Genomic DNA, 57,255 nt, shown 5'->3' on the forward strand with positions numbered 1-57,255 from the left:
TTCGTCCGGATCGGCAGCGAGACCAAGACCTTCACGGCCACGGCGCTGCTCAAGCTCGTCGACGACGGCCGGCTCGGACTCGACGACCCGATCTCCGACTACGTCCGCAACGTGCCCAACGGATCCCACATCACGTTGCGGCATCTCGCCGAAATGCGCAGCGGTCTCTTCCCGTACACCGACGACGCGGACTTCCAGCACGATCTGCTGAGCGATCCGAAGCGGTCGTTCACCCCGCAGCAGGTACTGGCGTACGGCTTCAGGCACAAGAACACCTTCGCGCCGGGGACGCAATTCCAGTACTCCAACACCAACTTCGTTCTGCTCGGCCTCGTGGTCGAGAAGGTCAGCGGGCAACGCCTCGCCGACTTCATCGAGAAGCGGGTGCTGCGCCCGGCCCGCCTCTCCCACACGCTGCTTCCGAACCGCTCCGAGTTCCCCCAGCCGCACCCGCACGGCTACACCGACCAGACGCTGAGTGGTGCGGTCACCGACAGCACCGATTGGAACCCCAGTTGGGCATGGGCGGCCGGCGGGATGATCTCCGACCTGCGCGACCTGCATCGCTGGGCGAGGATCGTCGCCACCGGCACTCTGCTGCGGCCGCAGACCCAGGCGCAGCGGCTCACCATGCTGCCCACCGGCCACCCGGGCACGAGCTACGGCCTCGGCATCTTCGAGAGCGGCGGCTGGATCGGGCACAACGGCTCCATCCCCGGCTACGAGACCGTGACCGTCTACCTGCCCTCGAAGAAGGCCACCCTCGTATTGATGATCAACACTGACATCACGTACCAGGGCCAGGAGCCGTCCTCCCTGCTGGCACGGGCGATCACCGAGATCGTGACGCCGGACAACGTCTACGACCGGGCGGCCGCCACGCAGCAGACGCGAGCACTCCGGTCGTAGACGCCTGCCCCGGCGGGACGTCGGCGGCTTCGACAGCGGTCACAACCGGAGATCTGAGTGGTCCGACTCCGACTGCTCTTCTCCCCTGCCGAGCAGTTATGTAGATTTGTACATAACTGCTGGACGCGGGGCCCGTCGCCTGCCCGCGCCGTTCATCCGAGCCCCGCGGAGCCTCCTCTTGACAGACCCCGCCGCGCGTCGGCGCCGCCAGGCCCTCTACCTCTTCTTCTTCCTGCCGGGTATCGCCATGTCCTCGTGGGTCACGCGCACTCCCGACGTGCGGGACCGACTGGGCGTGTCGACCGCGGAGATGGGGCTGATCCTGTTCGGCCTGTCCGTGGGATCCATGATCGGCATCCTCTGTTCCGGCCGCCTCGTGGAGCGCTTGGGCACACGGACCGTGATCGTGCTCGGCACCACCCTGATCATCTCGGCCACGATCGTCATCGGCGCCGGCAGCGCCGTTGCGTCGCCTCCCCTGGTCACGGCCGGGCTCTTCCTGTTCGGCGCGGGGATGGGCTCGGGCGAGGTGGCGGTCAACGTGGACGGCGCCGACGTCGAGCGCATCACCGGCACACCGGTTCTGCCCACTCTGCATGGATGTTTCAGCCTGGGCACGGTGGTCGGCGGGGTGGCCGGGATGACCGCCACGGCCGCGGGGATCCCCGTCCACTGGCATCTCGCCGTGATCACGCTCGTCTCCACAGGGATGCTGGTCCACGCCTCACGTGCGCTTCCTGCGGGCGTCGGCCTCAGCACGCAACATGACACGTCCGACTCGGCCCCGCCCTCTGGGCCGCCGGTCTGGACGGACCGCAAGCTGCTCCTCATCGGCGCCATCGTGCTGGCCATGGCCCTGGCCGAAGGAGCCGCCAACGACTGGCTGCCGCTGCTCATGGTGGACGGCCACGGCCTGGACGCCACAGCCGGTTCACTCGTCTACGTCGGGTTCGCCGCCGCGATGGCACTGGGGCGCTTCTGCGGCACGTTCTTCCTCGTCCGTTTCGGACGCGCAGCCGTCCTGCGAGCGAGCGCCGTCTCCGGGGCTCTCGGACTCGTCCTCGTGATCTTCTCCGACAACGTGGCCGTCGCGGCCGGCTCCGTCCTCTTCTGGGGACTTGGGGCCTCTCTCGGCTTCCCGGTGGCCCTGTCGGCGGCCGGCGACTCAGGCCCCGACCAGACCGCGCGCGTCTCACTGGTCGCCATCATCGGCTACGTCGCGTTCCTCGTCGGGCCGCCGGCCCTCGGCTTCCTGGGTGACCACTACGGGCTGCGTACGGCGATGGTCGCGGTTCTGGTGTTCGTCGCCTCCGCCATCTTGATCGCCCCCGCCGCCGACACCCGCGACCGGACTGCCACGACACTGGACGCGTGACGTGCGCCCCGGCGTCACGAGACCGGACCGCGCAACACCTCCCCACCGCCATGAACTGCCCAGTCCACAGGACGAGTTACCCGTCTCCCTGACAGCGTGAGCCATAGCCGTCCGACCGTGCGGCGGCTCGGAGCGGGACGGGCCCATACCGGTCGCCCGCCACGGCAAGTAGGGTCCATCATCGTGAAACTCGCGATCTTCGATCTGGACGGCACCTTGGTCGACCGCAGCGGCGCTTTCGCCGACGCCATCACCAGTCTGAGCAGCGACCACGGCTACGGCCCCGAGATCGAACAATGGTTGCTGACCGAGCTCGCCGACCACGCCGAGCGCGGTGATTTCGACCGACTGCGTGCCGCCTTCCCCGTCGCCGAGAGCGCCGACCATCTGTGGCGCGTCTACATCGACCGTATGTCGTCCTCGGTGCACTGCCGCCCGGCCGTCCTCAGCAGCCTGGAGCGTCTCAAGGAGGCAGGCTGGAGCATCGGCGTCGCCACGAACGGCGCCAGCGACATCCAGCGCGCCAAGATCCACGCCACCGGACTGGCGGACCTGATCGACGGGATCGCGGCGTCCGGCGACGTCGGCATCAGCAAACCCGACTCGCGCCTGTTCGAACTCGCCGCCGCACGATGCGGTACGCAGCTCAGCCCCGGCGACTGGATGACCGGCGACAACCCGGAGACCGATATCGTCGGCGGCCACGAGGCGGGGCTGCGCACCATCTGGGTCACCGGCCGCCCCTGGCCCGACCGACTGGTGACTCCACACCACACGGTCGACGACGTCGTGGACGCCATCGGCTACCTGCTCGGCGAGGGACCGGCGTAGTGCCGAAGGACCGGCACGGCCGGGAGACACGAAGCGGGCCTGGTTCCGTACCCTGGCTCACATGCGCACCCGTCCGACACTGCACTGGACCCCTCCCCCGGACCTGCCACCGGCCACCGCCGATCTCCGACCGGTGACCGACGCGCTGAGCGCCGGCGGTGTGCTGGTTCTCAGCGGGGCGGGCATCTCCACGGAGTCGGGCATTCCCGCCTACCGCGGCGAGGGCGGGAGCCTGAGCAGGCACACGCCGATGACGTACCAGGACTTCACCGCATCCCTGGAGGCACGGCGAAGATACTGGGCACGCAGCCATCTCGGGTGGCGTACGTTCGGGCGCGCCCGTCCCAATGCCGGTCACCAGGCCGTCGCCGCGTTCGCCCGGCACGGTCTGCTCTCGGGTGTGATCACCCAGAACGTCGACGGCCTCCACCAGGCCGCCGGCGCCGAGGGAGTCGTGGAACTGCACGGGAGCCTGGCCAGAGTCCGATGCCTGGCCTGCGGCGCCGTCACCTCACGCCGTGACCTCGCCGTACGGCTGGAAGAGGCCAATGCGGCCTTCGCGCCGGTGGCCGCGGGAATCAACCCCGACGGTGACGCCGACCTCTCCGACGAACAGGTCGCCGGCTTCCGCGTCCTGCCGTGCGCCGACTGCGGCGGCATCCTCAAGCCCGATGTGGTGTTCTTCGGCGAAACAGTGCCCGCGCAACGGATCGAGCGCTGCCGTCAGTTGGTCCGGGAGGCGAGATCCGTACTGGTGCTGGGCTCCTCGCTCACGGTGATGTCCGGACTGAGGTTCGTCCGCCAAGCGGTCGAGGCCGACAAGCGGGTCCTCATCATCAACCGGGACCCCACCCGCGGCGACCAGTTCGCGCACACCCGCGTCAGCCTCCCGCTGGGAACCGCCCTGTCGTCCGTCGCGGGCCGGCTGAACCTTCCGGTCGACGCACAGACGACACCCCGGCCGACGCCCTGACAACCGCTGAAGGGAGACCCATGACGGAGCCCGGTCTGTTCGAACTGGAAACCGTCGTGGTGGGACAGCCGAAGCGTTCCCGCTGGCGCAGATACCTGGGTCCTGTCTTGACGGTGGCCACCGTGAAGGGGACTCCGCTGGCTCGGGTCACGTACACCGACGACACGCACTGCGTGCTCACGGATATGTCCGGCGACTTCATCATCCGTATCGAGCAGTCGGGGCCCGCGGAATTCCGCTTCACCGACGCCGCGGACCGGGAGGTCGGCGCCGCCGGTGCCCGTGGACTGGTCAAGTCGCGGCAGTTGGAGCTCCGGACGGAAAAGGGACGCCGGCTCCTCCTCACACGGCCCGGGCTCCCGTACATCCAATGGCATCTCACCGATCCCGCTGCGGAAGGGGGACCGATGCCGGAGGTTCTCGGCCGGGTCACGGTGAGCACCATCGACTCGTGGATCGGGTTGCAGCAGTACGTCGTCGAAATGGACTCTCGCCTGGACGCCCACGAACGGCGGACCGTCATCGCGGCGACAGTCTGTCTGCACCTGATCCGACGGCCACCGGGTGACAGCGCAGCGCCGGTATGAGCAGCGCGCTGGTGACGTGGCGACGTGATGAGCTGTCAGATGCCGGCCACGCTCCACGTGTTGCCGGCCGACGGACGGAGGCAACACGTGGAGCCACGAGCCGGTGGTGTGAGCTGGGGCGCTACTTGACGTCGACGTAGTCGCCGGCCGCCGAGGAAGCGCCGGTGGTGGTGTTGGTCGCGAACGAGTATCGGTAGTAGCCGTCGGCCGTGGCCTTGGTGGTGGTCTTGAGGGCACCACCGGTGCCGCTGGTGACGGACTTGAGGGTGGTGTAGGTCTGGCTGCCCTTCTTGCGGTACTGCAGCGACACCTTCTGCCCCGCGTAGCCGCCGTACTTGCCGTTGCTCCAGTCGGCCCGCTTCAGGGTGCCGACGACGGTGATGGTTCTGCCCTTCTTCACCGGCTCCGGGGTGGCGTTGACGGTCAGCTGGGAGGCCCTCTTGATTTTGGTGGTCGCGACGTTGTCGTCGTAACTGGCGTTCGCGTAGAGGTCGTAACCGCCGAGGAACAGCTTCCAGGTTCCGGCGACACCGTTGTTCTTGAAGTCGGTGGCGGCGTTGATGTGGAAGACGGCCGTGCAGGCATAGACACCGGTCTGGGCCGTGGACTCGACGCAGTTGGGGTCGTCGTCGGTGCCCAGGGAACCGGTGATGGTGTCCGTGCTGGAGCTGTCCGTCCCCTGCCAGAGGAAGGCTTCCGTCAGTGCGACCCCGCTCGAACTGGTGGCGACGTACGTGACGGTGACGGTCTTCTTGGTCGTGACGCCCAAAACGATGTCCTTGCCGCCGTTGATGACAGCCTTCGAGAACTTCATGCTGCCCAGCGAGTCGTTCGGATGGACGGTCTTCGCGGCGAAGCCGCCGAGGCCTGCCGACCCACCCGGACGCTCCACCGCCTGAGCGGTTGCCGGAAGAACGAACGTGGACACGATGACGGCAGAGAACACGACGGCTTTGACACGTATACGCATGTGACTACCCCTGGTGTTGAGAGAGGGCTGCAGAACTGCCTGCTGGGCCGGGCCTGTCGATGTGGTCGGTGCACGAATCCGACGGAGAGTCGCAGACGTTCACTCTTCAACGCCGGACATGGAAGTCCGGCAAGGCGTCCCTGCGGCCGACGCTGCCCGCAAAGGCAGGGCAGACAGGGCAGGCGCGCGGGAACGTCGACAAACCCCCGGGCCGAGCAGCGCGTTGAAGATCATGGACCACACCAGGCACAGTACGCGTCACGGGGCATGGTTCCGCATCCGTGAAATTACGTAATCCCTCACGCAGGACAGCCATATGGGCGGCACAGAGAGTGGAGTCCGGGGCGTGCGGGGAGTCACGCCCCGGGGATCAGGGAGACTGGGTCACTTGACGGCCCCGCTGGTGATGCCGGCGACGACCCTGCGCTGGGCGACGACGAACACCGCCACCATCGGCAGGCTCATCATCACGACGTAGGCGAAGATCAGGTGCCAGTTGTTGAGGTACAGCTGGGCGTTGGCGACCTGGTAGAGGTTGAGCGGCAGGGTGGCCTTCGCGCCGCCGCCGAGCACGAAGAAGGCGTAGAAGATGTCGCTCCAGGCGAACAGCATCACCATGATCGTCGCGGTGGCGATGACCGGCTGCAGCAGCGGCAGGATGATCCGGAAGAAGACCCGTGCCGGCCCTGCCCCGTCCATGCGCGCGGCCTCCTCCAGTTCCTCGGGGAGGTTCCGGATGAAGCCGGTCATGAAGAAGATCGACGTGGACAGATACATGCCGGTGTAGACGGCGATCATGCCGAGCTGGGTGCCGGCCAGGCCCAGCTGGCGCAGTTCCATGACGATGGTGATCACCGCCGGGGGCAGCAGCAGTCCGCTGATGCTCAGCGCGTACAGGGTGCCCACCAGACGCCCGGTGCGGCGGGCGAAGACCCAGGCGGCGCCCGCGCCCAGCAACAGGACCAGGACGACCGAAGGGACCACGACCAAGAGGCTGTTGACGAAGCCCTGGACGATCTTGCCCTGGTCGAAGGTCTGTTGGTAGTTGTCCGCGACCTGGACGTGGTGCGGCAGGGAGAGGTTGGGCTTGATGGCCTCGGCCTGCGGCTTCATCGAGGTGACCACGACGAGCCACAGCGGGATGCCGATGGTGACGGCGGCGACGAGCACGACGGCCACCGGCTGTACCCAGCGCGGCAGATGCCGGCGCGCGGGGGTGAACACGGGCACGGTGGTCACTGGTTGTTCTCCCTTCGGCGCAGACCGACGATGACGGGGACGGCGAGGACGACGACGATGAGGAAGAGGACCAGGCTCATGGCGGACGCCTGGGCGTACAGCCCCTGGCCGAAGACGCGGAACATGTAGATGTTGAAGACCTCCGTCTCGCTGCCCGGCCCGCCGGCGGTGGTGGCCTGCACGATGTCGAAGGTGTTCATGGAGCCGATCAGTGCGGTGGTGACGTTGAAGGTCACCGCAGGGGCCAGCAGCGGGAACCGGATCGACCAGAAGGTGCGCCAGGGTCCGGCGCCGTCGATACGGGCGGCCTCCAGGACGTCTCCCGGCATGCTCTTGAGTCCTGCCAGGTAGATCAGCATGGCCAGGCCCATCCACTTCCAGCCGTGGATGAGGGTCACCACGACCAGCGTCCAGGTCGTGGAACCCAGCCAGGGGGTGTCGACGTGATGGCCGACGAGTGAGGACAGGACGCTGTTGAGGGCGCCGTCCTGGGCGAGCAGGGCGCGGAAGATGTAACCGACCGCGAGGGCCGAGATGAGCACCGGCAGGAAGAACACCGCACGGAAGAAGCGGTTGAACCGGCTGTCGCGCTCCAGCAGGAGGGCCAGGGCGAGCCCGAAGCCGTTCTGGAAGAGGGCGACCAGCACCGCGTACTCCACGGTGATGCGGATGTCCCGGAACATCGAGCCGTCCTGCAGGATGCTCCGGATGTTGGACAGTCCGGCGAACCGGATGTCCGAGTGGAACGCCGACCAGTTCGTGAACGGGTAGACGAAGTTGAGCAGGTTCGGCAGCAGGAAGAAGGCGCCGAACACGGCGAGCGCGGGCAGGGCGAACCACCACGGCTGGTTGGGTTTGCTGCGCGGCCGACGGCGCGGAGCGCGCCCGGCCGGGCCGTCCGCTGTGCTGGGACTGACGTCGGTGACGCCGATGGTGGCTGTGTCCGCCACTTCTCACCTCCGGTGGGTGGCCCCGGGCAACCCTGCTGGCGGGCGCCCGGGGCGGGTCGTGCGAAGGGACGTGCCGGTCAGAAGCCGGGGACGGCGCGCGCCTTGAGGACCTGGGCGAACTGGTCCTGGGCCGCCTGGGCGACCTGCTCCGGCGTCTTCTTGCCGTAGATCATGTCGGCCAGGGCGAGGTGTATGTCGGGCGCGGTGAGAGCCTTGACCTGGAACACACCGGTGGCGGTGGCGAGCGAGTCGGCCTGAGCGGTCGCGGTCTGGGGCAGGCCGTCGGGGTTGGGCACGGACGGTTCCACCGAGACGATGCGGTTCGCCTTGATGTAGGCCGGGTAGTCCTTGCCGAGCCAGAAGGACAGGAACTGGCGGGCGGCGTTCTGCCGTTGGGTGTCGCCGGTGTTGAAGGCGACGACGCCGTTGGTCTGGTCGGGCGAGTAGAGAGCCTTGCCGGAGCTGTTGGAGACGGGGAACCACCCCAGCTTCTGGTCCATCTCGGCGGTGTTGGAGGTGGCCTGGATCTCGCTCTGCAGCGAGGTGACGTTCACGGCCATCGCGGCGCTGCCGTCCAGGATCGCCTTGCCCTGGTCGACGAAGGTGGCCGTCTTGTAGTTCTTCTGCGCCAGCCCGCCGTCCAGGACCTTCGTCTTGTACTTCTTGATCGCGTTCACGATCACCGGGTCGGTCCACTTGGCCTGGTTCTTGTTGAGCTTGTCCCAGAAGCTCTGCGGCAGGTCGGTCATCTGCAGCTGGACCTGCCACTGCAGGGGCCACTTGTCGCCCCCCACCTCGAAGAACGGCGCGACACCCGTCTTGGACTTGATCGTCGCGGCGGTGGCGAGGAGGTCGTCGTAGCTGGTGGGCATCTTGGTGATGCCGGCCTTGGCGAAGACGGCCTTGTTGTAGTAGACGCCGAGGGAGGCGGGGCTGGTGACGATCGCGGCGTAGCGGTGGCCGTCGACCTGGCCGAGGCTCTGCTCGGTCTTGCCGAGCTTGGAGACCCAGTCCTCGTTGTCCAGCTGGAGCAGGTTCTTCTGCGGCTGGATGAACGGCAGCGTGGAGCCCGTGGGCTGCCAGAACATCAGGTCGGGCTTGTCGCCGGAGGCCAGCTTGGTGGGCACGTTCGACTCGTAGGGGTCCGGTATCACCTGGGTGGTGACGGTGGCCCCGGTCGCCTTCTCGAACGCGCTGATGGCCTGCTTGGGCTCACCGACGCTGTTCTGCGCCACCCACATCGTCAGGTGGACGCCCTTCAGGCTCGCGGTCGCGTTCACTGACCCGGTCGGGGCGGCACCGGAGCTGGTGCCGCCGGAGGCGTCGCTGCAGGCGGTGGCAGCCAGTCCGAGGGCACACACGGCGGCGAGGGAGGAAACGGCTCTTTTCATGGGTCTTTCCTTAAGCGCGCGAGGGTTGGCGGAGCGGGGCTGTGAAGAGGGGTGACGGCTGAGGCGACGCAGGGGCGCGAAGGTGCCCGGGTCATACGTCCCGGCTCCCGGTGCTTTCGCGCCGGATCAGATCGGGGCCGGCGAGCGTCGGCTCGGGCGGCTGGAAATCGGGCTCCAGCTGGGCTCGCAGGAGTCCGAAGGCGGAGCGGCCCAGCCCCTGGAAGTCCAGGCGGACCGTGGTGAGGGCGGGTGTCACGAAGCCGGAGTGCGGGGCGTCGTCGAAACCGATGACGCTGACGTCCCCCGGGACGGAGCGGTTGGCGTGGTGCAGGGCGCGCAGCACGCCCAGTGCCAGGTCGTCGTTGCCGCACAGGATCGCGGTGACGCCCGGATCGCGGGCGAGTTTGCGGCCCGCGTCGTAGCCGGCCTGCGCGTCCCAGCCCTTGCCGGTGGGCGGCGGCGGGGTGACACCGGCGGTCACCAGGGCCTGACGCCAGCCCTCGGCGCGTGGTGCCGCCGAGCGCTTGGAGCCGGTGGAGGCCGGGATCGCCACGTAGTGGACGGTGGGGTGGCCGAGTTCGAGCAGGTACTCGGTGGCGGCGCGGGCTGCCTCCCGGTCGTCGACCCACACGGCCGGTCGGGCAGGGGTCCGGCCCGGTGGCGGCGCTTCGACGGCCGCGGCGCACGGCACGTTGGACGGAATACGGTCCAGGGCCGCTGCTCCGAGCCGGTCGAAGCCGATGACCATGATCCCGCCGCCGGCCGAGGTAGCCGTGGCGATGGTCCGGTCCAGGTCGTCCTCGGGGGTCAGGACCCGCACGCCGACCGAGTATCCCGAGGCGCGGGCGGCCTCCTCCAGGCCCTGCAGGGTGGCTGCGTAGCCGTAGAGGACGGTGTTGGACGTCAGTACGGTGACCGACCTGGTGACGCCGCTGGCCAGGGCGAACGCGGTGGCGTTGCGCTGGAAGCCGAGTTCGCCGATGGCGGCCTCGACCCGGCGTCGCGTCTCGTCCTTCACGTTCGGGTGGTCGTTGATGACCCTCGAAACGGTCTGGTAGGAGACGCCGGCCGCCTGGGCGACGTCGCGGATACTCGCGGGCTTCCGCTGCTTCCCCTGAGGGCCGGCATGGGCTCCGGAGCTTGTGTGACCGGTCACAGACATGCGAGGATTGTGAGCGGTCACAGCACGGCCGTCAAGAGGTCGCAACAGCGGTGTTACCTCACGGGCAAAAAAGCGAACCATCGCTTCGCGGGCCTGGAGAACCGCGGAAACGCGACGCCACCTGCGCGTACCGCATCGAGACGCCCGCCTGGGACCACCGAACCGTTCGATCTGTCCCAGAAGGGGAATCGCGTTGACAGCTTCTGCTGAAATCGCCCAGGAGTCTCTGCTGTGGACCAGTGAAGCCCTCGGCCTGCGCGCCGTCGCGGACTCCGCCGGGTCGGTGAGGCTGACCGACGCCGATCACCACCAGGACTCCCCCGTCGCCGATCATCACTGGGACTCCCTCGTCCCCGTCGTCGAGGTCGTCCTCACCGGACACGGACGCACCTGGTCCGGAGAGCGCTTCATCGACACGACCGTCGGCAACCGCCTGGTGCTGCGCGACCACGACACCACCGAAGACGGACAGTGGCGGCACACCACGATCCGGCTGACCGACCCCCAGACCCGTCTCGCCGCCGACCTCACCCTCAGCACCGTCCCCGGCTCTGGGTTCCTGCGTTCGCAGGTACGTCTGGTCAACGAGGGCGACTCCCCCCTGCATCTGGAGAGCGTGTCCACCCTCACCCTCGGCGGCATCGTCGACCGGGCGGCCGGTCTCGACGGCCTGACCCTGCACTGGGCGGACAACGACTGGCTCGCCGAGTGCCGCTGGAGCCAGGCCGCCTTCCGGGACCAGGTCGTCCCGTTGAACCGGGCCGCCCACGGTCACGAGGGACGCGGCTGCTTCGAGCGGTACTCGCAGGGCTCCTGGTCGACCGGCCGGCACCTGCCCCTGGCCGCGCTCACCGACGGCGGTGAGGGTGCCTGGCTGTGGCAGATCGAGTCGAGCGCAGGCTGGCGCTACGAGACCGGTGAGCGCGAGGGCGCCGCCTACGTCGCCCTGTTCGGTCCCGACGACGCCCATCACCAGTGGCGGCAGACCCTGGCGCCGGGCCAGGAGTTCACCACCGTGCCCGCCGTCCTCGTCCGCGCCAGGACCGGTGGACTCGACGGCGCGTTCGGCGAGCTCACCGCCTACCGCCGCCGCATCCGCCGCGACCACCCCGACCTCCGCGCCCTGCCGGTGATCTACAACGACTACATGAACACCCTGATGGGCGACCCCACCACCGCGAAGCTCCTGCCGCTCATCGAGGCGGCCGGTGCCGCCGGGGCGGAGGTCTTCGTCATCGACGCCGGCTGGTACGACGATGACGCCCAGGGCTGGTGGGACGCCGTGGGCGCCTGGGAACCCGCCGGGCGCCGCTTTCCAGGCGGCATCCAGGAAGTGCTGGACGCCATCAGACAGCACGGCATGACACCCGGACTGTGGCTGGAACCCGAGGTCGTCGGCGTACGCAGCCCGCTGGCCGACACCCTGCCGCCCGAGGCGTTCTTCCGCCGGCGCGGGGTCCGGATCACCGAGCACGGCCGCCACCACCTGGACCTGCGCCACCCCGCCGCCCGCGCCCATCTCGACCAGGTCGTCGACCGTATCGTGGGCGAGTGGGGCGTGGGTTATCTGAAGCTCGACTACAACATCAACATCGGCCCCGGGACCGAGAACGGCACCGAAAGCCCGGGGGCGGGCCTGCTCGGGCACCACCGCGCCCACCTGGACTGGCTCGCGTCGCTCCTGGACCGCCATCCCGACCTGGTACTCGAGAACTGCGGATCAGGTGGGCTGCGCATGGACTACGCCCAACTCGCGGTCACCCAACTGCAGTCCACGAGCGACCAGCAGGACCCGCTGCGCTACCCGCCCATCGCAGCCTCGGCGGCAACCGCGGTCACGCCCGAACAGGCGGCCGTCTGGGCCTACCCGCAACCCCACTTCGATCTCGACCAGATCGCGTTCACGATGACCACCGCCCTGCTGGGCCGTGTGCATCTCTCCGGCTTCCTGGACCGCATGGACGCCGCGCAGTCGGCCCTCGTCCGCTCGGGCGTCGACGTCTACAAGAGCATCCGGTCCGAGATCAGCGGCGCGCTCCCCCTCTGGCCCCTGGGCCTGCCGTCATGGGACGACGACTGGCTGGCCCACGGACTGCGCACGGACTCCGCGACCTACCTCGCACTGTGGCGGCGGAAACCCACCTCCTCGGGTATCGAAGCCCTGGAGAGCGCCGACAGCCGGGCCTTCCGAATCCCCCACCTCATGGGCACTCCCCCGCGCGTCGAGCTGCTGTACCCGACCGACGCGGGTGCCACGGCGACCTGGGACGCGGCCACGGGGCACCTCACCGTTTCCTTGCCACGCACCGACACGGCCGTACTGGTCCGACTCGGCACACCCGGTGGAGAACGCGGCTGACACCAGAACCGCCAGAGGGCGCGACGCGCCGAGCGACGTAGTCCCACCAGCACCGGGTCGAGCCGTCCACTGTCAACTGGACAGTGGCCAGTGGCCAGGCTCAAAGGTATGCCAGTTCCGTCCAGGGCGGATTCGTCCTGGACGAGAGCGTCGGCACACAGCGCCACGGCCGCGCCCCCGTCGTGGATCGTCGGCACACAGCGCCACGGCCGCGCCCCGTCGTGCTCTTTCCACGCGTCCCCCCGGCGGCGCGGAAAGTTTCGTTGGCTTCACCTGTCGCCGTCGCCTTCACCTGCCGCCGTCGCCGACATGCTCCGTCGGCCGCCGACAGCGGTTGACCGTGAATTGAAGCCCCAGGTGGCCGAGTTGTCGACCATGACCAAGCCGCTCGGCCAGAGCCTCGAGTGTGTCCGTCCCCTCATCGGAACCGGCTCTCCCCAAGCCCGATGCGCGAAGGACAGCGCAGCCCCGACGTCCACGGGGCGGCATCGACATCGGGCTCCATGAAGGTGCGCTCCCCGGTCCGAGTCCGAGACCCGTATGCAATTCCCGCCGCACCCCGACTGACGTGGTCAACATTTTCCCTCCCTCCGTAGGGGCCGCACCAAGGCGGTCCTCACGGGTCTGAGCTGGGCACTCCGCTCGGCGGGCAGGGTGAGCCGTGGCCAACTGCGGTACGCGGAACATGAATTCCATGCGTCCGCCTCTTGACGCTCACGTTGTGACCGCTCACAATCCTCGCATGCATGTGACCGGTCACAAAGGTGCGACAGGCCTCTCCCACCCGCCTGCGTCGCGGGTCGTCCACGAACACTCGGACGTGCACGAGGGGACGACCCGGGAGCGGACTCAGGTGGCCACCGAGGCGCCGGGCTCAAGCTGCGACGCGCTCGCGCCGGCACTGGTCGGCGGCGTGATCCGGTCCGTCCCCATCCGTACGCCCGACATCGCCCTCCACGGAAGCGCAACCACCCTGCACGGCTCCGTGGTGACACCCCGCGACAGGGGGCGACGGCAGTCTCCGCGAGCGCCCGGCGCGTCGTCTCCTTCGCCGCCCGGCAGGAGCTGGGACACGCGGACCGGCACGAAGCCCGACACGAAGCCGTACGCCAGCGTGTTCCTGACCGGCAGCACCGCTTCCCGCGATGCCCTCGCAGCCGTCACCATCGGCATCCCGCCGCCTGCTTCGCCCCCGACGGAGGGGACGAAAACACCCTGCCGCCCGACCTCACTCGGGTCACCGGCGCCCAGCCGTACCTCGACAACCGGCACCTGACCCTCGCCCTTGTCGTGATGACGAGCCCTCCCCGGGTGCTCGCCCTCGTCACCGCCCAGGGCCGCGTCATCCCCGGCATCACCAGCGGCACCGTCAAGTACCCCCGGCTCACGCCGGATCCACCCAGCCCCGCACGCCTCCCGCAACGCCGCGGGAGGAGGAGGACCGACATGCCTCGAACAGCCAGCAGATCCACACGCTTCCGCAGCCTCATGGGCGCGGGCGTCGTCGCCGCAGCCCTCGTCGGCACGGCCCTGACCATCCCCACCGCGCAGGCGGCGACACCTCAGCTGACAGTCGACCTCGGCCGGACCACCGGCGCCGTCGTGCACGGCGCCAACGGCACGCTCTACGGTCTCAGCGACGACGGCGTTCCCGGCGACAATCTGCTCGACCCCCTGCACATGACCTCGATCGTGCAGAAGGCGCCCGACGGCCTGCAGCACCCCAACGGCGACGCGTTGACGGTCAAGCCCGCCTACGACCGCGCCGGCGGCGGCGACGTCCAGATCTACATGCAGGACTACTACTCCCAGTGGCCCTACGAGAACCTCGGCCTGGACGACTACCTGGCCAAGGTCGACACCATGGTCCGCAAGGTCGCCGCCCGCCCCGACGCGGACGATTTCATATGGGTGCCGTTCAACGAGCCCGACGGCATCTGGTACCAGGGCCTGGGCAGCTCCGACACCGCTACCTACACCAGCACGCGTGACCGGTTCGAGAAGGACTGGGCCACCGTGTACAAGAAGATCCGCTCGATCATCCCGGACGCCCGGATCGCCGGCCCCAACGAAACCCACTACGACGCCCGGCTCATGGCCGACTTCTACCCCTGGGCGAAGGCCCACAACGTCCTGCCGGACGTCACCACCTGGCACGAACTCGACCCGGGCTCACTCGCGAACTTCGAGTCCAACCTGGCCGCCTACCGGACCATCGAGAAGAACGCCGGCATCCCCCACCGCCCGGTCAGCATCAACGAGTACGCCAACCGGCGCGACCAGTCGGTGCCCGGCCAGATGGTCCAGTGGCTGTCGATGTTCGAACGCAACAAGGTCTACGCCGACCAGGCGTACTGGAACATCGCGGGCAACCTCAACGACAACGCCGTCCAGACCAACATCCCCAACGGCAGCTGGTGGCTGCTGCGTTGGTATGCGGGTCTGACCGGCAAGACCGTCGCGACGACCCCGCCGCAGGCCAACACCATCGACACCCTGCAGGGCATCGGGTCGCTGGACACGCGCCGCAAGCAGGCCCAGGTCCTCCTCGGCGGCGGAACCTCCGGCTCGGTCGACACCGTGCTCCAGCACATACCCACCTCCTTCGGCCACGACGTCAACGTGACGGTGGAGCGCGTTGGTTGGAGCGGCTACGAGGGCGGCGCCGCACCGGGCGTGGTCTCCCGCACCACCCGTACCGTCGGCAAGGACCGCGCTGTCACCGTGCCGCTGACCGGCCTGGACCCCATGGCCGCCTACCGCGTCACCGTCAACCCGGCCGGCGGCGGCACGCCCACCGCGGCGAGCCTGCCCTGGTCGGCGTCGTATGAGGCCGAGAACGCCGCGATCACCGCGGGCACGGTCTACTCCCAGGGCTCGCGCTCCAACCCCTACGGCTTCGCCACCTCGGGCACCAAGGACGTAGGCAGTCTCAACCAGCCGAGCAGCAAGGTCGCCTTCACCGTCACCGTCCCGAAGACGGGCACGTACGACCTGGACGTCTTCTACGGCAACCAGTCCGGCACCCCCTCCACCCAGATCCTCACGGTGGACGGCGGCTCCCCGGTGACCCTCACCTACGGGTCCACGCTGAACTGGACCTATCGCTCCGTCGTGCGCACCCCGGTCACCCTGTCGGCCGGCACCCATACCCTGGCCCTGGCCAAGGGCACCAGCGAGGTCACCCTCGACAAGATCGACCTCACCGCGTCGGAGACACCGCAGGCCGTCTACCCGGCGACGTACGCCGACATCACCGGTTCACCGTCGTACGACTACTCCGCCTCGGGCGTCAGCGGCGCCGGTGCCCTGGTGCTGCGGAAGAGCGACAAGGCCGTCTTCGACGTCAGCGCACCGGCCGACGGGTACTACACGGTGCGGGCCGACTACACCGGCAACGGCACCCTGAGCCTGGACGGCGCCACAGCGGCCACGCTGACACCGGCCAAGGGGAAGGAGACCGGAAAGACCCTGCGGTTGTACCTGTCCGCGGGCAACAACCGCATCACCGCGGCCGCACAGGGCTCCACCCAGCTCTCCCTGCGCGACCTGCGTGTCACCGGTGCGCCGAGCACGGAGGGCGTGACCGCCTACGAGGCCGAGGACGGCACCCTCGCCGGCAGCGCGGCCGTCGCGAGCAACTCCTGGACCTCGGGCGGAAAGTACGTCGGCGACATCGGCAACGGCTCGGGCAACACCCTCACGCTGTCCGTGAAGGCGGCCAAGGCCGGGCGGTACGTGATGAGCGTCCGTTACGCCAACAACCAGGTCTCGGGCTCCGGGAACTACAACACCAACGTCGTGTCCCGGGCAGGCGACATCACCGTCAACGGCACCACGCAGACGGTCATGTTCCGCAACAGCTACAGCTGGTCCAACTTCTGGTACCTGCCGGTCCCGATCACCCTCAAGGCGGGCACCAACACCATCACCTTCGGCAACGCCGCCGCGTACGCGCCGGACATCGACCGCGTCACGGTCGCACCCCTGAACGGCTGACGCCGTCTCCGGCCGGGGCCTCCGCAGGGCCCTGGCCGGGGCCAAGGACCTGCCCTTCCTCTCCCTCAACGTCAAGATCCGCAAAGTCATCTGCAGCACCAACGCGGTCGAAAGCGTCCACACCCGCATCCGCAGGGCTGTCACGCCCGCGGACGCTTCCCAGATCGCCGTCGAAGGCCGACTCACCCGGCCAACAACCTTCCCCAGGCGGATCAGCGTGCCCTCGACGATGGGGATTCACCGGCGTGGTCGATCCAGGCAGAGCGAGTGGTCAGGCGGGCGTGGATGCGGTCCCAGGCCATCGCGCGGGCAGTGCCGTACGGGTCGGTGACCTGCGTCGTTGCCGTGTCCGGCTCGCCCCAGGTGTCCGGCTTGGCGAAGCGGACTTCCTTGCCGTGCTTCGGCCGTCGCCCGCCCTGGGGATAGGCCGGGGCGTACTCCTTGAGCGAGGGCGTCGGCCGTCGCACGACACGGTCGGAGCGCATCCGTCCCAGCACTTCGGCCGGAAGGCCGTCGAGGAGGTGGGCCACGCGCGGGGCGTCGTAGCCGACGTCGAAGACGATGAGGATGTCGCGGTCGCCGTCGTGCCAGCGGCCCATCTCGATCAGGTCCTCGACCATACGGCGGAGCTGGGCGGCGGTGACCTCGGCGACGTCGCCCTCGGGCCCGAGCCGGCCGGCGTCCAGGAGCTGGCACCAGGACGCCCGGCCCGATTCCAGGGCGGCGACGAAGGAGTACGGCCAGCCGGGGATGAACTGGTCCGAGGACCGTCCGCTGCGACCGCAGACGTGGCAGAACAGCAGGTCCGCGCTGGTCGGCGCGTCCGGGCGGAGCCAGTGGCTGACGTCGACCGCCAGGACCAGGCGGCCGTCGGCAGCCTGTGGCATCGGCAGCCCGGCCAGCACCTGACGCAGCCGGGGCACGTCCACGTTCCCGCAGTTCAATGCCTCATACATTGCGCCGTGCCCACGCCGGTGCTCGGCCACCAGCGTCAGATCCACCGGCGAGGTCACCGGACCGTCCGCGCACAACAACGCATCGACGAGCTCGAACAGTTCGTCCCCGCGCGCGGTCAGGCAGTCGAATAGGCCGTCCCGGAAGCGTGACGCCTGCGCGAACGCTTCCCCGGGACCGGCGTCAGGCAGCAGACTCACTTCACGGCCCTCGTCTTGATCGGTGCACATTGGTCGGAGCACATGATCAGACGAAGGCTGCCCCAGCGTCCGGCGAATACCCGTGCAGGCGACCGTGTTCGGGACACCGTTCGGAGCACCAGACTTGGAAGATCAGGTCTGTGCGGTGTCCGTAGGTGATTTCCTCCTCAACGCGGCAGGTCAGTGCCGTCGTGGGGCTTCTCGGGCAGGAGTGGCCGTTCCGCGAGAGCGTCTCGGTAACGGCGACAACGTACGGCGTTACATCCGTGTATGTGCGGTCGGTTATGTGGGAAGAGCTGCTGACAGACGGGCGCCCCACGTCATGCTCCCTGGCTGTCTGTATCGTGCCGGGGCGACAATCGCCTGCATGATCGAGTCCTCAGGTGGCCCGTCCGCCTTCCGTGACCTGTCCGCCTTCGTCGCCTGCCCCCGTGTCAACTCCCTTGCCCTGTCCGTCGATGGCACTCGTCTCGTAGCCGTCGTGCAGTCGCTGTCCGGGGACGGGACGCGGTTCGTGTCCGGTCTGTGGGAGATAGATCCGGCCGGGGAGCGCGGCGCGCTGCGGCTGACTCGGTCCGACAAGGGTGAGTCGGGGCCGGTGTTCGGTCCGGACGGGACGCTGTACTTCTTGTCCGAACGCCGCGCTGCGGACGGCGACGAGGACGAGGGTGCCGCTCTGTGGGCGCTGCCGCCGCGCGGAGAGGCCGTCGTCGTGGCCCGGCACCCAGGTGGGATCGCTGCGGTCACCGTCGCCCGTGACTCCGGCGCGCTGTGCCACACCGCGGGGTTGCTGCCGGGTGCCGCCGACGCCGAGGCGCACGGCATGCTGCGCGCGGCGCGGAAGGACGCGAAGGTCACCGCGATTCTGTATGAGGCGGGGCCGACCCGTGCATGGGACCACGATCTTGGCCCGGCGGAGCCGCACACCTTCGTCCGCGCCGGTGCCGACGCGGAGCCAGTCCATGCCGGCGGGCAGGGGATCGGTCTGGAGGATCCGGGGGACGCGGCGTTGTCGCCGGACGGCACACGGGTGGCGTACCGCCGGTTCGTGCCCGGGCGGGTCCCGGACGAGCATCGCACCGCCGTGGTGGTGGCCGACGCGGCGAGCGGTGAGGAGATCCACGTCGTCGGCGATCTGGAGCACCTCTACGAGGGGCCGCGGTTCACACACGACGGCTCGGCCATCGTGTGCCGCCGGATGCGCTACCCGACGTACGACGAACCCTGGGAAGCGACTCTCGTCCGGGTCGACCTGGCCGACGGCGCGGTGCGGGACTTGCTGCCCAGGTTCGACAACTGGCCCGGTGGCGTGGCCTGTTCACCGTTGGACGACACGCTGTTCTTCACGTCCGATGAACAGGGGCACGCGCCCGTCTTCCGGCGCGATCCGGACGGAGTTGTCACACGCCTGACGGCTTCGGGTGCGTACGGCTCGCTGACCGTGGCCCCCGACGGGCGGACGCTCTACGCCCTGCACCACGCGGTCGATGCGCCGCCGACGCCCGTCCGGATCGACGCCGGCATCGCCGACCAGCCTCCGGCCGGGCTGCCCGCCCCGGGTGGCTTCGGCCAGCTGCCCGGCACACTCACCGAGGTTCACACGGAGGCGGACGACGGGTTCCTGCTGCGCGGCTGGCTCGTGATGCCCGAGGGCGCGTCCACCGAGCAGCCCGCTCCGCTGCTTGTCGCCGTCCACGGCGGACCGCAGTTCAGCTGGAACGGCTGGACCTGGCGGTGGAACCCGTGGCCCTTCGCAGCACGCGGCTATGCGGTGCTGCTGCCGGATCCAGCCCTGTCGACCGGCTACGGACAGATCAACCACCGGCGCGGCTGGGGGCAGTGGGGCGGGCGCCCGTACACGGATGTGATCGCGCTGACCGACGCGACCGAGGCCCGAAACGACATCGATGCCTCACGCACGGCGCTCGCCGGCGGCTCGTACGGCGGATACATGGCGAACCGGGTCGCCACCAGCACGGACCGGTTCAAGGCGATCATCAGCCATGCAGGTCTGTGGGACCTGCGGATGTTTCAGGGTGACACCGATGTGCCCTGGTACTTCCAGCGGATCTTCGGCGACCCGCTGACCCGCCCCGAGCGGTACGAGGCCGACTCCCCGCACCTGGACGTCGCCAAAATCCGCACCCCGATGCTGGTCATCCACGGGGCCAAGGACTATCGCGTGCCCGTCGGGCAGGGCGCCACCCTCTTCCAGGAACTGCAGCGGCACGAAGTCCCCGCGAAGTACCTCTACTTCCCGGACGAGAACCACTGGATCCTGAAGCCGAACCACACACACCTGTGGTACGAGACATGCCTCAACTTCCTCGACCACCACGTCCTCGACACCGAATGGCAGCAACCCGACCTGCTGTGACCGGGCAGACCCGGAAGCCATCGCTCTACCGACTTGCGCCACGATGAGTGACCGGCATGTCGGACTTGCGGCGGCCCGGACTCGACTGAAGCCAGCCAGTCCAACGCCTGCTGGTACGAGTAGACGCGCCCGCCGGCATCCTGAGTTCCTGCAACGGTCCGCACTCGCCAGCTCGAAGAAGAAAAACATCTACTCACGCCTTCAGAGCGATGAGGCGATACAACGGGTCCGGGCGCGGTGCTTCCTGGTCCGGCAGCTCGGAGAGCCGCCGACTAACCTCCGCCACCTGATCCGGGGCGGCATGCGTGCACCACGGGATGTGGTCTGCGTCGATCGCCTTGCGCCACCTGCGCGGGCTGCGGCCCTGACCGGTGCCTGGGAACACAGTCTCGCCGACGAGCCCCAGCCTGTACGCGGCCGCCAAGTCGAGTACCCGGGCGACGTGATCAGGCACACGAGGCGCGTACTGGCGTCGCAGCTCCGCTGTGATCTGGGCTATGTCGCTGTCCTCGACGAAGTACGCATCGTCCTTGCCGACGGTAGTGATCAGCACACCGCCAGGCCGCAGCACCCTGGCTGCCTCGGCCAGCACCGCAGCAGGGTCGGGCAGCAGATGCAGCAACCAGACCATCACCACGGCATCCACACTGTCCGACGCGACAGGAAGCTGTGTGGCATCGGCGCATGCCGTGCCTCCAGGCACTCGCTGGGCGGCCAGGCCAAGCATCCTGGGCGAGCGGTCGACTCCCAGCGCCGTGCGTTCCGGCCGCAGCAGTCTCCTGGTGACGATGCCCGTGCCGCACGCGATGTCCAGGAGCGTGCAGGTGCCTTGGGGCAGCAACTGTTCCAAGGCGTCCGCCGCCGCCTGCGCCCGCGGTTCGCCGCCTCGGGAAGCGTCATAGGTCCGGGCCTCGCCGTCGTAGTCGATCACCTGTCATCCCGTCCGTGCGCCACACGGCGCACCCTTTGTGTTGGCACAGGTCATGACCGACGCCCCGAGTAGACCGCGCACATCAACGCCGCAGCGTTCAAAAGGCCCAGAGACGTTCAGCGTCCTGGCCCCGGCCCTGGTACAGCGGTGGCATTCCCGCCTGACGCTGTCGATGGGACGGACGCGCCGATCTGGGCGCTGTGGCGAAGGAAGGACACCAACTTGGTGACGGCCTGGAGCAGGTTCGTACATGCCAGGGCGGTCCAGAGGCCGGGCAACCCGGTTGTGTCGGCGACCGGGACGGACAGCGCGGCCAGGATCCCGAACCACACCGCAGTGGACACCAGACTCGGCCCGGTGCGTTTGAGTCCGACGAGGCCGAAGCCCGTCACTGCTTGCAGGGCGTCGGAGACCACCACTGCCAGGATCAGCGGCAACAGTCCGATCACCTGGTTCTCCAGTGCCGGGGTCTTGGTGAACAGACCCACCATCGGGCCTTGCAGCACGAGCAGGACAGTCCCCAGTACGGTGACTGCGCACAGAGCTACCCGGATCCCGGCCGACACGCTGCGCCGGATGCGCACGGGATCCCGTGCCTCGGCGTATTCGGCGATCAGCGGGACCGTGGCCTGACCGACCGCGACCGCCGCGGTGAAGATGACGTTCACCAGCGATTCGGACACGCTGTGCACGGCGGCGCTGTCGGTACTGATCCGGGCGGCCGCGAAGGTCAGTACGCCGAGCACCGAGAACTTGACGAGTACGGTTCCGCCGAGTGGGAGTCCTACACGGGCTAGACGTAGTATCTGGCGCGGATCCGGCCGGCCTGGTCGTATCCGCCGACCGGCCAGCACCGTGCGGCGGCGCAGCGCGTACTGGTTGAGACTGGTGCTGACCAGGCTGGAGGCGAGCATGGCCAGGCCCGCACCGGTCAGCCCGTAGCTCGGCAGCGGTCCCGGGCCTCCGACGAGCAGCCCCGACAATGTCACCGACGCCGCGGTGCCCGTCAGACCGGACCGCATCACCTCAGCGGAGTGGCCCAGTGCGACCAGCACGGAGGTTGCCGACTGGCCGACCGCGATCAGCAGTACGCTGCCCGCCAGCATCCATGGGAATGTGCCCAGCTGGGCGAGGACGCCGGGCCGAACTCCGAACATGTCGCCGAGCAGCGGCACCGCCGCCACCGCCACCGCGCACACTCCGCCCACAGCGAACGCCAGCCACATACCGCTGCGCACCAGCGGCAACAGGTTCCCGGGGGCGCTACGGTGCGGCGCGATGAACGGCATCACCCCGCGGAGCGCACCTGCCACGGTGGCAGTTGCCGGGCTGAAGACGGCCACCGTCACGGCGAACGCGGCCAGTGAGAGGGTGGAGTGGCGGCCCAGGAGGGCAGTGTCGACGAGAGAGCCTGCCGAAGCCGCGAGGGTGGTCACGTAAAGCGGCGCGGCCGCCTTCGCAATGGTCATGAATGCGCTGCGGTCGCTCACACGCGCACATCCTGCCACTCAACTTCACCTCGCCGCACACCAGTTGCCCAGACAACCTCGAACCCGTTGCGGCGGCAGAAAGGCCACACGTCAGCGCGCAGCAACCCCTGAACTACGGACGGTGTGGATGGGCAGGGACGTAGTGCCTCGGCCGTTCCACCGCCTCGGTAGCTGCTGTCGCACACAAGAGTGTCAACACACGCTGCGAGACCACGCCGTTGGCAAGCACCCTCCGCAGCCCACGGGAAGACCTGCGCACCCAGCACCGCAACCCGCCGACCGATCACCTCACGCGGTTCCCCGACTGCCCTGCCCCAGTTCGGAGCGGAACTGCCGCACGAGCGATTTCGGGTCCCGTACGACCTGCCACAAGCCGATCGACAGCAGTGCCAGGCTGATGGCGAAGCAGACCCAGAACACGAACTGGGTGCCGGTCGCGAGGTCGTGGGTGCTCCCGTCCTCGTAGCGGCAGTACGCCTGTGGAGGAAACCCCTTCGAGCCGCCGACGCCTCCGTAGTACATGGAGCACGGGTCTTCGCCGGGGTCTTTGATCGTGTCGTCCGCCGTGACGATCAGCAGCCAGGCCAGCGCCGCCGCCGGCACCGTGCCGAACACGATCATTTTCGTCCAGGTCGGCAGGCGGGGGTGGCCGAGCAGCCCTAGCAGCGCGAGCAGTATGACCGCGAACACCGACGCGACGGCTCCGGCGGTGAACGGCTTCTCGAACACCTCGTCCAGGAGCCAGACGACCCCGGCCACCGGTGGGGCCGTGAGGAGGACGACCTTGATCCCGGATGCGACACGCGGCTGCACGAGGAGGTACACGGCGAACGCGCACGTGATCAGAGCGAGGAGGGCGATCACGGGCGCGCGGGGGTGGTGGCGGCGGGGTTGCTGCGTGTCTCGTCCTTCCGCCACGGACCGACGCCGAGTTTTCCGGTCGTCCCGAGGTCGAGTTCCGGCACGACCATCACCGGATCAGCTGTGGGCTCGGCCCAGACGCGGACGTACGGCGCGTTCACCGGTTCGCCGGCCTGGGTGGTGTTGCGCCAGGCCAGTCCGGTCACCGCAGCCTCACCCGGCCGCAGGACGACCGGTCGCGGGCTGCTGTCCCCATCGATGCCGGTACCGATCTGATCGGTCCCCTGGAGGATCCGTACGCCGTCCACGGTGTGGTGGTCCTCATCCTGGACCGTGAGTCTCGGGTAGCCGTTGAGCCTGATGGGCCGGGTACCGCAGTTGACCAGGTGCAGGCCCACGACGCGCAGCCCCATGGCCGCGTCCCCCTCGTCGGCGTAAAGGTGCATACCCGACTCCGGGCACGTTCCCGAGGCGGACGACGCCTCGGCTTCGGGAACGTTCCGCACCTTGGTCACCTCCGCTCCCGTCACCTCGGATGCGTTGCCGACCGTCTCCCCCATGACGACGGTGCCCTTGACGGTCCGCCCCGGCCCGACCGCCTCGACGGTCTGCTGCGCGTTGTAGACCGCACCTCCGGAGGCCGAGAGGAACCCGATGGTCAGCATGTAAGTGGCGGTCTCCGTCTGCTGGTTGGTGATCTCGAAGTCCGCGCTGTAGTCGACTGCCGCGCAGCCGCTCCGCGCGCCCCAGGCGTACAGCGCGGTGATCTTGACTCCGTCCTCGTCCGCGGTGTCGCCGCCCACGGAGGGCAGAGGCAGCACGGTCGGCGTGCCGGAGGACCGAACGGACGCCTCTGAGGACAGCGGGCTGCCGTACCGGGCGACGTCCGTCGGGCACAGCGCCTCGGCCCGGACCGGGCCACCCTCGTCATCCCCGCCGGGCGAGGCGCTCTGGGAACCGCAGGCGGCGAGCAGCAGGGCAGCGGAGAGGACGGCGGGGGCGGTGCGGGAGGCGGTCGGCATCCGCCCACCCCACCAGGGAGACGCGTCCCGGGCTGTGGCGGAACCCACAGCTCCGGTCACAGCGGTGTCACAGATCACTCCGTCCGAGGTCTTGAAAAGCCGCGCCCATGCCTCGCCGAAGGCCACCGCCACTGCATACGCAGACACCCGCGCCATGTCCCGCCGCGCCGCGCCACGCGGGGGTCGTGCTGGTGCAGGGCGAACCGCTCCGCCGGAGAACGCCACCACCTTCCAGAAGTACTTCGAGCCCATGTACGACTACGACACGGACTCCTGCTACCCGGCCGCCGGTGCGGGATCATCCACGCCAGCTACTTCGAGAAGGACGAGGCATCTCCGGGCATCGGCCACCGCCACGACTGGGAGTACATGGTGAGTCAAGCAGGGCGCGGACTCGCCGTCGTACCCGTCCGCCTCCCGGCACGGCGGCTTCAGCGCCCACCCGATTGCCGACGTTCCGATGAGCGGCCAGCCCCTTCGACCCGTACGCATGACCCGCAAGCCGCCGCAGTGCGCGACGGTGTCCTGGCGTCGATGACGGTAAGGGCCGAGTCGCCGGAGTGCGGACGGTGATGCCCGCCCCCTCCTGCCATGACACGAATCTTGGGACACGTTTTACGCGACGCGCGCAACTGCACCCTGCGCCGTCTCTGTCTGACAGGGAGACGGGGCCGTCAGGGCCGAAGAGCGAGAAGACCGGGGCAGTTCGTGGGACGGCGCAAGGGCAGCATATGGGTCGCATTCGTCACGGGTGTGATGCTGGTGGGCGCGAGCGCCTGCGGTGGGGGCGGCAGTGACAAGGCGAGCGGGGACGACGCAAAGGCGTCGGGGAAGCCGAGTGCGAGCGCCTCTGCGTCACCGACGAAGCCCGCGGGCCCGCCGATGCTGCTGGACACGATCACCCCGCAGACGGGAACCACGGTCGGCGTGGCCATGCCGATCTCGGTGATCTTCACGAACCCTGTGGCGGCGAAGGCGCGAGCCACCGTGGAGAAGCACATGAAGGTGAGCGCCTCACAGCCGGTGACCGGCGCCTGGCACTGGATGGGCGACAGGCGCGCCGACTGGCGCCCGAAGACGTACTGGCCCTCCGGTACGACGGTGAAGATCGACGCCGACATGACGGGCGTCAGCAACGGCAACGGACGCTACGGCGTACACGGCTACACGCACACCTTCAAGATCGGTGACGACGTGCGCGCGGACGTCTCGGTGACCGGCCACACGATGAAGGTGACCCGGAACGGCGCGCCGGTGCGGACCCTGTCGATCAACGCGGGCAGCGCCGAGTATCCGACGTGGGACGGCACAATGGCCGTCATCGACAAGCAGGAGAAGGTCCACATGACCTCCTGCAGCGTCGGTATCAGCTGCGACAAGGGCAGTCCCAACTACTACGACCTCACACTGCCCTGGGACATCCACCTCACCCAGTCCGGCACCTACGTCCACTACTCGACCGGCGACCCGAACCCGGGCAGCGGCAGCGCACGCGGCTCGCACGGCTGCGTCCACCTGTCCCTGTCGGACGCCAAGTGGTTCTACGGTCAGGTCAAGCAGGGCGACCCCATCACCATCACCGGCTCACCCCGCGGCAAGGCCCCGGCCGACAACGGCTATGCCGACTTCAACCTGGAATGGGACCAGTGGCTCACGGGCAGTGCCTCCGGAGAGGCGACGACCGCCACCCTGTGACGCACGTCAGCACCTGCTGCGCGAGCGGGTCCCGGCCCTGAACACGGCCCGGACCCGCTCGCGATCGCCGACCCTGGCGTTCAGACCCGCCCACAACCTGCTCTTCGCCGCGCAGCACCCGGAGCGTTGCCGCACGGACCGGCTGCTCCAACTTCCGCGATCTCGACTCGTCGCCTAATCTAGGTAGACCTACCTACCTAGTTTGGAATGTGATGGGCGACACCGACGTGAGCACGGCGGGGAGTGGGCGGCGGCGGCCGGCCCGGGAGCGGCTCCTTGAGGCGGCGGCCCGGCGCTTCTACGCCGACGGCGTGGCGGCGACCGGTATCGACACGATCACGGCCGAGGCCGGCGTGGCGAAGATGAGCCTGTACAACAACTTCTCCTCCAAGGCCGACCTGGTCCGGTCCTACCTGGATGCCCGGCACGAGGAGTGGCTGGGTCTGTACCGGACACGCCTGGAGCGCGCCGCCGGTCCGCGGGAGGGCGTGCTGGCGGTCTTCGACGCGTACGCCGATCACGCGTCGTTCGCGTACGAGCGCGGCTTCCGCGGCTGCGGGCTGCTCAACGCCGCCGCCGAGCTCCCGGCCGGGGACGAAGGCCGGGCCGTGGTCCGCGCGCACAAGGAGCAGGTCGAGCGCCTGATCGAGGGCCACCTGGAGCAGCTGCTGCCTGACCGGCCCGACGAGGCCCGCGCGACGGCCGAGCACCTCTCCTTCCTGTTGGAGGGCGCGATGGCCCGGGCGGGGCTGGAAGGCAACGGAGAGCGTGTCCAGCACGCCCGCTCGATGGCCCTGGCTCTGCTGGACCGCCTGTGACGGGCATCGACCGCAGCCGGTCCACGACAACGGGAGCCCTGTGCGTGCTGGCTGCCTCCATGCTCTGGGGGACGACCGGTACAGCAGCCACCTTCGCCCCGGACGTGGGCCCGCTCGCGATCGGGGCCGTCGCCATGGGCCTCGGTGGACTGCTCCAGGCCCTGATCGCCGCCCCGCAGATCCGCCGTCACGCATCTCCGCTGCGCAATCAGCGCGGCACGGTCCTGCTGGGCGCTGTCTCCGTGGCGGTCTACCCGCCGGCGTTCTACAGCTCCATGCACCTGGCTGGAGTCGCCGTAGGCACCGTCGTGTCGATCGGCACCGCCCCACTCGCCTCGGCCCTGATCGAGCGCGTCACGGAGGGGCGCCGGCTCACACGTCGCTGGATGCTCGCGGCCGCCCTCGGCCTGCTCGGAACCGCCCTGCTGTGCGTCGCCGAAGCCGCCCACTCCACCGATGGCAGGGGCCACAGCTCCATGGACGGCACGCTGCTCGGCATCGGTCTCGGACTGGTCGCCGCCGCAACGTACGCCCTCTACTCCTGGGCCGCGCACCGCATCATCACGCGCGAGATCCCCTCCCGGGCGGCGATGGGCGCCGTCTTCGGACTCGGCGGGTTGTTCCTCTCACCCGTCCTCCTCGTCACAGGTGCACCACTCCTCACCTCCTGGACCAACACCTCCGTCGGCATCTACATGGCGCTGGTCCCCATGTTCGTCGGCTACGTCCTCTTCGGTTGGGGCCTCGCCCACGTACCCGCCAGCACCGCCACCACCCTGTCCCTCCTGGAACCCGCCGTCGCGGCCGTCCTCGCCGTCCTGGTCGTCGGCGAACGCCTCCCCGCCCTGGGCTGGATCGGCATCGCACTCGTCATCGCCTGCCTCGCCGTCCTCACCACCCCCACCCCCACCCGCCGCTCACGCGGAGAGCCGCGGAACTCCGCGGACCACGACGACGTACCTCCCTCGAAGGCGGTAGGTGCCGACCAACAGCGGTGAACGTCGAACACGACACAGCGGACGCGCTCGCCGATCTCACGAATGGGCGCTGCCCGATCCCGCCCTCCCGACCGCGTGCTGATCAGCGAAACACTCCTCCGATAGCGGCCCGGCGGCAGGTGGGTTCAGCGGGGTACGGCTCCGGCCTGCCAGCGGTAGAGGTCGCGCAGCAGGGAAATCTCGGCGCCGTGATGGATCAGCTCCCTGTTGACGTGCAGGACCCTGTTCTCCATGGGAAAACGCTCGGGACCCACCGGGGGCGGATTCTCCAGGTCAGCGTCCGAGAGCTCGCGAACCCCCGCGTTCCATCTCCCCTGCATCTCATCGAGCTGTCTCAGCGCCTCGTCAGCGGTCCCCGCGTAGGCGAACGTCCGGGAGTCGACGTCCTGACCGCCGAAATACCATCCGACCCGATAGCCCAGGCACGAGACGATGATGTGCGCCAGCCGCCAGGCGATCGTGGTCACCGGCGCCGGCTCCGGCACCGTGTCAGGGGACGCGGAGTCCATCGTCCATTCCCCCGAACCTTCCGACATCGGTGCGGCCGACGTGCCGCGCGGCCGGATACTCCAGCAGCCGCGCACCGGCTCCCAGAAGTACTCCTCATCGGAAAGCCCGTCCAGCCGCGGCCGCAGATTCTTGCACCAATACCAGTCCAACTGCTCCGCGAGCCGCTCACTCCTGTCATTTCCGCACAGCACATAGATGGGAGACCTGGCTACGACCTCATCGTCGCCGTCCCCGGTCATGGCCCACAAGAGCAAACCGGGAGCCTGGGTGCGATGACAGGTGACTGCGACATCTGACAACTCGTGCACGCATACCTCCCCGTCGCGCATCTCGACCATCACGCGGGAAGTTGCTGGTCCGCCACCGGCCCCGAGATCGGCCGATCCGAGCGGGCGGCGCAGGCCGGCTTCGACGTCGTCAAGACCCCGCCGACCGACGTGGCCCGCAGCGCCCTGGACGCGCTGGAGGCAGGTCGGTCCGAGGCCGTCGTCGATGAGATCAGTCGCAAACGTGAAGTCCACGCTGCACGACGACCTGGCCCTGCTGTACCCGGCCCTCGAGACGCAGTTCGCCGCGCAACTGGCGAGCTGACAGTCGGCGGCATGGGGAGCTTCTGGCTCTTCCACAACCGACGAACAGGGCGAGCCTCGCCGGGTTGGCCACCGCGCCCCCGCAGAGACGTGCCGATCAGCCGTCCGGCGTCAGCGTGCGAACTTTTCGATCGCCGCTGGAGTGACAGGGGTGAAGAAGTTGACGAGGTTGCCGTCGGGGTCGCGGAACAGCAGCGACCGGTTGCCCCAGGGCATGGTGGTGGGCTTGGTGACGAAGTCGGTGACGAAGCCGGTCAGCCTCTCGTGAACGCGGTCCACGTCGTCGACAAGGAACTCGGTGATCACGCTGTGGTTGTCCGCCGGGCGAGCAGAGCCCGGGGCGAACAGCGGGACGGTGCGGGTGCCGGCGATCGCGAGGGTGGCGCCGACGGTCCTGAGTTCGGCGAAGTCCTCGGTGGCCCACGTCGCCCGCGCCCCCGTGGCTCGCTCATAGAACTCGACGAGGCGCGCCACGTCGCCGGTGATGATGCGGATCGAGACGAAGTCCATCGGAATCTCCTTGGCTGTGCTGAATGCGTGCACCTCGCAGGTTAGGAGAAATAGTGGACAGAATCGGTCCTGTATTCGCGTAGGCTGCGAACGTGCCCCGACCAACCGCCCGCGTGCTGACCCTTCTGGAGTTGCTGCAGTCGGGAGGCACCCGGACCGTGGCCGAACTCGCCGACCGGCTCGGCGTCGAAGGGCGCACTGTGCGGCGGTACGTGAACCAGCTGATCGACCTGGACGTGCCTGTGGAATCGGTGCGCGGCCGATACGGCGGGTACCGGCTCGGCCCCGGGTACCGCCTGCCTCCTCTCATGCTCAGCGACGACGAGGCGCTGGCCGTGCTGCTCGGCCTGGAGGCGGGCCGCCGAGCAGGTCTGACGACGACGGAGCAGACAGCGCGCGAGACGGCGTCCGCCAAGATCCGACGCGTGCTGCCCAAGCACATCGCCCGTCGGCTCGACACACTCCTGGACGCTCTCGCATTCACGGATCAGCCCGGCCAGTCGGACACCCCGGATCCCCCGGACACCGGGGTCCTGCTCACCATCGCCGATGCGGTGCGACACCATCGACCGGTATCGATCCGCTACACCGACCGCGGCGGACGTCGCAGCGAACGCACCCTGCACGCGTACGGGATCGTCGCCCATGCGGGCCGGTGGTACGTCACGGGCAAAGACGCCCAGATCAGCGAGGACCGTACCTTCCGGCTCGAGCGCATCACGGACGCGCGGACGCTGCCCGGATCATTCGAACCGCCCGTGGGCCCCGGTCCGGCAGAGCGCGTGTTGTCGGCGTTCGCCACGGCGGAGTACCGGCATGAAATCACCTTGCGGATCCATGGCACGGTCGGGCAGATCCGCGCCCACCTGCCCGCGACTGTCGCGAGCCTGGAGGAGCACGAGCCCGTGGCAGGCCCGGATCCGTCGACCGAACGCTGGTTGCGTGTCGAGCTGCGTGCGGAGCGGCTCGACTGGTTGCCTCCGGTACTCGCCGCACTCGACCGGCCATTCGTCATCGAGCGCCCCGACGAGCTGCGCGACCTCGTCAGCGCGCTCGCCGATCGCCTCACGTCCTACGCCCGTGGGCCTGACAGCAATGACCAAGGTCCTGAGATCGCACCGCCGGTGCCTCGACCCGTCGCTTGAGCGATCTACGGTGCGGAGTTCTCAAGGAGTTGAGGGCCGTTGTTGCGGACGTTGTTGACCGCTGTGGAGACAGGCCGGGCATCCAGGTGGCCGTCGGCGGGCTGGGTCAGCAGCGCGCGCAGCTCGTCGGGGTGCTGGTGGTGGGGGTCGAGCCACGCGTCATAGTGATCCGGGGTGAGCGCCAGCGGCATGCGTGGGTGTACGTGGCCGGCAGCGTCGGTGGCCTCCGTGGTGATGATCGTGCAGGTCATCAGCCAGGCAGCGGGGTCGTCGTCCTGCCTGACCGCTGGATCGCGCCAGTACTCGTACAGCCCGGCGAGCGCCATCACCTGCTCGTTCTCGGGGTGGATGAAGTACGGCTGCTTGCGGGCCTTACCCGTGTCCTGATCCTTGATCTGCTGCCACTCGTAGAAGCCGTCGGCCGGCAACAGGCAGCGGCGCTTGGCGAACGCGCGGCGGTAGGCGGGCTTCTCGTGCACCGTCTCCACCCGCGCGTTGATCATCCGGGCTCCGACCTTCACGTCCTTCGCCCATGACGGAACCAAACCCCAGCGCAGCGGCCGCAGTTGCCTACCCGTCGACGCGGCGGCGTCGTCATCTCCGCGCGCGGGACGCTCAAGGACGGCCCACACCTCGTCGGTCGGCGCGACGTTCCAGTTCGGCGCGAGCGTCTCCTCGGGACGCCAGTCGGTGACCTGGAAGAGCTGGACGAGATCCTCGGGACTGCGGGTGGAGACGTATCGGCCGCACATACAGCCACTGTGCCACCGGACCGCATGATCCAAGGACCCAACGGAGCCGAATGCCGGGCCGTGTCCCGCAGGACCGCAGGGCCTCCGTAGTTCAGACGCGAGACCTGCCCCTCAGGAAAGTCGCGTGCTCCAATCGCCTCGTCGCTGCCAATCACGCGCAGCGGTGGCGCGCCGCTCTTTCGCCTGCCTGGTGCGTTACTCCCCGTCACCGCAGTTGCTCGGCCAGTCCGACGATGATGCCCTCCGGGCCGCGGACGTAGCAGAGCAGATAGCTGTCCTCGAACCGGGCGATCTCCCCTACGAGTTCGGCGCCGTGGGGGCGCAGGCGGGCAACGGTGTCCTCGATGTCGTCGACGGCGAACATGACGCGGTGCGTGCCGAGAATGTTGTGCGGCCGGTTGCGCGGCCCGGCGCTCATCGCCGCGGGGCTGCGGTACTTCGCCAGCTCGAGCCTGCCGTGACCGTCCGGCGTCCGGACCATCGCGATGTCACAGCGGACGCCGTCGAGTCCGGTGCACTGGTCGGCGACGAGTCCCTCGACCTGCGCCCTGCCCTCCAGCTCCATACCGAGCTCCACGAAGAACGCGATGGCGGCATCCATGTCGTCGACGACGATGCCCACGTTGTCCATCCGCTGAATCGCCATGCCGGTTCTCCTTCTTCCTCGTGCGGCCGGTGATGGCCGCTGATGCCCCTGGGACGGAGCCGAGGGAACGTTCTCGACATGCGCAGGCCACCAAGCTGCGAGCACAGGCTCGGCAGACGTCCCAGCAACCGCCCGGCCCCCGCCGACCAGCACGGCGACAATGGCTGCGAGGAAGACACACTGCATGGCAGCCCGGGGGCCGAGCCGGTCCCACCAGGGCACTTCGCCGCCCCGGCGTACACGTTTGCAGGGAACATCAGGACCAGCGGCGCGCTGATCACAGCCACCGAGCTTCGGGCGGTCCGCGGAACGCGGAAGCGAGGGTCGGTCCCCGGTCGATGCGCTGGATCTACACGACGCCCCCCTCCCGGGCCGGCGACCCGGATGCTGCGGCCGGAGTTCCCCCTCGACGAGTGCGTACGGGTAGCCGTTGCGCACGAGCCGTTGCGCGCCCCCTCCAGCGTCCCGTCCGACGCGAGCTTGGCCACGCGCGTTCGGCTGTGAGATGCCTCGGCCCAGCCGAGGGCGCCCTGCTGTTACAAGTTCCGGCAGGCCTTGTCCTTGAACTCCGGCATGGAGACGGTGATGGCGGATTCGTCGCCGTCGTCCGAGAAGCTGTCGTAGCGGACCTTCCCGGGGGTCAGCCGGTCCCGGTCGGCCAGGGTGAAGGAGACGCTGCTCGACGACCACGAGTCGTCCTTGGTCCAGCCGTAGAGCGTGTAGGTGGTCTTGGCGGTGAGCGGAGCGAGAGACCTGGTCGTCTTCCAGCCGACCGCAGGGCCATCGAAGTTCCAGGTGGCCGGACCCGACGTGAGAGAACGGTCAGCAGTCCATGAACCGACCGTCACCTCCTTGTCGACGTCGGCACCGTCCACGTAGAGGGTGGCGCCATCGATCTTGTGTCCGCAGACCATCATGACGCCGACCAGACGGCCGTCGCGGGTCACGGAGATACCGGCGACGGCATCCACGGGAACCGTGCATCCTGAGGTCGCGGCCAGAGCAAGGCTGACCCCGACGGCACCGACGAAACGCCGCAGCACCGGTCGTGGAGTGGTCGACCACATGATTTGCCCCCCTGCCCGTCCCCAGCGAAGCGGCCACCGTTGGTCATCGTGTGTGCAGATGGACGAACAAGCGGGGACCGCAGGCCGACAGCATAGATCCCGCCCGCCGGCAGGACAGGTGCGAGGCCCTGAAAGGCAGCACCACGGGACGGTACACCCGAGCTCGAACTCCGATGAAAGGCACGGAAGTTCAAGCTCGGGCTCTCGCTCGGAAGGCCCACGCCCGGGAGACGCTATCCCCGGTCGAGGTGGGCCAGCAGCAGATTCGGGTCCGGCTCGGTGGCGAAGTACGAGGCGCTGGGGACGTACACCGTCCGGTCCCGTACGGCCACGGAGGTCGGGTTCGAGAGCCCGTCCTGCTCGGTGAGGACGACGGAGTGGGAGCCGTCCGGACCCACCATCACGACCTGGTTGGCGCTGTTCACTGCGGCGAGAACGGTGTCCGCGTGACGTGAGGTGAACGCGAAGTCGTCGATACCGCCGAGCCCTGTCGCCCGGATCTCGACCGTGCCTGCGGAGCCGTTTCGGCGTAGAGGGATGCGCAGCAGCGTCCCGCGGTCGGTGTTGGACACCCAGACGGCGCCGTCGTGGACCTTGATGCCGTTGACGCCGAAGCCTGTTCCGGACGGGACCGGTGCGAGAGCGGCTGCCGTGGCCCACGCGGTGCGCTCCCCTCCTGCCATCGGCACGCGCCAGACGACTCCCCGTACGGAGTCGGCCGCGTAGAGCAGGCCCCGGTGCTCGTCCAGGGCGAGGCCGTTGGGCAGCCCGTTCGCCGGGAGCTTCGCGATCTGCCGGGGCTTGCTGCCGTCGGGTGCGATGCGCCAGATGCCGGTCTTGCTGGTGCCGCTGGCGTAGTTGACGTAGAGGGTGCCGTCGTGGGCGCGGGCGATGCCGAGAACGAGGGCGTCGTGGACGATGGGGGTGTTCGGGTTCGCCACGGCGGGCAGGGTGACGCGTCTGCGGATGTCTCCGTGCCGGGTGACGTTGGCGACCTGACGGGCGAAAGCGAAGGTCAGGTCGGCGGAGCCGTCGGGTTCGACCGCGATGTTCTCGGGTGTCTCCCCTGCGGCGAAGTCGAAGTGGGCGACCACACGCGGGTGCGACACGATCGGCTCGTCACCGGATGCCGGAGCCGATACGAGCACGCCGAGGGCGACGGCGGTCGCGGCGATACCGGCCAGGTACGGGAGTCGGGGCATGAACCTCTCCTTGGGCTGCGGCACGGGCCACCACTGTGGCGCCAGGGGCAGACTGCGGTACCCCGATCGGTGACCGCCTGAGTCGCGGCCGGGAGATACCCCTCGTGGGCTAACGGGTCATGTCATGTGGGGTGGTCTATGACTTGGCGTGGTGGGGGTCGTGGAGTGGCTTGCGCGGGATGAGCTGTGGGCGTCCTGGCACCCGGGGTCTCCTGGCCCCTGATGTCGACCGCGTCCGCAAGGAAAGGTGTCCTCATGCCTGTTGAGCCGGGGGCCGGGTACCCGGTGCGTGCACGCGACGGTTGGTGGGCGAAGGAGAGGAAGTCGGACAGTGGCGGTGAAGGCGATGGGGTGGGCACACTCGTTCCCCATGTCCGAAGGAGTGCGCGTCGGCCGGGAGTGGACACGCAGGCGACTTGAGTCCCTGCCTTGGACCGCTGCCGAACCGGACACGGTGGACGCCATCGTGCTGGCGGTGTCCGAGCTGATCACCAATGCGCACGTCCACGCCCACAGTGACGCCCACCTCGTCCTCACCTGGGACGGCGACTGCCTTCAGGTGAGCGTCCACGACGAGGATCCGTCGCTGCCGCGGCAGCGCGAACCGGAGCAGGGCGCGGTCTCCGGCCGCGGGGTGTCCATCGTGCGCAAGCTCGCCGACGAGTGGGGCACGAGGTGCCAACGGCACGGCAAGACGGTGACGGCGTGCTTCCGCCCCGTCGGCCGCGACGCCGCCACCGGCCCTGGTGACAGCCGCAGTTGAGTTCCGTTCACCGGTGAAGCCCACTGTGGAGGACAGGCGTCATGCATCTGGCACGAGGATCGAGTGACGACCCGTACGCCTGGCTCTGGACCGTTGGCGCCCTCGCGCTGTACGCGCTGATCAGCTATGGGCTGACCTACCGGGCCCGGGTCCGGCGCGGTTCCGCGCATCCGGCTCGGGACGCCGTGCACGATCTCAAGGACCGGGAGGAACCCCAACCACCCCGGCAGCGCTTCGTCAGCCGCGTGCTCATGCTGTGCGGGGCGGGACTCACCGGTCTGGCGGCTGTCCTGACCAGCGGGGCCGTACGGATCGTGGCGGTCGGACTCACGGCCGGCGTGGCGGTGGTGGCGTGGGCGTACTACGACTACCGCACGGAAAGGCGCGCTCCGCAGTGATGAGGCGGCGCCAGGGCGTACTCGGACGGAGGGGCCCTGACTCGTGAGGGGTGGGCAGACGTAGGGTGCCAGCAGTCGGCGGCCGCTCCGGGCAGTCCCTACCTTCCGATCTTGTCCAACTCGGTCAGCACCTCAGCGGAGAGCGTCAGTCCCGCCCCAGCTACGTTGTCGCGCAGGTGTGCCACGGACGAGGTGCCGGGGATGAGCAGGATGTTCGGCGACCGGCGCAGCAACCAGGCCAGGGCGACGGACATAGGCGTCGCGTTCAGCCGCGCCGCCACTTCGGAGAGCGCCGTCGACTGGAGCGGGGTGAAGCCGCCCAGCGGGAAGAACGGCACGTAGGCGATGTTCTTGGTTGCGAGGTCGTCGATCAGTTCGTCGTCCTGGCGGTAGGCCAGGTTGTACATGTTCTGCACGCAGACGATCGGTGCGATCTGGTGCGCCTCGTCGACCTGTTCCGCGGTCGCGTTGCTCACTCCGAGGTGCCGGATCAGGCCCTGCCGCTGGAGTTCGGCGAGGGTATCGAAGGGCTCGGCGAGTGAACCGGGCCGGGGGCCCTGGGCGTCGCCCAGCCGGAGGTTGACCACGTCGAGTGTGTCGAGACCTAGGTCCTCCAGGTTTTCGTGGACGGCGCGGCGCAGGTCTGCGGGCTGCCGGGCAGGGGGCCAGCCGCCCTGCTGATCGCGAACGGCGCCGACCTTGGTCACCACGTACAGCGATGCGGGATAGGGGTGCAGCGCTTCACGGATCAGCTGGTTCGTGAAGCGTGGTCCGTAGGCGCCGGCCGTGTCGATGTGGGTGATCCCGAGATCGGCGGCCTCGCGCAGGACGGCGAGCGCACCGTCGTGATCGGCGGGCGGGCCCATGACCCCGGGGCCGGCAAGCTGCATGGCGCCATAGCCGAAACGGGAGACGGTCAGGTCACCCAGAGTCCAGGTGCCGCCGGGCAATGACGTGGAGGGCGTCGTCTTCATGGCTGTGTCTTCAGTCTTTCGCTGGGCGAGATCGCGGAGGGCTGCGTGTCACGTGATGCGGCGCTTTCGTAGGCGGCTGCCTGCGTCGGCGACCGGCGTGGACTTCGCCTTGCCCGTGCCGTCGATGTTCGCCCGCGGGCAAGCGGCGCATCCAATACCGGCCCGGTGCCCTGTGATACCCGGGAGGTATTACAGACGTACGCTGTGGCTGTGGACGCTCTGGAGACCCGCGAGTTGAGGTACTTCGTCGCCGTGGCCGAGGAGCTGCACTTCGGCCGTGCCGCCGAGCGCCTCGGCATGGCACAGCCACCGCTGTCCCGGGCGATCCAGCAGCTCGAACGGCGTCTTGGCGTGCGTCTGCTGGAGCGGGACCGTCGCGGCGTCGCCCTCACCGACGCCGGGGAGATGCTGCTGCACGAGGGCCGCGCGGCTCTCGACGCGGCCACCGCCGCCGTCCGCCGCACCCGTCGTGCCGGCGGCGCGGACAGCCCCGACGGTCCCCGCAACCGCCTGGTGCTGGCGGTCAAAGCCGGCGCATCGCACGAGCTGCTGCACAAGCTCCTCGACGCCTACGCCGCCGAACCCGACGCCGCCGAGATCGAGGTGATGCCGAGCGGCACGTGCGAGCAGGGGGAGATGCTGCGCGACGGCCGCGCCGATGTGGCGCTCATGCACGCGCCGTTCAACTCCCTCGCCGGGTTCGACAGCGAGGAACTGATGACCGAGGGGCAGATCGCGATCCTGCCGGCCGGGCATCCACTCGCCGCACACAGGAGTCTGACGCTGGCCGACGTCACCGGCATCCCCGGTCTTCCGCTGGCCCGCTGGTCCCGGAACGGCACGTTCCCACCCGGCCCGGGCCCCGAGATCCACGACCAGACGCAACTGGCCCAACTCGTCGCCCTCGGACGCACCGTGGCCGTCTTCCCCGACTCCGCCCGCGCCTGGCTCTGGGCCGAGCACACCGCCGTTCCCCTGACAGACGCGCCTCCCGTCGTCACCCACATCGCCTGGCCGGCCCACAGCCGCTCGCTCGCCCTCGCGAGCCTGATCCGGACGGCCACGCGGCTCTGAGCTGCGCCCGGCGCCCACGAGTACCTGGCCGGTTACGGCGGAGAGCCGCGTCGGAGACCGGCATGCTTGCACCCCGAGCGCGCGCCGTGGTGACGCCGAAGTACGAAGGACCGGGAAAGGCCGGCGACCCTCGGTCACCCGAAGGCAACCGCCACTCGACGCGCTTTCCCGGCCGGTCGGTCGGAACCGTCAGCGCAGTCCGGAGAAGAGATCGTTCTCAGGTACGGCCGCGCCGGTGGCGTCCTGGACACGCAGGAAGGTTTCCAGGCCCATCAACTCACCGAACCTCTCCTTGCCCATCTTGAGGAAGAAGATGTTCTCGCCCTGGCTGGCGTGCGCGGCCAACGCGTCGAACTTCTGGCCGCTGAACGCGGTGGTGTCCACCCACGTGGTGATCTCATCGTCGGGGAGGCCGATCTCGGCCAGCGCGGCGGCCTCGGCAGGGTCCTGCTCCGGCATGTCCTCATGAAACTCACTCATGATCTCGCCGAACCGCTGCATCATCGAGCGGGGCATCGTGGTCCAGTACACCTTCGGCGTCAGCCCGGTCATCTCCAGCGCCGCCATCGTGATGCGGTGGGCCTGAATGTGGTCGGGGTGGCCGTAGAAGCCGTTCTCGTCGTAGGTGACGACCACATCGGGTCGGTAGTGCCGCATGAGTTCCGCGAGTCGGGCCGCGCCTTCCTCCACGGGGGTCTGCGAGAAGGATCCGGGGGCGTCGTTGCTCGGCCAGCCCATCATCCCGGAATCGGCATAGTCCAGCATCTCCAGATCGCTGATCTTCAGCACCTCACAGCTCGCCTCGAGCTCTTGCCGACGCATCAGCGCGACCGCCGCCGGATCGTGGCCGGGATCGCCCGGCTTGACACCCCCCGGTCCGTCACCGCAGCCGCCGTCGGTACACGTCACGAGCACCGTGCGGATCCCCTCCGCCGCATACCGCGCCAGGACCCCTCCGGTTCCCGTGGCCTCGTCGTCGGGGTGGGCGTGTACTGCCATGAGCGTCAAGGGCCGGTCAGTCATGAAAACAGTCCTCCTGCGGACATACGTCTTGATCCAGGTGCGCGGCAGGCTGTACCGCGATCCCGAGGCCGGATCCTGGTGGGGCGGACGGCCTCGTGCTCTCCGTGTTCCCCACCCGTACGGTTCCGGTCCCTCGGTCGGTGCAACCTCGCCGACGGGACCGACTGTTCCCGGCACTGCCGCTTGGTTTTCCGCGCATTGGCGTTTCGACGCGAACGAGGTACTGGTCCGACCTGCGGATCTCAGCACCGGCCGCGCACTGATCGCGGTCTCCGCGGTCTCAGATCTCGGGGTCTCGGCGTCTCGGGGTCTCGGCGTCTCGGGGTCTCGGGGTCTGGGGGTCTCGGGGTCTGGGGGTCTGGGGGTCTCGGGGTCTGGGGTCTGGGGGTCTCCAACAGATCCAAGAGTGTCCATGACCCGCCCGTCCGGTACCCGCCCGCGGCCGGCTACCGCTCCACCGATGCCACCGACCGGGCGGCCGTGAAAACTTGGCGGCACCCCGGCAACCCTCTGACCTTGAACCGCGCGCGTACCCGACCGGTCACCCCCGCTCTGCGGACGATGAGGGACCCGAACGCCTGCCGTCTGCTCAGCGCGCCGGGCCTGTCGGCGGTTCACACCACGCGGTGCCTCGCCGCCGCCCGAAGAGGAGCTCGAATCATGCAGGAGATGATCACGTCCAGGGCACCACCGCCAACCTTCGCCAGGCCGGCGGCAAGCGGCTGACGGCCTACCTGACCTACCGGACGGTCCGACCGCCGCACGCCGCTTCAGAGGACCGTCCGAGATCACTCACCCGCATGGGGGTGTGTAGTCGGGTGCTCGGGGGGACCATGGAAGTCGCAGCGCCTGCAGACGCTGGCAGGCGCTCTCCGAGGCCGACGGACTCCATGTACGTCGGCCGGCGGAAGGAGTGCCGGCGATGGACGAAGCCGATCGGTCTGCCCTGGACCGCGGCCGGGCAGCCGCCCGCCGTCCCGAGGACGAGCCACCGCAGCCCAGCGGGTTGATGGACCTCCTCAGCGTGGCCGCGGTGCTGCTGGATGCCGAGGGGCGGGTCGTTCTGTGGAGTCCGCAGGCCGAGGAGCTGTACGGCTACACAGCCCAGGAGGCGCTCGGACAGTACGCCGCACAGCTGCTGGTCAACGCGGAGCAGTGGGAGTGGGTGATCAAGAAGTTCGCCGAGGTCATGGAGAGCGGACAGAGCTGGGGCGGCACGTTCCCCATCCGCTGCAAGGACGGCGGCACGCGACTGGTGGAACTGCGCAACATGCGGCTCCTGGACGACCGCGGCGACTTCTACGCCCTGGGGCTCGGCACCGACTCACCCAGGCTGCGCCAGATGGAGCGGGAGCTCGCGCTGTCCACCCGCCTGGTGTCCCAGTCCCCCATCGGCATCGCGATCTTCGACACCGATCTCACGTACGTGGCCGTCAACCCCGCTCTCGAGCGCATCCATGGCATTCCCCAGGAAGAACACCTCGGCCGCCCCTACCGCACGGTCATGAGCGGCGCGGAGTTCGAGGAGGCCGAGGTCGCGATGCGGCAGGTCCTGCGCACCGGGGTGCCGCTGCTCGACCGGTCTCCCATCGTGGGCCGCACCCGCGCCGGCCCGGAGCAGCACGCGTGGGCGATCTCGGTGTACCGGCTGGAGGACACCAGGGGCCGTGTTCTCGGGGTGGCCGAGCTGGTCGTGGACATCACCGACCGCTACCGCTCGGCCCGGGAGGCCACGGAGACGCGGCGTCGCCTGGCGCTGATCGCGGACGGGGCCGCCCGGATCGGCACCACCCTGGATGCCGACCAGACGGCCCGGGAACTGGCGGACGTCATCGTCCCCGAGTTCGCCGACGTGGCCGCCGTCGACGTGCTCGACTCCGTCCTCGACGAGCACCGCCCCGCCACCCACGACGGCCCCGCGCTCTTTCGCGCCCTCGCCGTCAAGGCCGCCTACCCCACCGACGCCGCGAGGGCCGCCGACCCGCCCGGCCGCATCACCACGTACGAACCCGACCGCCTGGCCACCCGATGCGTGCGCACCGGCCGGCCCATCCTGGTCCCCCACACCGACGGACATGACCTGTCGCACATCGCCCGCGACGAGCACGCGGCCGTGCTGCTGGCCCGCGCCGGCGTGCACTCCTACCTGGCTGTGCCCCTCACCGCCCGCGGCACCACCCTCGGCTTCCTGGGGCTGACCCGCGCCCGGGACCCGCGCCCCTTCGACGAGGACGACCTCGCCATCGCCGCCGAACTGGCCTCCCGCGCCGCGGTGTGCATCGACAACGCCCGCGCACACCAGCACATGCGCAACGCGGCGGAGACCCTCCAGCGCAGCCTGCTCCCCACCACCCCGCCCGACCTGCCCGGTCTGCAGATCGCATCCCGCTACCTGCCCGCGCAGGCCGCCTACGAGATCGGCGGCGACTGGTACGACGTCCTCCCGCTCAGCGGCGACAGAACGGCGCTGGCCGTGGGCGACGTGATGGGCAGCGGCATCGAGGCCGCCGCCGCCATGGGACGCCTGCGCACCGCCACCACCGCCTTCGCCGGGCTCAACCTCGGCCCCGCCCAGGTTCTCGAGCAACTCGACTCGATCACCGCCGGGCTGGAGCAGTACATCGCCACCTGCGTCTACGCCGTCTTCGATCCCCACCGCCAGGAGTGCAGCATCGCCAACGCAGGCCACCTGCCCCCGGCTCTCGTGCCCAGGGGCGGGCACCCGCAACTCCTCGACCTGCCCACCGGCGCCCCGCTCGGTGTCGGCGGCGTCCCGTTCGAAACGACCACCCTCGCCTTCGGCCCCGGTGACCGGCTTGTTCTCTACACCGACGGGCTGGTCGAAACGCGGCACCACTCGATCGACGAACGCCTGGACAGCCTCCTCCATCTCCTCGACACCCCCGCATCCCCGCTGGAGGAAACCTGTGACCGGCTGCTCGCCGATCTCAGACACCCCGACGACCACGACGACGTCGCCCTGCTCATCGCCTGCGCCGGACCTTTCGCTTCTCACCGCGCGGACGTGCACAGCCGGCCTCCGGGTGGAGCACATCCGAACACCGGCCGCCGGTGATGCGGCCGCGGAACACGGACGGCCGTGCGGCCCGGGCTCGGCCGAGCTGTCCGAGGCCGGCCTGGCTCACGCTCGGTGTATAGCCCTGCCCAGCCCGATTTCCGCCTCGTCGTCCTCGCCGGCGGCCATCCGGCGCGCGTCGCGGACCTGGTCGGCGCCTCGGGACGGCGTACACCGCCCACACCGCATGACCACCGCGGCGCGATGGGGGCAGGCGGACCGCCTTCGCACTCTCGCGGCCGGCGACGGCGTCAGCGAAGCCCGCAGCCAGGTCGCCCGTGATCTCGTGATCTATAGGGTGCGGAAATGACAAGAAGCGAGCGGCTCGCGGAGCAGTTGGACTGGTATTGGTGCAAGAATCTGCGGCCGCGGCTGGACGGTCTGACCGATGAGGAGTACTTCTGGGAGCCGGTGCGCGACTGCTGGAGCATCCGCCCCCGCGGCACCTCGGCCGCACCGATGTCGGAAGGTTCGGGGGGATGGAGGATGGACTCCGCGTCCCCTGACACGGCGCCCACACCGGCGCCGGTGACCACGATTGCCTGGCGGCTGGCGCACATCATCGTCTCGTGCCTGGGCTATCGGGTCGGATGGTACTTCGGCGGCCAGGACGTCGACTCCGAGACATTCCCCTACGCCGGGACCGCTGACGAAGCGCTGAGACAGCTCGATGAGATGTACGGGAGATGGAACGCGGGGGTTCGCGAGCTCTCGGACGCTGACCTGGAGAATCCGCCCCCGGTGGGTCCCGAGCGTTTTCCCATGGAGAACAGGGTCCTGCACGTCAACAGGGAGCTGATCCATCACGGCGCCGAGATTTCCCTGCTGCGCGACCTCTACCGCCGGCAGGACGGAGCCGTACCGCGCCGCATTTGACGTTTCGGTCTTCGCCGACCGAGCTTCCCTGCGCCGGTGGTGCCTCACGCTCTCCTGGGCTTGCGGGGCTTGGTCCAGCCGCCGTGTGGCCGGTTTCGTTCCTGGGCCGGCATCGCCGCGTCGAACTGGGCCTTGCTTGTCACTGCTCGCGGTGCGGGTTCGAGCGCCGCCGCAGTCGACCGCCACGGGACGGCCGCGGCCCAGCCGACGAGGGGCATGGTCTCGTTGTAGTGGGGCGCGAACTGCGCGGTGATGAGGGTCGGCATCTGATAGTTCAGGCCACGTACGTGCTCGATGAACGCCTCGGGCAACACGACGTGGTGCGTTTCGACGTAGTGCGGGAAGTCCTGGCGCCAGAGCCAGGTACCGTCGGTGACCAGCGACGAACAGCCCAAGGAATGTCGGTGCGCGCTCCCGGTGATGACATCGTGTCCCCCTTCCATGACGTCGAGGAGGACGTGGCCGGTATCCAGGTACGCCACCAGATCCGCCTCGTCCGGCTCGCCGATGCGCTGGACGGCATCGCGTACGGACCCGTTGGGCCGGCCGGGGCGATCGTCGAGTTCGTCGTAGAAGCCCAGCAACCCCAGCACCGCATCTCCTTCGACGATGGGCCTGCCCACCCTGGTGGCCGCAGGTCACAGCGTAGATCCGATCAGCTCACGCCGACGGCGATGAGTTTCGCTGCGGATCGCAGTCTCAGCACGGTAACCAACTGTTGGGAGTAGAGATGGGCGAGCTGAATCAGGTGGCCGACGGAGTCTGGGTCCGGCAGAGCGAGTGGGTCTGGAGCAATTCCGTCGTGGTGCGGGGGGACGAGGGGTTGATCGTGATCGATCCCGGTATCAATGGCTCCGAGTTGGACCAACTCGCCGATGCGGTGGACCAACTGGGTATCCCGGTGGTCGCCGGGTTCTGTACGCATCCCCACTGGGACCACCTGCTCTGGCATCCCCGCCTCGGCGACGTGCCGCGCTACGCCACCCCCGCCGCGGCCCGTGTCGCCGGTGAGGCCAGAGAGCGGGCGCAGGCGATGGCCGCGGAGAGCGCGTCCGGCATCCCGCTCGAGCTCATCGCGCTCCTCACCCCGCTGCCCACCACCGGCGCACCCGTGCCAGGTGAGATCATCGAGCATCAGGCGCACGCCGTCGGCCATGCCGCGATCCTCCTCGCGGACCGTGGCGTCCTGATCGTCGGCGACATGCTCTCCGACGTACTGATCCCGCTCTTCGACGTTCGCCAAGACGATCAGGTGGGCGCCTACGAGAGGGCACTCGACCGGCTGGATGAGGCCGCCAGGCACGTCGATGTCGTGGTCCCCGGCCATGGCGCCGTTGCCGAGGGTCCCCAGGTGGCGGCTCGACTCGCCGCCGATCGTGCCTACATCGACGCGCTCCGGCGAGGAGAGGAACCGGTCGACGCGCGTCTGGGGCCGCATGCGGACTGGCTCAACCGCCCCCATCGGTCGAACCTGGAGCAGGCACGAGGACGGTAGGGCCTGGCCTTTGGAGGCTCGGAGGCCTCGGGATTCCGCATGGCGCCGGGGTCAGGGCGGCGGCGGTGAGGGGCGTCGGCATCGCGCCCGGGCACCCGGGAGGCTGTGAGCGACCGCAGGCCGAGTCGAAATTCGTTTGACCGGGCCGCAGGTCAACGCTGCACTGAGGCCAGGCGCCACCAGCCGTGGTGCCGGTATTCCGAGGAGGCAGCGGCAGCGATGGAGATACGTCCCACGACCGACGAGGATCTCGACGTCTTCGTCGACACCGTCCATGCCGCGTTCGGGCGCTTCCCGGAGACCCCGGTCGAGGGCGGCGGGCTGTGGTGGTCGGCGCTCGAAACGGACCGCTGCCTGCTCGCCCTGACAGCGGAAGGGCGCCCCGTCGGCACCGCCGCCACGCACTCCTTCGAGCTCACTCTGCCCGGTGAAACCCTCGTCCCGGCCCCCGGGGTGACCGCCGTGGGCGTCCTGCCCTCACACCGACGCCGAGGCGTGCTCAGAGCGATGATGCGGCATCAACTCACCGACCTGCGCGGTCGCGGGGAGTTCCTCTCCGTGCTGCTGGCCTCCCAAGCCACGATCTACGGCAGGTTCGGCTATGGCCCGGCCACCTACACGGCCCAGCTGACGGTGCCCCGCCACCGAGCCGACCTCGCGCTCCCCCGGTCACGCGGAGCAGCCGACACACCGGTGGCCCGCCCGGACCAGGGCTCGGTCGAGGTGCTGCGTCGTGCCGAGTGCGACACGATCCTGGAGGACGTCTACGACCGGTATCGCCGCGCGCAGCCCGGCGCGTTGTCCCGGCCGCACCGCTGGTGGGCCCTGCGCGCGGGCCGGCCCCCGATCTCTCCGGCGCCGCGCTACGTCGCCGTCCACCGCGGCACCGACGGCGTCCCGGACGGGTACGCCAGCTATTCGATCGACGACTCCGGAACCTTGACCGTCGACGAGACCATTACCGGCGACGACGCCGTCTTCACGGCCCTGGCCCGGTTCGTGCTGGGCCACGACCTGGTCTCCCAGGTGGTGTTCAAGCACGTCCCGCCTCAGCACCCGCTGCGCTGGCAGCTCGCGGACTACCGCGCCGGCGAGGTGAGCGGCGACATGGACTGGCTCTGGGTGCGGCTGCTGGACGTCCCGCGTGCGCTGACCGCGCGCGGCTGGTTCACGGACGGCGAGCTCGTCCTCGACGTCGAGGACCCGTTCCTCGGCGAGCAAGCCCGCTACCTGCTGACCGTCCAGGACGGCAAGGCCGACTGCGTCCCGACAGACCGGGAGCCCGACCTGTCCCTGGACGTGAGCGACCTGGGTTCGGTCTACCTCGGCGGCACCGCCCCGAGCACGCTCGTGCGTGCCGGACACATCCGGGCCCACCACCCGGACGCGGCCGCCCTGGCCGACGCCCTCTTCCGCGCCGACCGCCCCCCGCACTGCCTGCACTGGTTCTGACCGCGCCGTAGAAGTCGGGAAGTCGGGGGTCTGTCGGTTCTTGAGGTCGACGGCAGCTATGCGCTGTCGTCGCCTTCGCGCAGGGAACGGATCATGCTCTGCAGGATCCGGAACGCGGCTGACCGCTCGGTCTCCGTCATGCCGGCCAGCATTCTGACCTCGACGGATCGAACCGCCACGGTCGCCTTCTCAAGGCTCCGTCGGCCGCGAGGCGTGAGCCGCGTGGGAAGAGCCTTCCCGACGGGCGCCTCCGCCGGCCTGGTCACGTAGCCGTCTCGTTCCAGGGCCTGGAGCAGCACGTTCATCGACTGCCGTGTCACGAACGCACCCCGCGCGAGCTCGGAGTTCGACAAGCCCGGTCGTTGCGCCAGCAGTTCGAGGCAGGAGTAGTGCGTCACGCTCATCCCGAGCGGCCGCAGCACCTCCTCCATGGCCGCTCGGAGGACACTCGACGCCTCTTTGAGCAGGTAGCCCAGTGACGTCTCCAGGTCGACACCGTCTTGATTCATGTCAGGATTCTGACATAGGTTGACCCGTGTCAGAAAACTGACACGCAAAGAAGGAGCATCGCCATGCCCGTCACCGGCCCCGACTTCATCTCGCTCCAGGCGCGCGACCTCGACGCGTCACAGGCGTTCTACGAGCAGTACCTCGGCCTGGTCCGCTCGCAGGCCGGACCCCCGCACGCCGTCGTCTTCGAGACGAAGCCGATCGCGTTCGCACTCCGCGACGTCGTACCCGGCACCGATCTCGCATCCGTTGCCCAGCCCGGCATCGGTGCCGCGATCTGGCTCCACGCCACAGACGTCCAGGCCATTCACGACGCTCTCGTCGCCGACGCTCACACCATCGTGTCCGCACCGATCGACGGCCCTTTCGGTCGGACGTTCACCTTCGCCGACCCCGACGGCTACCAGGTCACTCTCCACGACCGCACCTGATCGGCCGAACACCACCGGCCGATCAACGATCCCGAAGACCACGCTCACGCCCCGAGCAACGATCCTCTCCGGTCATTGATCCAGCCGTTGGCGCCGAGCCGGGACCGAAGCAGACCGAGTCACGGCTGTCGGGGCCGGAACAGACCGTGTGCGGGAGCCGCTCGTTCGCCGACGGCGTGGCCCTCCCACTCGCGGTGTCGCTGACCGGCGACTACCGCAAACGGCGCCACTCAACTCCTGCCCCTGTACGACGAGATGCCGCAGGTTGCGGGCGCCCGCGGCCGGCCGCGACGCCGCCCCTGGCATCGTGTTCGCCGACCGCGCGATCGCCGAACGAGGAAAGTCAGGTCACGGACCGGTACCTCGCCCTGAGGTGACATGCCGACACCGCACGCCGCGGGAACGCGGGCTAGCGTCTACCGACGGTGTAGGTCAGGTGGGTCACCCGGGCCGAGGCGTCCGCGCGGGTCTGGGCGAGGGCGAGACGGTCGGGGTCCACGCGGTCGAACAGGCGGATGCCGGTGCCGAACAGCACCGGCGCGAGCGTGATCGAGAACTCGTCGATCAGGCCGGCATCCAGGTACTCCTGGATCGTCTCGGCGCCGCCGGCGATGCGCACGTCGCGGTCGCCCGCGGCCTCGCGGGACTGGGCGAGGGCGCTGTGGATGCCGTCGTTGACGAAGTGGAAGGTGGTGCCTCCCGGCCGCTCCCACGGGTCACGCTCGGAATGGGTGACGACGAACACCGGGGTGTGGAACGGCGCCGTCTCCGGCCAAGCCGGTTCGCCGAGGTCGAACATCCGCTTGCCCATGACGCTCGCGCCGGTGCGCTCGTACGTCGCCCGTGCGATGTCGTTGTCGAGCCCTTCCTCACCACCCTCGCCGAGCTTGAGGTTCTCCCGGAACCACCGCTGCGGGAACGCCCACGCCTGCAACTCCGACCACTTCGTCACCCAGCGTCTGACGCGCGGGTCGTCCTGCGTCCCGGGCGAGAAGGCGTCCTCTGCCGGCACGGCCTCGGGCGCCATGAACCCGTCGAGCGACATCGTCACACTGAAGAACACCTTGCCGGCCATCAGATCTCCTCCCCTTACGGGGTGGTCCCGTTCCGGCCCGTGTCGTTCCGGAGGACTTCGGCGACGTAGGCCGCCAGGTTGCGCAGCGTCTGCTCGCCGCCCTCGATCGCGTGGTACTTCTCCACCGCCTCGTCGCGGAGTTCCTTCGTGGGGAACACCGTGCGCATCACGATCCGGGTCTCGTCGCCGGCCGGTTCGAAGGCCAGGTACGACTCGAACGCGTTGGGGTCGTCGCGGGACTCGCCGTGCAGCAGAGCGATCCGCTCCGACGGGACGATCTCCCGCCAGGTGATCCACTCCTGGTAGTCGGTCCCGTCCGGGCCGTGCATCACGAAGTCCCAGGCCCCGCCGACGCGGAACTCGAAAGACCGCGTGGTGGTGGAGAACCCTTCCGGTCCCCACCACCGCGACAGGTGCCGGACCTGCGTGAACGCTTCGAACACCAGCTCCTGCGGGGCGCTGATGACCCGGGACATCACGATCTCTCGCTCCGGGGACGCCTCTTCGGGCGCGCCGCCGCTACTGGTCGTCGCCATCGGGTGACTCCTCTCGCCTTGCCTGTTTCAGGTCCTGCACGTACTCGTCCAGCCGGTCGAAGCTGCCGCTCCAGAACCGCTCGAAGCCGCCCAGCCACTCGTGCACCGGCCGCAGCCCGTGGGCGTCCAGCCCGTACAGACGCTGTTTTCCCGCGCCGCGGACCCGCACGAGCCCGACTTCGCGGAGGACCCGCAGGTGCTTGGACGCCTGCGGCTGGGTCATCCCCAGGCTCCGCGCCAGGTCGTTCACCGGCCGCTCACCGCCCCGCAGCAGTACCAGGATCTCCCGCCGCTGCGGTTCGGCTATCGCGTTGAACGCGTCCGAGGTCGTCGCCGCTCGTGCCATGTCGCCATCGTATGCCCATATCGGCATGCGTCAACCCACCGCCTTCCGCCGCAGCTCAGGCAGGACCGCGAGCCCAAGACGCCGAACATCCGGACGCCGGCTACGCGGCGTTCCACCGACCCATAGCGGACTGCACCGGCAAGGTTCTTGATCACGCCCCCAGGGCCGCCCTTTACGGTGGCACCGTGGAACTCCTGCATCTGCGTTACTTCGTCGCTGTCGCCCAGGAACTGAACTTCTCCACCGCGGCCCGCAAGCTGCACATGGCGGCCTCCCCCCTGAGCAGACGGATCAAGGATCTTGAAAGCGAACTCGGACACCGGCTGTTCGACCGCGACACCCACCACGTGACACTCACTCAGGCCGGCACCGCCCTGCTGCCGATCGCGCGCGGAGTCCTCGCGCAGGTCGACTCCATCCAGTGGCGGCTGGACGAGACGGCCCGGCCGCGGCGCGCCACCCTGCTGCTGGGAGTGCCCAGCGGCGTCCATCCGGATCTGCGGGAGCGGATGGACGCCCTGGCCGAACGGGTCCGCGACCGGTTCGAGATCAAGCGCTGGCCGGGCGGCACCGACCGCCTCGTCGACGCCGTCTGCGACGGCAGACTCGCACTGACACTGGCCCGCCTCCCGGCAGGCGGCGACCCCGCGCTGGAGCTGCTGCCGGTGATGTCGGAACGGCTCGGCGCGGTCGTCCCCAAGGACCGGTTCGACGGGCGCGAGTCCGTCGCCCTGACGGAACTGGCCGAACTCGCCTACGTCGTCTCCCCGGCGGCCGTGACCAACGCGTATTTCCGCGGACTCGACCAGCAACTGTCCGAACTCGGCATCAAGAAGCGCATCGAGATAAACAGCGCCGCTTTCGAGGGAATTTCCGAGATCGTGTCCAGCGGACTGGCCTTCTCCATTTCCATGCTGGATCCCAGAAGCCCCGTTCAGAATTACCATCTGGACAATGTCACCGTTCTTCCGTTCTCCGATCTCCAGCCCCGTCTGGAGACGGGTCTGATCTGGCGCAAGGACCGGGGCCAGGGCGGCGACCTGGAGGAAGTCGTGGCGGCGGCTCGCGAGGTGTTCGCCGAGCCGCTCCGCTTCTAGGCAAACGAAAATCCTTCACAGATTGCGGTATGACCACTGCGGTCATACCGCCTTTCGTCATTCGGTCATTCCCTCGGCTTTCTTTTCCGGCGACGCTCGCTGTAACTTAGTTTCCAGATACACGTAAAGCGCGAAGCAAGGAGTGAAGGAAAGTCATGACGGACCTCGCGAACACCGTCACCGGCCCCCTGGAGGGCACCCGCGTGATCGACCTGTCGACCGTGGTGATGGGCCCCTACGCCGCTCAGATCCTCGGGGACCTCGGCGCCGACGTGATCAAGATCGAGTCGCCCGCCGACACCGTCCGCGTCGGCCACTACCGCACCACGCCGGGCATGACCCCGCTGAACCTCAACGTCAACCGCAACAAGCGCAGCGTGTCCCTCAACCTCAAGGACGACACCGACCGCGAGCGGGCCCTCGAGCTGATCGACACCGCGGACGTGCTGATCACCAACATGCGGCCCGGCGCCCTGCACCGCCTGGGCCTGTCCTACGACGACATCGCCGCCCGCAACCCCGGACTCGTCTACGCGCACGCCCAGGGCTTCCGCAGCGACTCCGACCGCGCCGGCAACGCCGCGTACGACGAGACCGTACAGGCCGCCTCCGGCCTGGTGGACATCGCCGACCGGGCGCTCGGCGAGCCCGTCTACCTTCCGACCATCATCGGCGACAAGGTCTCCTCGCTGACCATCGCGTACAGCGTGCTCGCCGCCCTGCTGCACCGGGGCCGGACCGGCCGGGGCCAGCTCGTCGAGATCCCCATGACGGACACCCTGATCGCGTTCAACCTGGTCGAGCACCTCGCGGGCCACACCCACGTGCCCGAGACGGGCCCCACCGGGTTCGCGCTGTCGATGCTCAAGGGGCACAAGGCGGTGCGCACCAAGGACGGCCTGGCCTGCGTCATGCCGTACAACCCGCAGAACTACCGGGACTTCCTCACCGCCGCCGGACGCCCCGACCTCGCCGAGGACCCGCGCGTCAACGGGGACGCCATCGACAGCGCCGACCACGAGGACCTGGCCGCACTCCTGGAGACCTGCGCCCCGGCGCTGACCACCGAGGAGTGGGCGGAGGTGTGCGCCAAGCACAGCATCCCGATGGCCCCGGTGCTGGAACTGGACCGCGCCCACGAGGACCCGTACGTCCGCGACGGCCATCTGCTGGACAGCGTCGAGCATCCGACCGAGGGCACCGTCCGCACCATCGGCATTCCGGTGCGGTTCTCCGCCACCCCCGGCTCGATCCGCCGCCTGGCGCCGGTCGCGGGCCAGGACACCGCGGACGTCCTCGCCGAACTCGACGCCGCCCGCTGACCGGACAGGAGAACACCCCCATGAACAACCCCGTCACTCCGGTCGTTCGCACCGAACGCATCGGCTCCGCTCTCCTCATCACCCTCGACCGCCCCGAGGCCCGCAACGCGGTCAACGCGGCCCTCGCCACCGAACTCGCCGCTGCTCTCGACGAGTTGGAGGCCGACCCGACCCTGCGGGCCGGCGTCCTGACCGGCGAGGGCGGCACGTTCAGCGCAGGCATGGACCTGAAGGCCGCACTGCGCGGCGAGTCCCCCGAGATCGAGGGGCGCGGATTCGGCGGCCTGACCGAGGCCGAGCCGAGCAAGCCCCTGATCGCCGCCGTGGAGGGCTTCGCCATGGGCGGCGGCTTCGAACTGGCCCTGGCCTGCGACCTGATCGTCGCGGCCGAGGACGCCCGGTTCGGCCTGCCCGAGGTCAAGCGCGGCCTGATCGCCGCGGGCGGCGGCGTGATCCGGCTGCCCAAGCGCGTCCCGCACCACCTGGCCATGGAGCTGCTGCTGACCGGCGAGCCCGTCGACGGCCGCCGGGCCGGCGACCTGGGACTGGCCAACCGGGTCACTGCCAAGGGCCAGGCCGTCGCCGAGGCCCTCCGGCTGGCCGAACGGCTCGCGGACAACGCCCCGCTCGCGCTGGCAGCGGTCAAGCGCGTCGTCCGCGCCGCCGACAGTGCCCCCGACGCCGAGGCCTTCGCCTTCCAGCGCGGGGAGATGAAGACCCTGATGGCCTCGGACGACGTACGCGAGGGCATGACCGCCTTCGCCGAGCGCCGTTCGCCGCGCTGGACGGGGCGGTGAGGGACATGAAGGCCGAAGACGTACGACAGCACCTGACCACCCCGCTCACCAGCCCGGCGTTCGCGCCGATGGTCCCGCGGTTCACCGACCGCGAGTACCTCAACATCGTCTACCGCACCGACCCCGGCACCCTGCGGGCCGTCGTCCCCGAACCGCTGCGCGTCGACGAGCCCTTGGTCCGGTTCGAGGTCATGAAGATGGGCGACGTCAGCGGCTACGGCCCCTACACGGAGGCCGGCCAGGCGATCCCCGTCAGCTTCGACGGCGAGCAGGGCGAGTACCTGCACGCGATGTACCTCGACAACTTCCCTGCGACCGCCTCCGGCCGCGAGGTCGCCGCCTACCCGAAGGTCATGGGCTCCCCCTCGCTGTACGTCGACTCCGGCGCGGTCGTCGGCACCCTGGACCACGGCTCGCTGCGGGTCGCCACCGCGACCATGGGCTACAAGCACCACGAGCTCGACCGGCGCGAGGCCGAGGCGCAGATCTCCGTGCCGACGTTCATGCTCAAGACCGTGCCCGGCTACGACGGCATGCCACGTGTGCAGGAACTGGTCCGCACCCGTATCACCGACCTCACCGTCAAGGGGGCCTGGACCGGCCCGGCCCGGCTCCAGCTCTTCGCGCACGTGCTCGCCCCGCTGGCCGACCTGCCGGTGCTGGAGGTCGTGTCCGCCAGCCACATCCTCACCGACCTGACGCTGTCCGGCGTCGAGCCGGTCCACGACTACCTGAAGGGAGGCGCCTCCTCATGACCCGCCCCTTCCGTACGGCCGCCGTCATCGGCGCCGGAACCATCGGCCTGTCCTGGACGGCGCTGTTCGCCGCCTACGGCCTGACCGTCCGGGTGAGCGACCCGCGCGGGGACCTCGCCGAGGCCGTCAGCGAGGCCCTGGAGCAGTACGCCCCGCACCTGGCCGCCCGGGGCCTGGACGTGACCGGCCTCGCCCATCGGGTACACATCGCGGCCGACGTCACCGACGCGGTCCGGGACGCGGACGTCGTACAGGAGAACGGCCCGGAGCGCGTCGAGTTCAAGCAGGGCCTGTTCGCCACCCTGGCCCGTGAGGCACCCGCCCACGCGCTGCTGCTCAGCTCCTCGTCGGCGATCCCGTCGACCGCGTTCACGGGTGAGCTGGCGGACGCGGACGCCGCCCGCGTGCTGATCGGTCACCCTTTCAACCCGCCGCACCTGGTCCCGCTGGTCGAGGTCGTGCCGGGCGAACGCACCGGCGAGGACGCCGTGCAGGCCGCGCTGGACTTCTACACCTCGGTCGGCCGCACCCCGGTCGTCGAGCGCGAGGAGATCCCCGGCTTCGTCGGCAACCGCCTGCAGAACGCGCTCGGCCGCGAGGCGGTGTACCTCGTCGAGCAGGGCGTGGTGACCCCCGAGGACCTCGACAAGGTGGTGACCAACTCCCTTGGCCTGCGCTGGGCCACGGTCGGGCCGTTCCTCGGCTCGCACCTGGGGGGCGGGCCCGGTGGTTACCGGCACCTGGTCGAGCACATCGGCAAGTCGATGCAGCAGACGGGGGCGGGAGCCGGTACCCCGTCGCCGGACGAAGACCAGCAGGAACGGCTCGTCGAAGCCGTGGAAAAGGCCTACGGCTCCTTCACGTACTCGGAACTCACCGAGACGCGCGACCGCAGGCAACTCGCTGTCCTGGCAGCCCTGGACAGCGCGGACAAGGAGGAGAACTGAGATGACCACCACCATGGAACCGCTCGAGGGCAGGCTGACCGCCGACTTCTACCACTACGAGTCGCTGCTGCCGGACGACGAGCACAAGCTCCTGCTGAAGGCCCGCGACCTCATGCGTGACCAGGTCAAGCCGCTGGTCAACGAGTACTGGGCCAAGGGCGAGTTCCCGACGGAGCTCATCGGCCTGTTCCGCGAGAGCGGCCTCGCCGGACTGCCCTACGAGGGCTACGGCGAGCACCGTCCGGCCGTGAGCAACCTGCTCAGCGGCATGATGGCCATGGAGATGGCCCGCACCGACGCCTCGGTGTCCACGTTCTTCGGCGTCCACAACGGCCTGGCCATGTACTCGGTCCACTCCGGCGGCAACCAGGAGCAGCGCGACCGCTGGCTGCCGGCCATGGCGGCGATGGACAGGATCGGCGCGTTCGCGATGACCGAGCCGCTGGGTGGCTCCGACGTCGCGGGCGGCATGCGCACCACTGCCCGGCGGGAGGGCGACACCTGGGTCCTCAACGGCGCCAAGAAGTGGATCGGCAACGCCACCTTCGCCGACCACGTCGTGGTCTGGGCGCGGGACGAGGCCGACCACCACGTCAAGGGCTTCGTCGTCGAGAAGGGCATGCCCGGCTTCGACCCGGTGAAGATCGAGAACAAGCTCGCCTTCCGCATCGTCGAGAACGCCGAGATCGCACTGACCGACGTGCGGGTGCCGGAGGCGAACCGCCTGCAGAACATCAACTCGTTCCGCGACGTCGCCGAGATCCTGCGCGCGACCCGCGCCGGGGTGGCCTGGCAGGCGCTCGGTGTCATGACGGGCGCCTACGAACTGGCCCTGGACTACGCCCGGGAGCGGCAGCAGTTCGGCCGCCCCATCGGCGGCTTCCAGCTCGTGCAGGACCTCCTGGTCAAGAGCCTCGGCAACATCACCGCCTCCTGGGGGATGCTGGTCCAGCTCGCCCGCCTCCAGGACGCTGGCATCTTCCGCGACGAACACTCGTCCCTGGCCAAGGCGTTCGTCACCTCGCGGATGCGGGAGGTCGTGGCCTGGGGCCGGGAGATCTTCGGCGGCAACGGCATCCTCCTGGACCACGACATCGCCCGCTTCTTCGCCGACGCGGAGGCGATCTACTCCTTCGAGGGCACCCGCGAGATGAACACCCTGATCGTCGGCAAGTCGATCACGGGCCAGAGCGCCTTCGTGTGACGAGTAGCGGCGTTCAGTGCCCCGGGACCTCCGGTCCCGGGGCCGACCGCGCTCTACGTGATGGGAAAGTCGAAGTAGGTGTCTGGATATGGTTCTTCTTTCAGTGTGTAATGCCACCATTCGTAGGCGTACGACGTGAAGCCGCAGTCCTCCATGAGGAAGCGCAGCTGTTCGCGGTTTCGTGCTTCGGCTTGCTCGATCACCGTCGCGCCGTGGTGGGAGCGGGCATCCATCAGGTCGTGACCACCGCCCATGGAGGCGAGTTCTCCGGTGTCCAGGTGATACAACGTCACATCGACGGTGCTGCCGCGGCTGTGGCCCGACATGGTGGCCACGTACCCCAACTCGAACATGTCGGAGCGGTCGATATGCGGATAATGCCGCGGCTTCGTCCGGCCGTCCTCCGCCTGTCGCGACCAGCGTACGAAGCAGTCCACGGCGCGTTGTGGACGGTAGCCGTCCCAGAGCAGCAGGCCGAAGCCGAGGGATCCGGCCTTGTCCCGTGCCTTTTCCAGAGCGGCGCACAGGACCTTCGTGCCGACGATGCGATTCGCCAGGTAACCGTCCACCGGTTTGCCGGTGAAATTGTCCCAGGTGGCGTACTTGGCGTCCCAGCGTATCCCGGGGACGAGCTCGTCCACGAAGGCGAAGTTCTCGTTCATCGGGGCTTCCCCGGCAGTGCCAGTGACACCAGACGGTGGATCACCTCGGTGAGGGGGAGATCCGCGGCCGCCATCATCCTCGGATAACGGCTGTACGAGGTCATACCGGGGAACGTATTGACCTCGTTGAGGACCACTTCGCCGTCCTCCTTGAGGAACATGTCCACCCGCGAGAGTCCCCTGCACCCCAGGGCGCGGTAGACGGCCTTCGCCTTCTCGGCGACGAGCGAGCGCGACTCCTCCGGAATGTCGGCGGGGACGATCGCCACGGAGTTGTCGGATCCGGTCTCGGGCTGGACCTCCTGATGGATCCTGAAGAAGCCGTGGGAGAGCGCGATGTGGTCCACCTGCCCGGCGATCAGGTCCTTCTCGTTCCCGAGGATGGCACACCCGATCTCGCTGCCGGCGACGGCCTCTTCGATCAGCACCTTCGCGTCGTACCGTCGGGCGGTTTCCACCGCACCCATGAGCTCCTCTTTCCGCGACACCTTGGTGACGCCGAAGGACGATCCCGAACGGGCCGGCTTCACGAAGGCCGGACAGGTGATCCGGTCGGGGTCGATGGTTTCGCCCGTTGTGAGGGTCCAGTGATTCGGCGTGCGGATTCCCACGTTCTCGGCGACGAGGTAGGTGAGGGACTTGTCCATGCACAGCGCGGAACTCTGGATGTCGCAGCCGACGTAGGGGATTCCGGAGAGTTCGAGGAGACCCTGTATGGCGCCGTCCTCTCCGAGTCTGCCGTGCAGCACCGGCAGCACGACGTCCAGGGGGACCGTCTCGTACCGCCCCTGGTCCAGGACGAGCAGTCCGCGCACGCTTCGGTCCGGCGACAGCACGGCCGCGCGGTGGTCGCCCTTCTCCCAGTCCGCGTCAGGCCCGTCGCACAACCTCCAGTCACCGCTCTGCGTGATCCCGATGTAGAACGGCTCATACGTCTCGATGTCGAGATGCCGCGCGACCTCTCGCGCGGACTTGACGGAGACAGAGTGCTCCTCGGAGCAGCCACCGAAGATGATGCCGACCTTCAACCTAGCCACGCTGATTCCTTCTTTCGAATGTCAGGCAGTTGGTGATCGAGTTCTGGACCATGTCGATCAGGGCGTGCTCCGTGTAGTACGCGGTGTGCGGAGTGATGAGCACGTTCGGCATCTCCTGCAGCCGTAGCAGTGCTTTGCCTTTGATGTGGTTGTTACGGCAGTCGGTGTAGAAGATTCCTTCTTCTCCTTCGATGACATCCAGCGCCGCCCCGCCCAGCCGGCCGCCTTCCAGTGCCGAGGTGAGGGCTTCGGTGTCGATCAGGGGACCGCGGCCGGTATTGACGAGGAAGGCGCCGCGTTTCATCTGCTCGATCCGCCGGCGGTCGAGGAGATGATGCGTATCCGGGGTGAGCGGTGCGTGGAGTGACACGATGTCGCTCAGCCGTAGCAAGTCATCGAGGGAGACGTAGTCGCCAGACGTCCCTGGGCGAGGGTCATAGGAGAGTATTCGACCGCCGAAACCCCGCAGCCTTTCCCTGACCGCCGTGCCGATGCGTCCCGTTCCGACGACCCCGACGGTCAGGTCGCGCAGTTCTTTCCCGCGCACCTCGTTCAGCCGGTAATCGTGACGGTCGGAGCGGCGCACCGTAAATTTCGCGTTCCGTACCGCCATCAACATGAGCATCAGCGTGTAGTCGGCCACGCTGTCGGGCGAGTAGGTGACATTTTCGACGGAGATGCCGACGCTTGCCGCGTATTCCACGTCGATGTGGTTGCAGCCGATGCTGCGCGTGGAGATGTACATCACTCCGACTCGGCTGAGGGCGAGGAGTACGGAAGGGGGGATCCGAGCCTTGTGGCCTACGCTGATGCACCGATTCCCTGCGGAAAGGTCGGTGTTGGCTTCGGATACCGCCGCCTCCGTGAGTGTGGTCGTGACACCGAAGCGGAG

General features: G+C 69.0%; 51 protein-coding genes and 4 pseudogenes (2 of these 55 running past the window's edge). 29 read left to right on the plus strand and 26 right to left on the minus strand.

Translation table 11 applies throughout. The features are described 5' to 3' along the window. The 5 genes from ABZT06_RS13860 to ABZT06_RS13880 form a co-directional block, all read left to right on the plus strand. On the plus strand, positions 1 to 909 hold the 3' portion of the coding sequence (locus tag ABZT06_RS13860) for a serine hydrolase domain-containing protein (protein ID WP_355739639.1). The gene continues 318 nt to the left of window position 1, outside the view; 909 of the gene's 1,227 nt are visible here — the last part of the coding sequence; the start codon falls outside the window, past its left edge; the stop codon is at positions 907 to 909. 178 nt (positions 910 to 1,087) lie between these two features. Then, positions 1,088 to 2,284, plus strand: coding sequence for an MFS transporter (locus tag ABZT06_RS13865; protein WP_355739642.1), 1,197 nt, complete (start codon positions 1,088 to 1,090; stop codon positions 2,282 to 2,284). 183 nt (positions 2,285 to 2,467) lie between these two features. Further along, on the plus strand, positions 2,468 to 3,115 hold the full coding sequence (locus ABZT06_RS13870) for an HAD family hydrolase (RefSeq protein WP_355739645.1): 648 nt from the start codon (positions 2,468 to 2,470) through the stop codon (positions 3,113 to 3,115). Positions 3,116 to 3,176: 61 nt separating this feature from the next. Continuing rightward, positions 3,177 to 4,088 (plus strand): NAD-dependent protein deacetylase, encoded by a 912-nt coding sequence (locus ABZT06_RS13875; protein WP_355739648.1) that lies wholly within the window; start codon positions 3,177 to 3,179, stop codon positions 4,086 to 4,088. Between the two features lie 20 nt (positions 4,089 to 4,108). Beyond that, positions 4,109 to 4,675, plus strand: a complete 567-nt coding sequence (locus ABZT06_RS13880) for a hypothetical protein (RefSeq protein WP_355739651.1) — start codon at positions 4,109 to 4,111, stop codon at positions 4,673 to 4,675. A 121-nt stretch (positions 4,676 to 4,796) separates the two neighbouring features. Here ABZT06_RS13880 and ABZT06_RS13885 read toward each other — a convergent pair whose 3' ends face one another. From ABZT06_RS13885 to ABZT06_RS13905, 5 genes are all read right to left on the minus strand, one after another. Next, positions 4,797 to 5,645: a hypothetical protein gene (locus tag ABZT06_RS13885; RefSeq protein WP_355739654.1), complete on the minus strand. Its 849-nt coding sequence runs from the start codon at positions 5,643 to 5,645 to the stop codon at positions 4,797 to 4,799. A 384-nt stretch (positions 5,646 to 6,029) separates the two neighbouring features. After that, positions 6,030 to 6,884 carry a carbohydrate ABC transporter permease gene (locus tag ABZT06_RS13890; RefSeq protein ID WP_355739657.1) on the minus strand — a complete coding sequence of 285 codons (855 nt, stop codon included), beginning with the start codon at positions 6,882 to 6,884 and terminating at the stop codon, positions 6,030 to 6,032. Beyond that, complete coding sequence (locus tag ABZT06_RS13895; protein ID WP_355740165.1) at positions 6,881 to 7,816, minus strand: sugar ABC transporter permease; 936 nt, start codon at positions 7,814 to 7,816, stop codon at positions 6,881 to 6,883. Before ABZT06_RS13895 ends, ABZT06_RS13890 begins: the two co-directional genes overlap by 4 nt. A gap of 95 nt (positions 7,817 to 7,911) precedes the next feature. Then, complete coding sequence (locus tag ABZT06_RS13900) at positions 7,912 to 9,225, minus strand: carbohydrate ABC transporter substrate-binding protein (protein WP_355739660.1); 1,314 nt, start codon at positions 9,223 to 9,225, stop codon at positions 7,912 to 7,914. Between the two features lie 91 nt (positions 9,226 to 9,316). Continuing rightward, a complete protein-coding gene (locus ABZT06_RS13905) occupies positions 9,317 to 10,387 on the minus strand; it encodes a LacI family DNA-binding transcriptional regulator (protein WP_355739663.1) in 1,071 nt (356 codons plus the stop codon). 193 nt (positions 10,388 to 10,580) lie between these two features. On the opposite strand from ABZT06_RS13905, the gene ABZT06_RS13910 reads away from it, so the two are divergent. The 3 genes and pseudogenes from ABZT06_RS13910 to ABZT06_RS13920 form a co-directional block, all read left to right on the plus strand. Further along, positions 10,581 to 12,746, plus strand: coding sequence for a glycoside hydrolase family 36 protein (locus ABZT06_RS13910; protein ID WP_355739666.1), 2,166 nt, complete (start codon positions 10,581 to 10,583; stop codon positions 12,744 to 12,746). Between the two features lie 1,446 nt (positions 12,747 to 14,192). Next, positions 14,193 to 16,745 carry a CBM35 domain-containing protein gene (locus ABZT06_RS13915; protein WP_355739669.1) on the plus strand — a complete coding sequence of 851 codons (2,553 nt, stop codon included), beginning with the start codon at positions 14,193 to 14,195 and terminating at the stop codon, positions 16,743 to 16,745. Positions 16,746 to 16,794: 49 nt separating this feature from the next. Next, positions 16,795 to 16,887, plus strand: a pseudogene (locus ABZT06_RS13920) (transposase); the annotation flags it as partial. A 62-nt stretch (positions 16,888 to 16,949) separates the two neighbouring features. On the opposite strand, the pseudogene ABZT06_RS13925 reads toward ABZT06_RS13920, so the two are convergent. Then, positions 16,950 to 17,929 (minus strand): annotated as a pseudogene (locus ABZT06_RS13925) (transposase); the annotation flags it as partial. A 337-nt stretch (positions 17,930 to 18,266) separates the two neighbouring features. Here ABZT06_RS13925 and ABZT06_RS13930 point away from each other — a divergent pair. After that, entirely contained in the window at positions 18,267 to 20,276 is a 2,010-nt protein-coding gene (locus ABZT06_RS13930) for a S9 family peptidase (RefSeq protein ID WP_355739672.1), read from the plus strand. Positions 20,277 to 20,469: 193 nt separating this feature from the next. On the opposite strand, the gene ABZT06_RS13935 is transcribed toward ABZT06_RS13930, so the two are convergent. The 4 genes from ABZT06_RS13935 to ABZT06_RS13950 all read right to left on the minus strand — a co-directional run bounded on the left by ABZT06_RS13935 (position 20,470) and on the right by ABZT06_RS13950 (position 24,580). Then, complete coding sequence (locus tag ABZT06_RS13935; RefSeq protein WP_355739675.1) at positions 20,470 to 21,207, minus strand: class I SAM-dependent methyltransferase; 738 nt, start codon at positions 21,205 to 21,207, stop codon at positions 20,470 to 20,472. 116 nt (positions 21,208 to 21,323) lie between these two features. Then, complete coding sequence (locus ABZT06_RS13940; protein WP_355739678.1) at positions 21,324 to 22,697, minus strand: MATE family efflux transporter; 1,374 nt, start codon at positions 22,695 to 22,697, stop codon at positions 21,324 to 21,326. Positions 22,698 to 22,985: 288 nt separating this feature from the next. Beyond that, entirely contained in the window at positions 22,986 to 23,561 is a 576-nt protein-coding gene (locus ABZT06_RS13945; protein ID WP_355739681.1) for a hypothetical protein, read from the minus strand. After that, a complete protein-coding gene (locus ABZT06_RS13950) occupies positions 23,558 to 24,580 on the minus strand; it encodes a DUF4232 domain-containing protein (protein ID WP_355739684.1) in 1,023 nt (340 codons plus the stop codon). Before ABZT06_RS13950 ends, ABZT06_RS13945 begins: the two co-directional genes overlap by 4 nt. A gap of 211 nt (positions 24,581 to 24,791) precedes the next feature. Here ABZT06_RS13950 and ABZT06_RS13955 point away from each other — a divergent pair. The 4 genes and pseudogenes from ABZT06_RS13955 to ABZT06_RS13970 form a co-directional block, all read left to right on the plus strand. Then, positions 24,792 to 25,049 (plus strand): annotated as a pseudogene (locus tag ABZT06_RS13955) (NPP1 family protein); the annotation flags it as partial. Positions 25,050 to 25,336: 287 nt separating this feature from the next. Further along, positions 25,337 to 26,275, plus strand: coding sequence for a L,D-transpeptidase (locus ABZT06_RS13960; protein ID WP_355740167.1), 939 nt, complete (start codon positions 25,337 to 25,339; stop codon positions 26,273 to 26,275). A 212-nt stretch (positions 26,276 to 26,487) separates the two neighbouring features. After that, positions 26,488 to 27,093 carry a TetR/AcrR family transcriptional regulator gene (locus ABZT06_RS13965; protein WP_355739687.1) on the plus strand — a complete coding sequence of 202 codons (606 nt, stop codon included), beginning with the start codon at positions 26,488 to 26,490 and terminating at the stop codon, positions 27,091 to 27,093. Then, complete coding sequence (locus tag ABZT06_RS13970) at positions 27,090 to 28,091, plus strand: EamA family transporter (protein WP_355739690.1); 1,002 nt, start codon at positions 27,090 to 27,092, stop codon at positions 28,089 to 28,091. Before ABZT06_RS13965 ends, ABZT06_RS13970 begins: the two co-directional genes overlap by 4 nt. Before the next feature lie 125 nt (positions 28,092 to 28,216). On the opposite strand, the gene ABZT06_RS13975 is transcribed toward ABZT06_RS13970, so the two are convergent. Beyond that, a complete protein-coding gene (locus ABZT06_RS13975) occupies positions 28,217 to 28,789 on the minus strand; it encodes a DinB family protein (protein WP_355740169.1) in 573 nt (190 codons plus the stop codon). A gap of 513 nt (positions 28,790 to 29,302) precedes the next feature. Next, on the minus strand, positions 29,303 to 29,701 hold the full coding sequence (locus ABZT06_RS13980; protein WP_355739692.1) for a VOC family protein: 399 nt from the start codon (positions 29,699 to 29,701) through the stop codon (positions 29,303 to 29,305). A 92-nt stretch (positions 29,702 to 29,793) separates the two neighbouring features. Between ABZT06_RS13980 and ABZT06_RS13985 the strand changes: the two genes are divergently transcribed. Further along, on the plus strand, positions 29,794 to 30,846 hold the full coding sequence (locus ABZT06_RS13985; protein ID WP_355739695.1) for a YafY family protein: 1,053 nt from the start codon (positions 29,794 to 29,796) through the stop codon (positions 30,844 to 30,846). A gap of 5 nt (positions 30,847 to 30,851) precedes the next feature. Here the strand turns inward: ABZT06_RS13985 and ABZT06_RS13990 are convergent, their stop codons facing one another. The 4 genes from ABZT06_RS13990 to ABZT06_RS14005 form a co-directional block, all read right to left on the minus strand. After that, positions 30,852 to 31,598: an SOS response-associated peptidase gene (locus ABZT06_RS13990; RefSeq protein WP_355739698.1), complete on the minus strand. Its 747-nt coding sequence runs from the start codon at positions 31,596 to 31,598 to the stop codon at positions 30,852 to 30,854. Between the two features lie 205 nt (positions 31,599 to 31,803). Beyond that, on the minus strand, positions 31,804 to 32,244 hold the full coding sequence (locus tag ABZT06_RS13995) for a VOC family protein (RefSeq protein WP_355739700.1): 441 nt from the start codon (positions 32,242 to 32,244) through the stop codon (positions 31,804 to 31,806). Positions 32,245 to 32,780: 536 nt separating this feature from the next. Continuing rightward, on the minus strand, positions 32,781 to 33,311 hold the full coding sequence (locus ABZT06_RS14000) for a hypothetical protein (RefSeq protein WP_355739703.1): 531 nt from the start codon (positions 33,309 to 33,311) through the stop codon (positions 32,781 to 32,783). A 233-nt stretch (positions 33,312 to 33,544) separates the two neighbouring features. Further along, on the minus strand, positions 33,545 to 34,513 hold the full coding sequence (locus ABZT06_RS14005) for a hypothetical protein (RefSeq protein ID WP_355739706.1): 969 nt from the start codon (positions 34,511 to 34,513) through the stop codon (positions 33,545 to 33,547). A 331-nt stretch (positions 34,514 to 34,844) separates the two neighbouring features. Between ABZT06_RS14005 and ABZT06_RS14010 the strand changes: the two genes are divergently transcribed. After that, positions 34,845 to 35,276: an ATP-binding protein gene (locus ABZT06_RS14010; RefSeq protein WP_355739709.1), complete on the plus strand. Its 432-nt coding sequence runs from the start codon at positions 34,845 to 34,847 to the stop codon at positions 35,274 to 35,276. Between the two features lie 41 nt (positions 35,277 to 35,317). Beyond that, on the plus strand, positions 35,318 to 35,674 hold the full coding sequence (locus ABZT06_RS14015) for a hypothetical protein (protein WP_355739711.1): 357 nt from the start codon (positions 35,318 to 35,320) through the stop codon (positions 35,672 to 35,674). A 98-nt stretch (positions 35,675 to 35,772) separates the two neighbouring features. Here ABZT06_RS14015 and ABZT06_RS14020 read toward each other — a convergent pair whose 3' ends face one another. Continuing rightward, complete coding sequence (locus tag ABZT06_RS14020; RefSeq protein ID WP_355739714.1) at positions 35,773 to 36,648, minus strand: aldo/keto reductase family oxidoreductase; 876 nt, start codon at positions 36,646 to 36,648, stop codon at positions 35,773 to 35,775. 210 nt (positions 36,649 to 36,858) lie between these two features. On the opposite strand from ABZT06_RS14020, the gene ABZT06_RS14025 reads away from it, so the two are divergent. Further along, positions 36,859 to 37,722, plus strand: coding sequence for a LysR family transcriptional regulator (locus ABZT06_RS14025; protein ID WP_355739717.1), 864 nt, complete (start codon positions 36,859 to 36,861; stop codon positions 37,720 to 37,722). A gap of 189 nt (positions 37,723 to 37,911) precedes the next feature. On the opposite strand, the gene ABZT06_RS14030 is transcribed toward ABZT06_RS14025, so the two are convergent. Then, entirely contained in the window at positions 37,912 to 38,745 is an 834-nt protein-coding gene (locus tag ABZT06_RS14030) for a PIG-L family deacetylase (RefSeq protein ID WP_355739720.1), read from the minus strand. A gap of 922 nt (positions 38,746 to 39,667) precedes the next feature. Here ABZT06_RS14030 and ABZT06_RS14035 point away from each other — a divergent pair. Next, complete coding sequence (locus tag ABZT06_RS14035; protein WP_355739722.1) at positions 39,668 to 41,821, plus strand: SpoIIE family protein phosphatase; 2,154 nt, start codon at positions 39,668 to 39,670, stop codon at positions 41,819 to 41,821. A gap of 306 nt (positions 41,822 to 42,127) precedes the next feature. Further along, entirely contained in the window at positions 42,128 to 42,697 is a 570-nt protein-coding gene (locus ABZT06_RS14040) for a DinB family protein (RefSeq protein WP_355739725.1), read from the plus strand. A gap of 44 nt (positions 42,698 to 42,741) precedes the next feature. Here the strand turns inward: ABZT06_RS14040 and ABZT06_RS14045 are convergent, their stop codons facing one another. Beyond that, complete coding sequence (locus tag ABZT06_RS14045; protein ID WP_355739727.1) at positions 42,742 to 43,290, minus strand: hypothetical protein; 549 nt, start codon at positions 43,288 to 43,290, stop codon at positions 42,742 to 42,744. Between the two features lie 137 nt (positions 43,291 to 43,427). Here ABZT06_RS14045 and ABZT06_RS14050 point away from each other — a divergent pair, with 137 nt between their 5' ends. Both ABZT06_RS14050 and ABZT06_RS14055 read left to right on the plus strand, forming a co-directional pair. Then, positions 43,428 to 44,192 carry an MBL fold metallo-hydrolase gene (locus ABZT06_RS14050; protein WP_355739730.1) on the plus strand — a complete coding sequence of 255 codons (765 nt, stop codon included), beginning with the start codon at positions 43,428 to 43,430 and terminating at the stop codon, positions 44,190 to 44,192. 219 nt (positions 44,193 to 44,411) lie between these two features. Then, complete coding sequence (locus ABZT06_RS14055; RefSeq protein WP_355739733.1) at positions 44,412 to 45,644, plus strand: GNAT family N-acetyltransferase; 1,233 nt, start codon at positions 44,412 to 44,414, stop codon at positions 45,642 to 45,644. 56 nt (positions 45,645 to 45,700) lie between these two features. Here the strand turns inward: ABZT06_RS14055 and ABZT06_RS14060 are convergent, their stop codons facing one another. Then, positions 45,701 to 46,153 carry a MarR family transcriptional regulator gene (locus tag ABZT06_RS14060; RefSeq protein WP_355739736.1) on the minus strand — a complete coding sequence of 151 codons (453 nt, stop codon included), beginning with the start codon at positions 46,151 to 46,153 and terminating at the stop codon, positions 45,701 to 45,703. 63 nt (positions 46,154 to 46,216) lie between these two features. Here ABZT06_RS14060 and ABZT06_RS14065 point away from each other — a divergent pair, with 63 nt between their 5' ends. Both ABZT06_RS14065 and ABZT06_RS14070 read left to right on the plus strand, forming a co-directional pair. Beyond that, positions 46,217 to 46,585 carry a VOC family protein gene (locus ABZT06_RS14065; protein WP_355739737.1) on the plus strand — a complete coding sequence of 123 codons (369 nt, stop codon included), beginning with the start codon at positions 46,217 to 46,219 and terminating at the stop codon, positions 46,583 to 46,585. A 167-nt stretch (positions 46,586 to 46,752) separates the two neighbouring features. After that, positions 46,753 to 46,885, plus strand: a pseudogene (locus tag ABZT06_RS14070) (IS5/IS1182 family transposase); the annotation flags it as partial. Between the two features lie 109 nt (positions 46,886 to 46,994). On the opposite strand, the gene ABZT06_RS14075 reads toward ABZT06_RS14070, so the two are convergent. The 3 genes from ABZT06_RS14075 to ABZT06_RS14085 are packed head-to-tail and all read right to left on the minus strand — an operon-like array spanning position 46,995 to position 48,542. Next, entirely contained in the window at positions 46,995 to 47,660 is a 666-nt protein-coding gene (locus ABZT06_RS14075; protein ID WP_355739739.1) for a dihydrofolate reductase family protein, read from the minus strand. A gap of 14 nt (positions 47,661 to 47,674) precedes the next feature. Further along, on the minus strand, positions 47,675 to 48,196 hold the full coding sequence (locus ABZT06_RS14080; protein WP_355739742.1) for an SRPBCC family protein: 522 nt from the start codon (positions 48,194 to 48,196) through the stop codon (positions 47,675 to 47,677). Beyond that, complete coding sequence (locus ABZT06_RS14085; RefSeq protein WP_355739744.1) at positions 48,180 to 48,542, minus strand: metalloregulator ArsR/SmtB family transcription factor; 363 nt, start codon at positions 48,540 to 48,542, stop codon at positions 48,180 to 48,182. Before ABZT06_RS14085 ends, ABZT06_RS14080 begins: the two co-directional genes overlap by 17 nt. 185 nt (positions 48,543 to 48,727) lie before the next feature. On the opposite strand from ABZT06_RS14085, the gene ABZT06_RS14090 reads away from it, so the two are divergent. The 6 genes from ABZT06_RS14090 (at position 48,728) to ABZT06_RS14115 (ending at position 54,664) form a co-directional block, all read left to right on the plus strand. Then, the gene (locus ABZT06_RS14090) at positions 48,728 to 49,639 is read left to right on the plus strand and encodes a LysR family transcriptional regulator (RefSeq protein WP_355739746.1); all 912 of its coding nucleotides are present in this window, start codon (positions 48,728 to 48,730) and stop codon (positions 49,637 to 49,639) included. Positions 49,640 to 49,794: 155 nt separating this feature from the next. Next, a complete protein-coding gene (locus ABZT06_RS14095) occupies positions 49,795 to 50,961 on the plus strand; it encodes a CoA transferase (RefSeq protein ID WP_355739749.1) in 1,167 nt (388 codons plus the stop codon). A 20-nt stretch (positions 50,962 to 50,981) separates the two neighbouring features. Beyond that, complete coding sequence (locus ABZT06_RS14100; protein WP_355739752.1) at positions 50,982 to 51,758, plus strand: crotonase/enoyl-CoA hydratase family protein; 777 nt, start codon at positions 50,982 to 50,984, stop codon at positions 51,756 to 51,758. A gap of 5 nt (positions 51,759 to 51,763) precedes the next feature. After that, on the plus strand, positions 51,764 to 52,513 hold the full coding sequence (locus ABZT06_RS14105; RefSeq protein ID WP_355739755.1) for an acetoacetate decarboxylase: 750 nt from the start codon (positions 51,764 to 51,766) through the stop codon (positions 52,511 to 52,513). Next, positions 52,510 to 53,460 (plus strand): 3-hydroxyacyl-CoA dehydrogenase NAD-binding domain-containing protein, encoded by a 951-nt coding sequence (locus tag ABZT06_RS14110; protein ID WP_355739758.1) that lies wholly within the window; start codon positions 52,510 to 52,512, stop codon positions 53,458 to 53,460. Before ABZT06_RS14105 ends, ABZT06_RS14110 begins: the two co-directional genes overlap by 4 nt. 1 nt (position 53,461) lies before the next feature. Next, the gene (locus ABZT06_RS14115; protein WP_355739760.1) at positions 53,462 to 54,664 is read left to right on the plus strand and encodes an acyl-CoA dehydrogenase family protein; all 1,203 of its coding nucleotides are present in this window, start codon (positions 53,462 to 53,464) and stop codon (positions 54,662 to 54,664) included. Positions 54,665 to 54,717: 53 nt separating this feature from the next. Here the strand turns inward: ABZT06_RS14115 and vanX are convergent, their stop codons facing one another. The 3 genes in view from vanX to ABZT06_RS14130 are tightly spaced (each overlapping or abutting the next) and all read right to left on the minus strand, a layout consistent with a single transcriptional unit that may run on beyond the window. Then, positions 54,718 to 55,326 (minus strand): D-Ala-D-Ala dipeptidase VanX, encoded by a 609-nt coding sequence (gene vanX / locus ABZT06_RS14120; protein WP_355739762.1) that lies wholly within the window; start codon positions 55,324 to 55,326, stop codon positions 54,718 to 54,720. Further along, a complete protein-coding gene (gene vanA / locus ABZT06_RS14125) occupies positions 55,323 to 56,363 on the minus strand; it encodes a D-alanine--(R)-lactate ligase (RefSeq protein WP_355739765.1) in 1,041 nt (346 codons plus the stop codon). Before vanA ends, vanX begins: the two co-directional genes overlap by 4 nt. After that, on the minus strand, positions 56,356 to 57,255 hold the 3' portion of the coding sequence (locus ABZT06_RS14130) for a D-isomer specific 2-hydroxyacid dehydrogenase family protein (protein WP_355739768.1). It continues 141 nt past the right edge of the window; the window shows 900 of its 1,041 coding nt (coding positions 142–1,041); its start codon lies beyond the right edge, outside the window; it ends in the stop codon at positions 56,356 to 56,358. The genes vanA and ABZT06_RS14130 overlap by 8 nt, the downstream gene beginning before the upstream one ends.

Origin of the sequence: Streptomyces sp. NPDC005483, from assembly GCF_040606035.1 — a bacterium.
Taxonomy (GTDB): Bacteria; Actinomycetota; Actinomycetes; order Streptomycetales; family Streptomycetaceae; genus Streptomyces.

Coding starts and splice junctions, on each gene's coding strand:
- vanX (WP_355739762.1), bottom strand. CDS start 55,326: ATGAACGAGAACTTCGCCTTCGTGGACGAGCTCGTCCCCGGGATACGC.
- ABZT06_RS14050 (WP_355739730.1), top strand. CDS start 43,428: ATGGGCGAGCTGAATCAGGTGGCCGACGGAGTCTGGGTCCGGCAGAGC.
- ABZT06_RS13885 (WP_355739654.1), bottom strand. CDS start 5,645: ATGCGTATACGTGTCAAAGCCGTCGTGTTCTCTGCCGTCATCGTGTCC.
- ABZT06_RS14085 (WP_355739744.1), bottom strand. CDS start 48,542: ATGGCACGAGCGGCGACGACCTCGGACGCGTTCAACGCGATAGCCGAA.
- ABZT06_RS13930 (WP_355739672.1), top strand. CDS start 18,267: ATGATCGAGTCCTCAGGTGGCCCGTCCGCCTTCCGTGACCTGTCCGCC.
- ABZT06_RS14015 (WP_355739711.1), top strand. CDS start 35,318: ATGCATCTGGCACGAGGATCGAGTGACGACCCGTACGCCTGGCTCTGG.
- ABZT06_RS14020 (WP_355739714.1), bottom strand. CDS start 36,648: ATGAAGACGACGCCCTCCACGTCATTGCCCGGCGGCACCTGGACTCTG.
- ABZT06_RS14095 (WP_355739749.1), top strand. CDS start 49,795: ATGACGGACCTCGCGAACACCGTCACCGGCCCCCTGGAGGGCACCCGC.
- ABZT06_RS14005 (WP_355739706.1), bottom strand. CDS start 34,513: ATGCCCCGACTCCCGTACCTGGCCGGTATCGCCGCGACCGCCGTCGCC.
- ABZT06_RS13915 (WP_355739669.1), top strand. CDS start 14,193: ATGCCTCGAACAGCCAGCAGATCCACACGCTTCCGCAGCCTCATGGGC.
- ABZT06_RS13880 (WP_355739651.1), top strand. CDS start 4,109: ATGACGGAGCCCGGTCTGTTCGAACTGGAAACCGTCGTGGTGGGACAG.
- ABZT06_RS13965 (WP_355739687.1), top strand. CDS start 26,488: ATGGGCGACACCGACGTGAGCACGGCGGGGAGTGGGCGGCGGCGGCCG.
- ABZT06_RS13980 (WP_355739692.1), bottom strand. CDS start 29,701: ATGGACTTCGTCTCGATCCGCATCATCACCGGCGACGTGGCGCGCCTC.
- ABZT06_RS14115 (WP_355739760.1), top strand. CDS start 53,462: ATGACCACCACCATGGAACCGCTCGAGGGCAGGCTGACCGCCGACTTC.
- ABZT06_RS14105 (WP_355739755.1), top strand. CDS start 51,764: ATGAAGGCCGAAGACGTACGACAGCACCTGACCACCCCGCTCACCAGC.
- ABZT06_RS14055 (WP_355739733.1), top strand. CDS start 44,412: ATGGAGATACGTCCCACGACCGACGAGGATCTCGACGTCTTCGTCGAC.
- ABZT06_RS13960 (WP_355740167.1), top strand. CDS start 25,337: ATGCTGGTGGGCGCGAGCGCCTGCGGTGGGGGCGGCAGTGACAAGGCG.
- ABZT06_RS14035 (WP_355739722.1), top strand. CDS start 39,668: ATGGACGAAGCCGATCGGTCTGCCCTGGACCGCGGCCGGGCAGCCGCC.
- ABZT06_RS14110 (WP_355739758.1), top strand. CDS start 52,510: ATGACCCGCCCCTTCCGTACGGCCGCCGTCATCGGCGCCGGAACCATC.
- ABZT06_RS14000 (WP_355739703.1), bottom strand. CDS start 33,311: ATGTGGTCGACCACTCCACGACCGGTGCTGCGGCGTTTCGTCGGTGCC.
- ABZT06_RS13905 (WP_355739663.1), bottom strand. CDS start 10,387: ATGTCTGTGACCGGTCACACAAGCTCCGGAGCCCATGCCGGCCCTCAG.
- ABZT06_RS13900 (WP_355739660.1), bottom strand. CDS start 9,225: ATGAAAAGAGCCGTTTCCTCCCTCGCCGCCGTGTGTGCCCTCGGACTG.
- ABZT06_RS13995 (WP_355739700.1), bottom strand. CDS start 32,244: ATGGCGATTCAGCGGATGGACAACGTGGGCATCGTCGTCGACGACATG.
- ABZT06_RS13875 (WP_355739648.1), top strand. CDS start 3,177: ATGCGCACCCGTCCGACACTGCACTGGACCCCTCCCCCGGACCTGCCA.
- ABZT06_RS14065 (WP_355739737.1), top strand. CDS start 46,217: ATGCCCGTCACCGGCCCCGACTTCATCTCGCTCCAGGCGCGCGACCTC.
- ABZT06_RS14030 (WP_355739720.1), bottom strand. CDS start 38,745: ATGACTGACCGGCCCTTGACGCTCATGGCAGTACACGCCCACCCCGAC.
- ABZT06_RS13950 (WP_355739684.1), bottom strand. CDS start 24,580: ATGCCGACCGCCTCCCGCACCGCCCCCGCCGTCCTCTCCGCTGCCCTG.
- ABZT06_RS14040 (WP_355739725.1), top strand. CDS start 42,128: ATGACAAGAAGCGAGCGGCTCGCGGAGCAGTTGGACTGGTATTGGTGC.
- ABZT06_RS14080 (WP_355739742.1), bottom strand. CDS start 48,196: ATGGCGACGACCAGTAGCGGCGGCGCGCCCGAAGAGGCGTCCCCGGAG.
- ABZT06_RS14100 (WP_355739752.1), top strand. CDS start 50,982: ATGAACAACCCCGTCACTCCGGTCGTTCGCACCGAACGCATCGGCTCC.
- ABZT06_RS13990 (WP_355739698.1), bottom strand. CDS start 31,598: ATGTGCGGCCGATACGTCTCCACCCGCAGTCCCGAGGATCTCGTCCAG.
- ABZT06_RS14075 (WP_355739739.1), bottom strand. CDS start 47,660: ATGGCCGGCAAGGTGTTCTTCAGTGTGACGATGTCGCTCGACGGGTTC.
- ABZT06_RS14060 (WP_355739736.1), bottom strand. CDS start 46,153: ATGAATCAAGACGGTGTCGACCTGGAGACGTCACTGGGCTACCTGCTC.